Raw genomic sequence first — 57,671 nt, 5'->3', positions numbered from 1 at the left:
ATGCATCGTTGCTCCACTATGTACGGCAATGCCTTTTAAAGTATATTGCTGGGTCGAGACTTGCTTTATATCTTTACGATTTTTGGTTTTGATTTCTATGTTTTTGTCAGGAATAATTCGATCAAATAATTTTTTTACTGCTCCATCATAAGCAAATCTCTTTAAAGAAATAAATAGCGAGCGGGGAAGCGGATCTTCTATAGCTTCGTAACGAATGGAATCCATCTGCACACCTTTGGAATTTTCTACCTGATTATTCCCAACCATAGGAGCAGGCAAAAACATCTTATTGATCAGGCTTTGGATATTGTCAGGCTTTCCGGAGAGAGGAAGCTCAAGCTTTTGCAGTGGCTGCGTGGAAAAAAATTTAACGCTTTTATCTATAAACTCATTATAAGCAAAGGTTAGCAGAGGCTCTATAGGCAAAAAATCAAAAATATCTGTAATAAATTCATTGGTATCTGCCTGATCTCTTCTGACTTTATCAACACTTCCCACTAATTCTGAGCCCTTGATTAGTTTTCTTGTACGTTCATATACGTCAAAAAATTCACTCAGCTCGTCATGTAGAGCCTCTTTTTTTTCTTGGCGAGCTTTGTTAAGAGCTCGGGCTGCTTCTTGCAATTGTTTGCGAGCAGCAAATTGATCGCCTGGCTCCCTCTCCTCTTTTACAAGCTCGCTCTTGAGCGTTTTTTGAAAAGTAGAAGATGAAAATAAAAGATTAAGCGAGGCGTTAGCAAAGCAGGTATTACCAAGATTGCGAAGTCCACACGTGGGTAGTGGAGTCAGAGAGACCTCTTCTTGCGGCAGCTTATTATGGTTTATTTTTTTCTTTTCTAATGATGACAATTTTTTATCATGAATATTATTTTGTGAGCTTTGAGTCTGTTTCTCAGGATTGCGGTCATTGACTGTACGAGCTCCATCAGAACAAGACATGTGAAATAAACTAGTGACCAACAGCAGTTTAAATAAGGATGTCACAAAAACCTCTGGAAACTGGAAATTTAAATAAATTGTATTCTAATAAAACGAGCAAAAAATAAAACCCCCGTTTAAGGGGGTTTATTTAGCTGCTTAATTCAGAAATTATCGCAACCAAAGGCCACGGTGAAAACGACCATAAAATCGTGGGTAATAACCAAAACCACGACCTGGGCATACACCTGGGCAAGCATTTCTTACTGGAGTTGTTACTTCAGTATCAGGCAACATCTCTTGTACATTTTTCACGCTTCCTGTGTAACGTACTTGATTGCAGTTGGTTGGATGATGCACAACTTTAGTGTGATACAAGTGACGGTTAGTCAATTTTTTATTGATTGTATGTATGTGACGTGAAGGTTCCATAATATGCTTTGTTCTGTTGTGATAGATATCACGTACATATTCTCTGTCTTCATCTGAAGTAGTTACTACAGTTGGTTGTCTTTCAACAATAGATGGAACATGCACATATCGAGGTGGCAATTTCACAACAGGAGTAGCATCAGCCATCATAGGAGCTTCGCTGCTGCTCTCATCGGAATTGGATTCATCATTTTTTGACATAACGCCATTTTGGTCCAAACCTGCTTCACTCATTTGCGCCAAGTAATCAGCATCATTGAGGTTTTGTGGTCCACAACCACCCAAAAATCCTAATAATGCAACAGTCATTGCTGCGAAAACACCATTCAAAGCTAATTTCATAATTATTGTACTCCTTAGATTAATCTTATTACCTAGTTATGCACACAAAAAACAAAAAAAATATTTATTTTGCGCACATTGGAATACTTATTTACTTGATTACATTTTCGCACTAAATGATCAAATTTAAGATACAAATAATAAACTTTTTGTTTGAGAATAAAAAAAACCGAAGCAAAAAGCTTCGGGGGTTTTTCCAAATACACTATAAATCTACTGGATACATCCGACGCACCCATACATTCATATTGGAGATAGTTTTAAAATTTTAGACTGTCATAATCTCCGCTTCTTTTTTAGAGCAGAGCTCATCCACTGCAGTGACAGCTGCATCAGTAATATCCTGCACCATCTTAAGTCCACGTTTTTCTTCATCTTCAGTAATGTCGCTTCCCTTGACAGCAGACTTGAGCATATCATTAGCGTCGCGCCGCGCATTACGAATGGCAAGCTTGGCTTCTTCTCCGCGGTTTTTGGCTTGCTTGCAAAATTCTTTACGCCTCTCTTCAGTCAAGGCCGGTACCGGCACACGAACCATATCACCGTCTGTTATCGCTGTAAGCCCCAGGTTTGCCTCAAGAATTGCCTTTTCGATCTGTTTTTGCAGTCCCTTTTCCCATGGCTTAATTGCCAATGAACGCGCATCAGGTGTAGTAATATTAGCTACCTGAGCGATTGGGGTTGGGCTTCCGTAATAGTCAATTTTTACAGAGTCGATCAAGCTTGTGTGCGCGCGCCCTGTACGTATGGAAGCCAACTGTTTCTTGAGAGCTTCAGTAGTTTTTTCTACGTTTTGCTTCATGTCAAGTGTAATATCATCAATCATAAGTTCACCTCTCTTAAGAATTTTTGGCACTCACCAAAGTCCCAATTTTTTCTCCCAGTAAAATCCGCTTTATATTACCGGGCTTAGTCATATTAAACACATAGATGTTCATCTCATTGTCCATACACAAGGAAATGGCTGTGGAGTCCATTACTTTAAGTCCTCGATTAAGTACTTCAATATAGCTCAGCTCATCAAAACGCTTAGCATTTGCATCTTTCGCAGGATCGCGGTCATAAACTCCATCTACTCGTGTCGCTTTGAAAATTGCATCTGCTTGGATTTCTACCGCTCTCAAGCTCGCTGCAGTGTCGGTAGTAAAAAATGGATTGCCTGTACCAGCCGCAAATATTACCACCCGGCCTTTTTCCAAATGTCTCGTAGCACGGCGTTTGATGTAGGGTTCCGCTAACTCTTGCATGGCAATGGCAGACATCACTCTGGTATTAACATCGATGCGTTCCAAAGCATCCTGCAAAGCTAATGCATTTAAAACCGTTGCCAACATCCCCATATAATCAGCCGTTGCTCTATCCATTCCCTGAGTACTTGCAGCAACTCCCCTAAAAATATTGCCCCCGCCAATAACGATAGCTAACTCTACATCGAGCAAAAGCACATCTTTGATCTCTTTGGATAAGGTGGTTATAACCTTGGGATCAATGCCATAGCCCTGGTCACCCTGCAGTGCTTCACCCGAAATTTTTAACAACACTCTATGAAATTTACTTTGTTGCCGAATACCCTTACTCATTTGCTCTACATCCCCTATCGCACCGAATTCCCTGGACTCCATAGGCTTTTAGTAACAAAAGAGCAATCAGGGGCATAAACTCCACCCATTCTCAATATTCTCAAAATTTTTAGACATAATATTGAAGAATAAACGGTTTGCTTTCTTGAATGGTCAGCAACGGGGAAATGTGCACTATGGCTTTAGCATCCCATACCAAACGGGGAAAATTTTATGGACTAAACGTAGCGCAACATCCTGATGTATTTTTGGCATTTACCGTTATTTTAATGGTGGCGCTATTAATCTTACCCATTCCGACTTTTCTTATTGATATCTTTATTTCAGCTAACATCTCTGCTTCTTTAATTATATTACTGCTCTCAATCTACATTCCAAGCTCTCTCAAGCTTTCATCCTTTCCAACCATTCTCCTTATAGCAACTTTGTTTCGGCTCGGTCTCAACGTCGCCACCTCGAGGCTTATTTTGCTTAATGCTGATGCGGGAGAAATGGTGTTTGCATTTGGCAATAGTGTAGTGGGAGGCAATCTCGTTGTTGGCATTGTTATTTTCTTGATTCTTATGCTCATCAACATGCTTGTTGTTGCTAAAGGATCAGAGAGAGTTGCTGAAGTTGCTGCCCGCTTTACGCTTGATGCTATGCCGGGCAAACAGATGAGCATCGATGCTGATCTAAGAGCAGGTATCATCGATATGGACCAAGCTCGTCAAAAACGAGAGGACTTAAGTAGGGAAAGTCAGCTCTTTGGCGCCATGGATGGCGCCATGAAATTTGTTAAAGGCGATGTTATTGCGGGTATCATAATTTTTTGCATCAATATTATCGCTGGCATTATCATAGGAAAACTCGAACACGGTATGGAACTTGATGAAGCTCTCGCCACTTTCGCCATTCTATCGGTTGGTGACGGACTCGTAAGCATAATTCCAAGCCTTCTCATGTCTGTGTGTGCGGGACTCATTGTAACGCGTGTAGATTCCGATACTTCGGGGCACAATTTAGCATCCAATCTTGCCTCCCAATTGTTCAGTCATCCCAAAGCATTTTTATTAGCAGGGATCTTTATCGCTTTTTTAGCATTACTGCCTGGTTTGCCACCAATCCCATTTATTATTTTAGCTTTGCTCGTATTCTCTGTGGCTTATACAACTTACAGACACAACAATACTAAGCAGGATACCTCGGGCAGAAATGCTATTTTTGAAGACGAACAAAATTTTGAAAACTTACCACAACATGAAAAATCGAGTGGTGTCTTACCTATTTGCATAGAAGTTGCCAATAATTTGGTGCCATTGGTTGATGATAAAAGCAATTTTATCAGCGAGCTCATTCCTTTGCTGCGAGAGTCTTTAGAAATAGAACTTGGTATAGATTTTCCCGGCATTAGAGTAAGAGCCTCTACACAACAAGAACTTTTAGCTTCTCACTACACATTACTGCTTAATGAAGTTCCTATCTGCCAAGGAAACGTTCACCCAAACCACTGTCTGGTTTCAGCACTTCCACCTGAACTAAGAGAGCTCAATATCGATAACGTCGAAATAAGCACTAACCCTTGTACAGATGTCGCGGCATCACTAGTACCAATCGACTATAAGGATATGCTTGAAGAAAAAGGATTCATGGTGTGGGATGCGCCCAGCCGTATTTTGCTTCACCTATCTTCTCTACTGCGCAGAAATGCTAAGGACTTTATCACACTCCACGAAGTACAAAACATGCTCGATCGCCTGGAAAATCAGTGCCCAGCCCTGGTAAAAGAAGTGGTACCTAAAGCCATAAGTCTCACTCAACTTACTGACATACTCAAACGCTTGCTGAGCGAAGAAGTTTCCATCAAAGATATTAAAACCATTCTTCAGACTCTTGCTGAATATGGCCCTCAAGAGCAAAATACTGTCTTGCTTACGGAATATGTACGATGTGCATTAGGAAGATACCTGTGCTACCGCTTTGGCCAAGGACTTGACACTCTTTTAGTATTTTTACTCGATCCAGAAATCGAAGATATGATCCGTTCCAATATCGAACAAAACAATCAAAATTCTTTTCTTGCTCTTGACCCTGAAGTAGCACAAGAAATTCTCAATGCTCTGCGTCAAGAGCTCAACAAGCTTCCCCCCCAGGCAAGTCGGCCTGTAATTCTCACCTCACAAGATATTCGCCGTTTCGTAAGAAAATTAATTGAACTTGAGTTTTTTGAGGTTGCCGTTATAAGTTTTCAGGAGCTCAGCCCTGAATTCAAAGTTCAACCTATTGGACGAATTAGTGTGAACAATCAAAGCGATGTGGATGAAGAAGAAATAATTGACGAACCGCTTGAAAGTCCTTTTGTACTTGCTCCTGCAATGCCTTAAGGCATGGGAATTTAATTTCTTCACGCAGGAAAGCTATAAAGAATATTTCGAGATTTTTTTGGTTCAACTCCAAAAGCTGATCGAGGCAGTGAGTTTCAACTACCAACTCTTCTGCTGCACTTATACTTGGTCGTACCCCTACATTTGTTGCACTCAAAAAATCTTGATGGCCATCTTTATTGAACACTCGAGTCATCGAGGCATAAACCCCTCGCTTCAAATAAAAATTTAAAGGCCTAAGATTTGCCGTTGCAAAACCTAGTTGAGCACCCATTTTTTGATCTGCTTGTACTTTGCCAAATAAAGAATAAGAACGTCCCAACATGCAGCGAGCGATATTCAGTTCTCCTGACATTAAATTCTTTCTGATGGCAGAAGAGGAGCACCGTTGTTTTTCTACCATTAGATCAGGTACCACGTGCACATGGATATCCACTTTTTTAGCTAAGCTCACAAGATCACTGATATTCCCCTGAGCTCGAGATCCAAATGAAAAATCCTCTCCTACTACCACGTGATCAACTTTAAGTTGTTTCTTCAAAATTTTTGTGACAAATTCAGCCGGGCTGAGGGATAAAAAATTTCGGTCCAAAATATGTATCACCACCACATCCAAAGCATAATTTCGAAGCTCTTGTATTTTATGGTGCCCACTCATCAAACGAAAAAAATCTTTTTTTGGGCTTAAAAACTGTTGTATGTGAGGCTCAAAACTTAAAACACCTCCTGGATGATGACCTTTTATTTCATTGACTTTGTGAATTAAAGCTTGGTGTCCCAAGTGAACACCATCAAAATTGCCAATGGCAATTGTGCCACCCTTCAAAAAATCACCCAGTTCATTGCATGAATAAAATACTTTCATGGCGTTCACCAAAAAAAACCCACATCACTCAATGGATGTGGGCTCAGCAAAATGAAAACAACGGCCTAGTTAAAGCCTCGTTGTGCCATTCGTTTCTGACGTTTACGCGATCGAGCCTCAGCTGCACGTTTTTTGAGCTTTTCTGAAACTGATTTTTTAACATGGAATTCGCGCTTGCGCACTTCTTTGAGTACACCTGCTTGTTCTACCCGTTTTTTAAAACGCTTAAGAGCTCGCTCAAATGATTCGCCTTCTCTTATAGTAATTCTGGTCACTAACACTCACCTCCCCAACAACCCTAAAAAAATTCTTCACCATGCACCCCCTACCCAAATGATTTGATAGTGTCAATATTCTCACCTGTCATTAAGGGTAATACATGCAACTTACTTCATTAACAGCATTTTTATTATATATATTTATATTACTATCAATAGGCATTTTTTCAACAAGAAAAAACCGCTCAGCAGAGGGCTATATTTTAGGAAACCGCGGGCTTAATTATTGGGTCACCGCTATTTCTGCCAATGCCAGTGATATGAGCGTTTGGCTGTTTATGGGCCTTCCCATGGCTATCTACAAGGAGGGTTTAATTCACATTTGGACTGCTGTAGGTCTCATACTTTTTATGTTTCTTAACTGGCACTTTATTGCTCCCAAATTGAGACGAGCTACAGAGCATTTTGACAGCCTTACTCTCCCAACATTTTTTGACAGGCGCCTTGGCACCAATGCTAAATCACTGAGAATATTGGGCGCCATTTTTTCCATGATTTTTCTCACCCTTTACGTCTCTGCAGGCATTACCGGCATGGGCTATTTATTTGAATCAATCTTTGGACTTAACTATGCTATTGGTTGCACAGCCGCCATCTTTGCCGTTCTAATCTATATCAGCATCGGAGGATTCACCGCCGTTTGCTATACAGATTTTTTTCAAGGCATATTCTTACTTGTTGTCATCATTTCTGTGCCAGTTTTGATTTTATTGAGCGATGGCTCTCAAAGCCCACAAATTATCTTTGGCGCTATCTCAAAAAATTTATGGACCTTTGACACATCAAGTATTCTTACTAGTATCACGCTGGCCTTTGGGTGGGGTGTCGGCTATTTTGGTCAACCTCATATCCTCAATAAATTTATGGCTATTCGCAATCCCGACGAGATTTCTAAGAGTAAGTGGTTGGGCACATTATGGCAAATTTTGGCTTTGGGAGGGGCTGTTTTGGTTGGTATTGCTGCACATCATTTTTTCCAAACACCGCCCAGCAATGCAGAAATAATATTTGTAGATATGGTCAATTCTTTGTTTTCGCCTTTCTTTGCGTCATTTATTTTGTGCGCCATTCTTGCTGCCACACTTTCAACAGTAGACTCACAGATACTGGTAATCGCAAGTGTTGTGGCAGAAGATTTTTATGGAGTGCTCAAAAAGAAAAATGCCAGTGATAAAAAAATTATACTGGCATCTCGCCTTGGAGCTGTCGCTACGTGCCTGATTGCCCTGGGTGTTGCTCTTATGAAAATTTCTTCCATCTATGAGCTGGTTTATTATTGTTGGGTTGGTATGGGCTCGGCCTTCGGCCCATTAGTGATAGCAACTCTTTATTTCAACAAACTCACAAAAAATGCAGCCATTTTTGGAATGCTTTTTGGGGGAGCCGTGGGGCTATGCTGGATATGGCTCGACAGTAGTATTTCAGCTACCATTCCCGGTTTTATTGCTGGAGGGGGAGCCATTTTGCTTGTGTCCCTCTATGAGCACAAAACAGCTAAAGCCCTGTCAAAAAATAAATAACATAACTTGAAAGCGATGCAGTCCAAACATTAACGATTGCATTGCTTTGGACTCGTTGTAGTAGACTTTTGCCTGTATGGACTGCTTCTAGATCATGCTCGAGCTCAGCAGTATACTCGTTCATTCCTGCATAAAATTTATAGTTGATACGTGGAAGATTGGCCGGCAGAAAAACATTTACATCACCTAACTTTCTTCCATTGAGCAAATTTTGGGCAATTTTCTTTTCACTGATTGTGTTGATATTTTTTGATGAAAAATATTCTTGGCATTGCCCTTGGTTATTCATTATATAAATTTTATTTTCTCCATCATGACTCAGATATAAAAAATTTCTTTTTTCAAAAGCTCTGGAGCCTACAGAAAATTTTTCACTCTCTACCTGATAATAATTTTTGATAGCCTCTGCGTCACTAGGATATTCTTTGGCATGAAACACCATCGATAACTTATTTTTATCAGCTCCATAGCCTACCAAATGAGCATGAAATAAATCATGAGGGCTTAAATAAATTTCTGAGTATGCCGAAGAGATAGCCTTAAACAGTGAATAATAAAATTGATTGCAAACATCTTCATTAAACTGCCAAGTTTTTCCAAGCAAGCCATTGCTGCCCCAATTAAGTACCCTGTCTGGCACATTCAATTCTCTAAAATTATTTTGATGAGAAGGAAAACAAAGCTGATTAAACTGTGCAAGCTCAGCAGAGTGTGTTTCAATAGGTTCCATACACCCATCGTTCATCAGTTCATTAACTGGAAAACTCTCTAAAGCTGAAAGTCTCATCGCAAGTAGAGCTACAAAAACAATTGATTTAAATAGGAAGTTCATTATTTATCCAAACGCAATAATTTACACCTATCAATAGTTTTTAGTGGCAGCTTTTGGCTAGGAAACAGTAAAAATAATTTTTAAACAGAGTAGTTTTCATCTCTCCAACCACATGCCGCATATTTTTTAGCTACAAGCAAAGACTACTCACTTAGAACTGCTAAAAATAAAAAGCTGATAAAGGAAATGCCTTGTTGTTGCATTTGATAATTCCATTCTTTTACTGCCTCATTTCTATCATCGGCAAAATAGGCAATAATATTTTTTTGGCCAAGTTTTGTTTGAAAAACTGCGTTAAGCAAAACACTTGCATAAACACCTTTATCACCTGTCCAGTATTCCCCCATGCCATCGTTGGCAAAAATAACTCCGCAATCATGCATGTTCAGTGTGGCTCTTATTTCAGAAGAAAGATTAGCAGGCACGGGATCAAATTCTATATCAAGTGCGTTCAATTGCTCTGTTGTTTCTTGAGTTGTACTGGGATCACGATATGTCAGACCAAATATTTTAACGCCCCGCTTTCTTAGCTCACAAAAAATTTTCTTAATATCTGTCTCAATTAAACTTATAACAATAACGTTTGCTTCCGCATCATATTGAGTTTTAATTTCGGAGTTAATATTAAAAACAATACTGATAAAATCTGGTGAAGTTTTAATTTTTCCTACTCCCAAAAATTCGGCTGTATTGATAAGCGCTTTTTCGGCTGAAAGCATATTCGCATTCGCTAGAAAAAATAAGATAATTACAAAAGTCCGCATATATTAACTCCAAATTATTCTTACCTAATAATCGGGAATTAATTTTTCATTATGATCTTTGCGATAACTCGGCTAGTGAAACTTTTAGCTTATCTGAGTGGGCAACTTTAACTCCTCGATCGAGTGTTTGCCTGCGGCTGCAAGAGCTACTTTAAACTCCAATAAAATTTGTTCAATACAATTTTCTAGGTCGGTTTCTTTCCCCATGGCAGCGTGCAAAAAGGGCTGTGCCATAGCTGCAATATCTGCTCCTAAATAAAGAGCTTTGGCAATATCAAGACCACTTCTGATACCACCTGTTGCGATTAAAGGAATTTGTTTATCCACTGCGCGTACATTACGAATGGAATCTGCTGTTTTTATTCCCCACTCGCCAAAAACTTTACCCAATCGTCGCATCGATTCATCGGAAGCACACAAAGATTCAACCTTCGACCACGAAGTTCCGCCCGCCCCTGCACAATCGATTCCATCTATCCCTGTATTGATCAGAGCCCTTACCGACCTGGAGCTAAGACCAAAACCTACCTCACGTACCAAAACCGGAATCGAGCGCCTTTTGCACTCGATCACCAAAGAAGAGATAGCACGAAGCACACCGCTAAAATTCTTGTCACCTCGTTTCTGACACATTTCCTGAAGTGGGTTGAGATGAATAAATAGTGCATCAGCTTCAATCATATCGACGGCACGCAAGGCATCCTGCAGGTTGAGACCCGACACCAATTGCGCTGCACCTAAGTTCGCAAAAATAAGAGCTGTTTTGGCGTACTGCCTCACCACAAAAGAATTGCGAACTTCCTCATTTTCTAGCGCCAAACGCTGACTTCCTACGCCAAATGCCAGGCCAAAGTGCTCAGCAGCTTGAGCCCATCTTTGATTCAAAAAGGACCCAAGCTCCATTCCCCCAGTCATTGGCGCAATCATCAAGGGAGCTTTTAAATGGTGTCCCAAGAAACTTGTCTCGATATTCACGTCATCAAGATTTATTTCTGCAGCACTTTCGTTTTCTAAATCAATCAGTTCTAGACCAGTTGTCTTTTGATACTGCGACTCATCAAGCATGCAAGCCTGCACATGCTTAAGTTTGATATTTGAACCCATTTTTGCTGATTTCATCGATAATTTCATAGCACTCAAATTAGCTCATACAAGAGCTCTTTGCTAACTTCTAAATTTCATACCAATTCCCGAAATTAACTGGACTTTTCAAAATACTCCCTAAGGTTTTATTCTGTCAGCGATTTTTGTTGGTCTAAGCGTAGCTATAATATTGTCAGCAATGTTTTTAAGCTGAGTGAAGGCATAACTATGGGAACGAATATTGATAACGCCTTTGGGTTTGTATTTTGGTGATTCTCCCAGTTTTTCAGCTATATAGTCGGGGATGACACCAATTTTTTTGCTTATAATTTCAAGACTTTCATGCCCTTTAGCGTGATATTTTGTGCTTATTTTCCACTTTGCTCGCTCACGCTTTTTGGCAGGAATGGTTTTGAGGCGTTCATAGAAAAGCTTTGATTTTCCTTTAGGAATCCGCAGCGTGTAATTCCCAGGAATAACTTCATCTCCTTCGAGGGTATACTTCGTAAGTCCCGGATTATACTCCCTTAAATCATCTTTACTCACTGCCTTGCTTGAAAGAAGAGCTTTTATCGACACAGGTCTTAAGACTTGTACCAATTCATAATTCCACGGTTGCTCCTTGGTGAGATTGGGAAAATATTTTTCGCGATTCTGATAGATATAGAGCGCAGCTTTGAATTCTTGATAATAATTTTTTGATGCATAACCAAATATGGGTGAGTCATGCTGATCGATTATCACATCAATTTTTTTGGTATTGAGGCCTGCCACAGCTCTCAACATGCCAGGATAACCATAGTTGTAGGAAGTTATGGCTAAGGGCCACTCTCCAAGTCCTTCCTTAGCCTTCTTTAAATATTGAGCCGCAGCCATAGTCGCAATCACCGGATCTAGGCGTTCATCGGTAAAACGATTAACATGAATTCCCGAAAGCCGAGCTGTTTCTTTGACAATACCCCATGGGCCTGATGCACCTGCGTGAGAAACCGCATTAATATTCCAAAGCGATTCTACAAACACCAAAGCGACCAGATCAGTCGGAAGCCCCTGGGATTTAAGTAGCGCTTCTACTTCATCGATGTAACGCCCAGACATCTTAAGCCCAAGCTCAAACTGACTTTTTAGGCCATTTTGATTACGCAAGCGAGCAGACAAATCTGCTATATTTTCAAGCTTGTTTTTTTTTATGATAACATCAAGTTTTTTCTGAAGCGGATCCAATGTATTGGAGCGACTTTTGCTTGTCAACATTTCGAGAGCGTCTGCAATTTTTGTATAATGCTTTTTCACATCATCTTTATATTTTGGCGAACTGATCTCCTTGGAAATTTTTGGTAAATCAAGAACATCATAGATAGTGTAGGTCTGAGTATCATAAAAAACTGCCTGGTGACTGTCATAGTGAGCATAGATTTTTATCCAAAAATCTACTCCTACTCTAAGGCTCTCAGGCAAGGCAAACATCTGCGCCGATAGAAAACGACAGAAAAAAAATCCAGATAGTATAATAAAACTTTTTTTCATATAACAAATAATATAAAAATTTTGCTCAGCAAAGCTATTTTTCGCCTTACAGTTTTAAAACAACAAAATTTTCAATCCCTTTAAAAATCGCCTAGAAAACCCACGTGACTTTTTGTACAAAATCCGCTCTGTTGGAGTAGGAAGTATAAGATGTGGTGAAGGCGCTTATAAAGTAAGCTAGGACTCATGACAATAAGAGTGGATCGATTAACATCCATCGATATTCGAGGAACAATAGATGCGGGCTCAAACTTTTGCATATCTGACAATTTTAGTCCTATCATCGATATTTTTTTGCTCCTGTACAAAATCTTGTAGCAACCCAATCGATCACACTGGCTTTATCAATATTGCTGTTTCGTCTCCAATCGAAACATTAGATGCTCGCTATGCGACTTCTGCTAATTCATTGCGCATAAGCGGGCTTGTTTTCGCACCTTTATTAACATTAGGTGATGATCTAAGCCCACAGCCTTTTTTAGCAAAGAGCATTGAAATATTAGATGAAAAAACCTTCAAGATCACTTTACATCCCAATCTTAAATTCCATGATGGTACTCCCATCACCGCTGATGACGTCGTCTATACTTTTGATCAATTAAGCAGCAAAAATGTATCCTCTCCTCACGCACAAAAATTTAACTACTTAAAGGACATACAAAAAATTTCTCCCACCGAAGTAATATTTGAACTTAAAAAAGTATTTGCACCATTTTTAACTGATATCTGTGCCTTGGGTATTGTGTCTAAAAATTCATGTTTAGGCCGCTCTCAAGAATGCCGTCATGAGTACAATGGTTCTGGTCCTTTTAAAGTCAAAGAATGGAACAAAGCCAAAGAAGAAATTATATTTGAGCCTTTTGCTGACTGGTGGGAAGGCGCTCCTAAAAACCCTCTGTTTGTGCGGATAGTGCGTGATGAGAACACGCGCTTGCTTGAGCTCATGGGACAAAAAACCGACTTAGTCCAAGGTGACATTAGCCCACAAAATATTCTTGAACTAAAAAAACAAGCTTATCTCGATGTCGAGCAGATTGCAGGAACTGGCTACTCATATCTCGCAATTAACGTGCGTGGTCCGAAAAAAAACGATAAAGAAAATAGCGAGTCTTACCTGACTCACAAGGCGCTTGCTTCTATAAAAGTTAGGAAAGCCATCGCTCATGCAATCGACTTTGATAAAATTATTGAAAAAATACTCTTAGGCACAGCAAAAAGAGTCAGCGGCCTTATTCCCAACGGACATTGGGCAAAGGATCCAAGTCTTAAAGTTCCAGCCTATGATCCAAAAAAAGCAGAAAAAGAACTTGATGAAGCAGGCTTTCCTCGATTATCCGGCCATCGTCCTCGTTTTCAGCTAACTATTGCCACGACCCCTAATCGTATGCGGCAAGGCATTGCTCAGCTTTACGCTGATTATCTTGGCAAAATTGGTATTGAAGTAAACATTCGAGTAAAAGATTGGGGAGCATTGTATCAAGATATGAAACAAGGAAATTTTGATCTGTTCAGTGCTATTTGGGTACCGGTTACAGAGCCTGATTTATACCACTGGGTGCATCATTCTGAAAATATTCCTGACTTGGACGGAAGTGGAGGAAATCGCCATGGCTATCGCAATCAAAAAGTTGATAAATTAATTGAGCAAGCTCGTTCAATTATTTCCCCGCAAGAAAGAAAAATGCTTTATCACCAGATAGAACAAATTCTTTTAGATGAACTTCCCTACATTCCCCTTTGGAATGAAGACCAAATTGTGATCTACAATAAAATCCGTCTGCATAACTTTAAAGCTCACCCTACTGGATCTTTATTGGGCCTCAGAAAAGCCTATATTGAACCATTAAAAAAGAAGGCTAACAATTGATTAACTGGTTAATATTTATTTCTGCATTACTCATTATTTTCTGGAGCACCAAGGTGTCAGTCACCTCGCTTCGAGGAAAATGCTTATCCTTGATTGCCGTCATGTTTGGTGCAACTATTATTGTTTCGGGCAGTTTAAGACTTGTGCCAGGTGATCCTATCGATCATATCTTGGGAGATCAAGCTCAAGAAGCTTCACGAGAGCTCTTGGCGCGGGATTTGGGTTTAGTCAATGAAAATGGGCAGCCCGTAGGCTTCATCGATCAATACGCAGGCTTTATTAAATCACTCCTACGTAACGATATAAAGAGCTTTATGAGCAGAGATAATGCGTTGGACATTATTTTATCCCGCCTCCCCTACACCATAGCATTAGCTTCATGCTCTATGCTTATTGCCATCATACTTGGCCCTATCCTTGGCGTTTTTGCATCTCTCTTTCGGCATCGTTGGCCTGATCATCTGCTCAGCCTTTTTGCGCTGGCCGGCATCTCCATCCCGAGTTTTTTTTTGGGACCAGTTTTATTGCTCATATTTGCTATCAAGTATGCGGTGTTACCCATAAGCGGGGCCGACGATGGGATTCGCTCTTTGATTTTGCCTTCTATTTCAATGGGCACAGCCCTCGCCGCCATGCTGGCAAGAATTTCACGCGCGAGCATGCTCGAGGTGCTTTCTGAAGATTTTATTAGAACCGCTCAGGCAAAGGGGTTGGCACCAAGTACAGTATTTTTTAAACACGCGTTAAGAAATGCGCTTATTCCTGTCATCACACTCGTTGGCTTACAATTTGGAGCAGTGCTTGCAGGCTCAGTTATCACCGAAAAAATATTTAATTGGCCTGGCATTGGTCTTTTATTGCTGGAATCGATTCAACGCTTAGATATGCCCCTGGTACAAACTTGTGTACTCGTAATAGCTCTCATCTATGCTCTTATCAATATTGCAACAGACATCCTTTATAGTTTTGTTGATCCAAGAATTAGCATTGGAGGATCACGCTAATGCACCGCTTACAAAAAAGAGCGCTCAGACATTTTTTGCTTCTTTGTGGACTCACTTTATTTTTTCTTATGCTGATGATTGCTATTTTTGGTCCTCTCATGCTTGATCCTGATGGTATCAAGCCTAATTTATCATTTCACCTAATGTCCCCTCAGGCAGCAGGTCGTTTGGGATACGGTATTAATGGTATCGATGTTTTAACATGGCTTGTGTATGGTACTCGCATGTCTTTATTGGTCGCACTCTTAGTCACTTCCATATCAATCAGCTTGGGAATTATTTTTGGTGCTATTGCTGGATATTTTGGTGGCAGCATTGATGCTGTGCTTATGCGAATAAGCGATATTATTCTTGCTTTTCCTGGACTTTTACTCGCTCTTTATCTTGCTACTGTGATGCCACCAAGCATTTTTAGTTTGGTATTTGCACTCTCTGCTAGCGGTTGGGTAAGTTACGCTCGACTCGTTCGCGCTCGTGTATACGAGATTAAAGACCGAGAATACGTCATGGCCGCTATAGCACTTGGTGCATCTACGAGGCGCGTCATTGTGCAACACATTTTACCGAACATAATGGGTCCTATCATTGTGCAAGCAAGTTATGGTTTAAGCGCAATTATTTTAGCCGAGGCAGGCCTTACATTTTTAGGTTTGGGTTTGCCCATTGGTACTCCTTCGTGGGGGGCACTTTTGGATCAAGGTGTGGCAAATCTTTTTAGCTCTCCTTACCTGGCAATTTTTCCTGGTATATGCATTGCTTTGAGCGTGCTTGCTTTTAATTTTCTGGGCGATGGACTGAGAGATATTTTGGATCCAAAATCATCGCTTCATTAATGGAGTACTGCCGTGAATTCAATACAAGCAAGTGAGTTATTTATTTGTGGATTTGATGGACAAAGTTTGCCTGGCGATGTTTCTTCACTTTTACAAACTCATACTTTAGGTGGATTAATTTTATTTCGCCGCAACATCGTCGATCTCGAGCAAGTGGTGGATCTCAATGCTCAGATCATCAACAGCAATCTTGACCATCCCCCCCTCATCTGCGTGGATCAAGAAGGTGGCCGAGTAGCACGACTGCGAGGAATATCAACCGACATTCCGCCTTTAAAACAGCTGACTTCTGTTTTATTGAATGATCCGCACTTAAGTTTTCGTCTGGGCGCAATGATGGGTCGAGAACTTGTTGCTATGGGCTTTCATTTAGATTTTGCCCCGGTGTGCGATATTGCACTTGAACAAAAGGATGAAGACATCGTCGGCGATCGATCATTTTCAAGCGATGCCAAAATCGTCGCGACTCTCACCGCTCAAATGATAAAAGGCATGCAGGCTTCAGGGTTAGCTGCCTGCGCTAAGCACTTCCCAGGCCATGGAGCCACCATAAAAGACAGCCACTTTACTCTTCCTTACGTCACAACAAAAATGAATACCCTCCATGAGCGTGAGCTTGTTCCTTTTAAATCAGCGATCAAGGCACAAGTGGCAAGCATCATGACTGCTCATTTGATCCTTCATGAACTTGATCAAAAATTTCCTGCCACCATGAGTGAAGTTGTCATTGATCAACTTTTACGTAAGCAATTGGAATTTAATAATGTGGTTATCTCCGACGATCTCGATATGAAGGCCGTAGCTGATCACTATGAGCTAAGAGAAATTATCGAACAAAGTTTAATGGCATCGGTTGATATGTTTATCATCGGCAATGATTGGGATAAATCACAAGAAGCCATCAGACTGACACAAGAATTAATTGATACCAACCAACATATTTTTAAAAAGGCAGTGCTTGCGCAAGAGCGCATCAAAAAATTAAGAACGCACTATGTTGGTAAAGCCTTAGCACCCAACCAAGAATATGCGCGAAAAATAGTTCGTTGCCCGCCTCATCTTGATTTGATGGAGGCACTGCTATAATTTTTTAAAAACATAAATCAAGAGAAAAAAATGAGCACTATAAACATTCTCGTCTGTGAACCCTTAGGGGAAAAAGGCCTTGATATTCTAAAAAGCCAAACGCATTTTAAAATTGAGACGGCTTTAAATTTAACTAAGGCTCAGCTCATAGAAAAAATTGCTCATTTTGATTGTTTGCTCATCCGCAGTCAAAGCGATGTAGACAAAGATGTGATTCAGGCTGGAAAAAAATTAAAAATGATTGGTCGAGCAGGTGTCGGTATCGACAATGTGGATATTGCCGCAGCAAAAATGCACAACATCGCTGTCATAAATACTCCTACGGGCAATAGTATCTCCACTGCGGAATTTAGTTTTGCACTCATGATTGCTTTATTGAGAAAAATAGTTCCCGCTCACCAGCATGTACTCTCAGATCAATGGCAGCGATCACAATTTAAAGGGACAGAACTTGCGGGCAAAACTTTAGGCATCATAGGTCTTGGAAATGTTGGGCGTCTTTTAGCCATAAGGGCTCAAGCTTTTTCTATGGAGACTCAAGCTTTTGATCCCGTGCTGGATTCTTCGCTATTCGAGCACTATAGGGTAAAAAAATCATCGCTCAAAGAATTGCTTGCAAGCAGCGATATTGTATCCCTCCACTGCGGGCTCAACCAGCACACCAAACACCTAATGAACCAAAAAAATATTTCTCTCATGAAAAAACACGCTGTGCTCATCAATGCAGCTCGGGGAGAACTAGTTGATACACAAGCTTTAATCGCAGCACTCGATAGTGGACACCTCTCAGGAGCAGCCATCGATGTTTATGAAGAGGAGCCCCCTAAAAAAAATGATCCACTGGTTCATCATCCAAAAATCCTCAGCACTCCTCACATTGCAGCATCCACCAATGAAGCTCAAAGCAAAATATCACTCCTGCTTGCCCAACAGGTGATCGCATTTTTTTCTGATGGCCACGATTTAACGAGAGTGGTTTAAAAAATTAGTCTATTTTATACGGATAAAAAACATCATTAAAATAATATCCAAGTCGGTCAAAAATAATATTATAATCATCCATAGCATTATTTACATATGAATAAGCATAGTTTAAAGTGTTTATTTCAATGTTTTCAACAAACATTATCAATCCACCCAATTTTTCATCTAAAATCCTTAATTCTTCATTGCTTATATTGCCACTATTATTCGTGCCATCTAACGCTTTTTTTAATAATTCATATTCTTTATATGCAATATTAATAAATTCTTTATTAATATTTTCAATGCGAGATTTACTATAAAGCACAACACTCAGTTGTCCTAATTTAAAATTTAACTCTGACATATATTGAACAGGATTAATTTTTATTATTTCACCGCTATTAGATAATTCAAATACACCATGTTGATAAGCGGTATTTTCGATATTTTCTTCTTTTTCTGTGTTTTCTTCTTTAACACCAATTTTTATTATTTTTTCATTGTGTGAAAAATTTTCATAGAATGAATTTTTACTTGTTTCTTTTTCTGGCCGTTGAAGAATAGTTATTGATTCAGTTTTTTCAGGTATTTCATTTTTTTTATCCGTATTGTTCTCAATATTTATTGGAATTTCATTAGAGTTATAATTTTGTTGAATTGCTATTTCTTCAACAATAATTGCTTGTTGATTACCAATATTTTTTTTATTTTTATTCCCTCTATTTTTTTTATTATTACCTCTGTTTTTTTTATTATTTCCTTTGTTTTTTTTATTACTAGGTTTTTTTTCTTTTTTTGTGACTACTTTATCTTGATTAATTTTATCTTGATTAATATTTTCAACTTTTGGCGGATTTTTAATATCAGCTATTTTGCTCTTACTATCATTTTTAGTTTTATTCGAACTGGCAAAATTTTTCTTTTTATTTGCATTTTTATTATTTGCATCTGTTTTTTTATTTTTAGTTATTTTTTTAGATATATTTTTCCTATTCACAGATAACTTATCATTATCAAAAGAATTCAATATTTCATCAAATTTTTCATTATACTCTTTTTCTAATTCCAATTTCTTAATAGATTCTTCATGTTTCTTGATTGCTGTATTTTTTTCATAAAATAAAATCAATAAATCAATTACATACTGATTATTATAGCAAATTTCATTAAACCTGTTTCTTTTAATGTTTAGTAAATATGACATATCTATTAAAGTAGGAGTTTTTTTACCATCTAATATTGAAATTTTTTCTTCATTTATAGATGCAAAGAAGTTTTTAGGATCATTCAAAAATACTGCTAAAGTATTTCCATAATCTCTATTATTTTGATCTTTTGTAAAATTTAAACATATGCATGAAGAAATATTTAATCCCTTATTACCTTTTAATCTACTGGCAATAATTTCATTAATAATAACCACCAATAAATCATTGACCATTCCACAGTTTTCCACATTATAAATATAACTCAAAAATTCATCTCCAGTCATATAATCATTTTCAATATTATTTTCATAAACATTATTTTCTACTTTACCCTTTAAAATCATTTCAATTAAACTGATACCTCTTAATTGATTAAACATAATATAATAAAAATAATTTATTTCACCTTTAACAAAACTGTCAAAAATATTTTTTAAACATGCTATGTGGGTAATTTTTTTATATCCTTCAATCCCATATGTTTCAGTGTTAACTTTGTAATTAAAGAAATTATTATAGTATTCTTTTTTATAACGAAAATACTCTTTAACAGATTCATTATTAATATTTTTTACAGAATTACTTAATAAAAAATCATTTTTTTCTTTAAAAATAAAAAAATCAATAAATTCTGTTATGATTTTTTCTTGTTGTTTTTCATCATTAGATTCCAAAAATTTAATTAAAGCAGATTCTTTATGAAAAGGATGATTTTCATATTCTTCTTTTGACAAAGAAAAAGAAATATTTGAAACAAATAAAAACCCTAATAATGCTTTAATTATTTTAATATATTTTTTCACCACAATATCCTATTGTTTTTATATTTGTCGACCTATTATATTTTTTTAAAAAAAAATACAATTACTGAAAATAATTTTAATTTAAATTTCTGGACACGACCACATTTTCGGTAGTGCGGCAAATTGGTTGAATTCTAAAATTGCGATCCCAAATTCATATCTATTTATAAACAAGCCAAGCACAATGTCATGCATGGTTTCAGACTTAGAAAAACAAATAGTTTTGCGCCCCAGTCGCTTTATCCTTGTTCGCAGAGCTAAATGTTTTCGTTCGATCTTTTGGGTGTTTTCTTTCCCAATAGAAAGATGTTTCGATGAGATGTGTCTTTCGTACCCGCCCCAGCCGTCAGTGAAGTAATGTTCGATTCCAAATGGTTTCATGAGTTGTTTTAATTTCAGCAATCCGTCGTCATGATGCCTATCAATTACATAAGCCAAGACTTCACCAGTTTCATGGGAAATGGCATGCCACAGCCATCTTTGATTGCTCTTATTCTGCACAAAACTCCACATTTCGTCCGCTTCTACCTCGTCAACTTTGATGATGTCTACAGAATCAAAAGCCAAGTCATTTCGCAACAAGACAGCCGTGTTAATTTGGGTGAGCGCACAGCCTTTTTTTTAATGTGGACATCACAGTTTTCTGGGAGACACAGAGCACTCGCGATGTATCTCTAATTCCTGCCCCATTCATAGCCATATCAAGGATCTTTTCTCTAATTTCTGCAAGCCATCCCTTATTGTCATAGCGGACAATGAAAGTTTTCCTATCGCATTTATCATTTTGACAGCAGTAGCGTTGCTTGCTGTTAGAGCTCTTGCCAAATTTAACAACGGATTTTGTGTCTTTACTGCTCGGGCATTCCAGTGGCAGGTAAACAGTCATGGCCTTCCTTCAAATCTTATTTAAGAACAAACTCAATTTATTAAAGAAAGGAGAGAAGAAAAATAGTTCAACAAATTTGCCGCACTACCCTCAACTCATTACTGCTTTATTGAAGAAGAGCAAGAAAAAATAAAAAATATTCCCTCCCTCATATCAAAAATAAAATTCTTTATTACAAATAAAATGTTTTAATAGCGAGGGGAAATAATATGGATTTCAATAATTTCTTTAGCAATTCATTACAACAACTTAAGCAAGATGGAGCCTACCGCACTTTTGCCCAACTTGCACGAATGAGAGGACAATTCCCAAGTGCGCATTTACAAGAGCAGCAGCAGTCAAAAAAAATAACTATTTGGTGCAGCAATGATTATTTAGGCATGGGCCAACATCCTGCAGTGCTTCAGGCTATGCATGAGGCTCTTGATGAATTAGGAGCAGGTGCTGGTGGCACAAGAAATATTTCAGGAACAACTCGTGCCCATGTTGAACTTGAACGTGAAATAGCTGAGTTACATCACAAAGAAGCAGCCTTAGTGTTTAGTTCTGGTTATGTGGCTAATCAAGCGACACTGCAAACATTAGGGAGCAAAATTCCCAATGCTCTTATTTTATCTGATGAGCATAACCATGCTTCCATGATTCAAGGAATAAAGCATTCAAGAGCTGCTTATAAAATTTTTCGCCATAACGATGTAGACCATTTAGAAGAGCTTTTAAAAAATGCTGATGCTAAGGCTGCAAAGATAATTGCTTTTGAATCTGTGTACTCAATGAGTGGGAGCATCGCTCCCATTCGCCACATATGTGACCTCGCCAAAAAATATCAGGCACTTACTTATCTTGATGAAGTACACGCTGTTGGAATGTATGGATTTCAAGGTGGCGGCGTCGCTCAGGAAATGGGCATCGCTGAAAAAATTGATGTCATACAAGGGACATTAGGAAAAGCATTTGGCCTTATGGGCGGTTATATCGCTGCTCGCCATGAGCTTATTGATTTTATCCGAAGTTTTGCCAGCGGATTTATTTTTACAACATCATTGCCCCCGTGCATAGCTAAAGGAGCAAGCGCATCAATAAAAATTATCAAAGAAGAGGCTGGAAAATTGCGCGAACAACATCAAGTGCGCGTTCATCATTTTAGAGAGAGCCTTCGCAAACTTGAGGTACCTTTTGTCGATAACCCTAGTCATATTGTGCCTGTAATTGTTGGTGATGCTAAAAAATGTAAAAACATTACCGATCGACTGCTTAAAGAATTCTCCATTTATGTTCAACCAATTAATTACCCTACCGTTAGAAAAGGCACTGAAAGAATGCGCTTTACCCCTACCGCAGTGCACACCCATGGAATGATTGAAGAATGCGCTCAAGCTTTGGCAACTATTTGGCACGAACTTGGATTGCCGCGCGCTAGAAAATCTCAGTTCACTACACCAAATAAAGAGGGTTACTGTTTAGTGAATTAAAATGTTTAAGAAGCTGGAAAAAAAATCAATTTGGCAATTCTGGTTTGTGGGAGATCTTAAACTGTATTATCGTGGCAGTAGTCAGAACCTGTGCTGGCAGAGATGCAAGCCCCTCACTTGTTTCCATCGACTCCCAATCACAGACAGCGGAGCCAGGAATCAATGAACTACATCGCTAATGCAAGATTATGTATCAGACGATTGGAAAAACGGCTTACCTCCTGAGATTTGATTTTTTTTACAGCCTCCTGAAATCCTTGTTAGAACTTTCGGCCTAAGGCATTTTGCACTGACGACTGGGGCGGATATGAGCGCAACATCAATGCAAAACAGCTATCCATGGGCAATGGAGAATACTCAAAGAATAAAAAGAAAGCACCTTAGAAGCTGTAAAAAAGTCTTTTCATCTAAGGAAGGAAAACTTTATTTGGCCAAGCAATATATCATCATGAACGGCGGTAGCAGGTTTTTGAAAGACAAGCCGTTAGACACTTTTAAAGCCTTGGCCCCTGATGAAAAGACTATATTATTTAACTGGTTACTAGAAAAGAAATCCAACATTTTTGCTAGCAATCCGCCAAACCTGTGTCTGGAATAGAAAAGTTATGCAGAACTAAGCAGTCACTTAGATTGACTGCTTTTAGCATTAAGAAAGCCTGTAAACATACAGGCCTTAAATAATATCTAAAAGTAAAGTTTAACGGGCATCATCTGGAATGAAAGCGATGAGTAGTACGAGCTACTCGTGTCTAGAAAGAATACCCAAGTCCCATAGTTACAGGAAGAGTAAAATCAAACATCCCCCAAGGCGGGCCTTCATTAATGTTTTCTTTAGCTTTTCGACTATGCATAGCAATGCCTGATTCAACAAAAATACTGAAGGATGAAATTGCAACTTGGACTCCAGCAAGTACTCCGACGCCAAGACCAAAGGTAGAATAACCTTGCATCCCCCCATAACTCAGCAGGCTCAGAGGAGTTACCAGATATGGTTGAATAATAGGTATAGGAATTATTAATTTAGGGCGCAACCACAAATCAAAATAATGCACCTTAACCAAAGATTTTCCGTTTTCTTTAAAGCCACCGTAACTCTCTGAACTGATCTTGTTCATGAGTAGGTAAGGTATTGGATCAGAAGTTACCCCTTTCGTATAGGTGATCTCCGCACCAACACTAAACATAGAAAACAAATCGAATTCAAGCCCAAGACCACCACCATATTTTTCTAACTTAGCAGTTTTATTCTCATACCAAGCTCCTAGATTACCTACAGCATAGGTTTTGAAAATGGCCTGACTCTCAAGTGAAAAGATAAGGAAGCAAAATAAATAAAGTCTCTTCATATCTTCATCCCAACAATTATCGACAAGAAGTAAAGCTATTTACCGCTATAGCCCAAAAAATAAAAAATTCATTATCATCTTTGCTGACAAAAACTATTAAGGCTAATTTTTTACTCAGACTATCAGCAATGTTTTTTAAACAGATAAAAAATTTTTTGTATTTTATTGCGCATTGAATTATTTGCAGAAAAATTAATATTTTTAACAGTTCCTGTATAAAAACAAGCTATGTTTCAGCTTTATTTTCTCACCACACATCGTTTACATCTGTTAGGACACTACTAAAAACAACCAATACATGCCGTGAAATAAGTCTTCCACTCAATAATACTTAATTCTTCAAGTGGCTTTTCAAGCTGCTCAAAAATTTTGCCATATTTATTCCACTTCTCAAGCATTCTAGTGTATTTTTTTGACAAATTTTTAATGCATTTATATATCAACAATCTATCACTAACGCATAGACATTTATTTTTAACACCATAGTTAACAAACTGTTCTACATTCATAGGAATATTTTCCATTACTGCCCTGCAAAGAGGAGTTTCCCCTTTATTGTTTTTCTCGTACACATGAGCACCGTATTTGATCATATTTTTGACAGCTTTTGTATTTCTACACCGAGCTGCCTGATGAAGTAATGTATTGCCATCATGATATTTTCTATTAATGTCACCTCCGTTATCAATAAATAACTTTACCATTTCGCCACAATCATTAATCACTACGCTAAACAAGGGTGTAGTAGATGTTTTACTTATCACATCAATCAAAGCATTATTCTCAATAAGAATTTTTGCGACCGCGACATGGTTATTCCATACTGCGCATAAAATTGCCGTCATATCGAGCGAATCTTTAGCATTTACTTCTGCACCTTTTTTGAGCAAAAATTTTACAATTGCTCTATGACCTTTTTCTGCTGCGTTCATAAGCGCTGTTTCTCCTGTATCATTTGTTCTATCTACCTCTGCACCTTTGTTAATAAGTAATATTACGATATCTTCATGTCCTTCTTTAGCTGCACAGTGAAGCAAGTACTCGCCACATGAATTTTTTTCATGAACTGCATTAGGATTTTGAGCTAGGCGCTCTTCAATTTCTAATAAATTATTATTGTCTATTACATGATATCGCTTAATAAGATCATGAATCGGGTTCGCCTGACCAAAGCTTGTGAAAGCAAACATAATTGCAAATACATATTTTTTTAGATTCATCGTTAAAACCTCAATATTTTAAAAAGCAAAGCATCTAATTCACCAACGGGGAATTTTTTGAGTTTAAAAAAACCAACCCCTCTAATTTTAGAAAGGATTTTAGAAAACTAAGTTTGGAATTTAATCATCGCTGTATCGCAGCTTAAAATTTTTTTTCGTGAAAACCGAGAGTTCATTGCTTTCAATCAAAGTCAAATTTGACTGTTGTGTGAATGCGCAGAGATTTTTTTGAAGAGCATCGGGAAAGTCGCTCTCATAAATAAGCTCTTGGCAAGCATTATTATTGAGTTCTACAGATTGTACGTGGGCATTATTTTTTACCAGCTCTAATTTATTTTTGCGTACATCAACAGCATAGTGGTGGCCGCCCTGAGCAGCTTCAATGCTAATCAATACTCCTTCTTCAGTGTCATGCTGAGTAATCTGGGTTTTTCGTACAAAGTTATTATCGCCAAACTTATTTTTATGAAGATAAGCTGTGCTCAATCCATCATCTTCCATCAAAGTAAAAGTTGAAGCTAGATCAGAGGGGTATATGCGAACAATAAGCTCATTCCTGACAGTATTATCTCGTCGTTTACCGTAAACATTCATGGTGGCATCATCCACATACATTTTTGGAATAATGGCACCTTTTTTGGCAAATACTGGCAGTGAAAAAATATTTTGGCCTGTGCGCCTATCCTGCTTTGTAAAAACTATTGGTCCAATGCGACCACCACCAAAATAATGTTCATGGCTTTCATAATCAAACCACTCACCGGCTGGAAGCTCGATGATAGAACTATCCTGAGCATAGTCTTCAGCCATCTTTAATAGTAAAAACTCGCCAATCATTTTTTGATTTGCCATACGCCTAAATCGTAAATCATCTTGGTAGTAAAAAAACATAGGAGGATAAATTGGTAAACCGTTGAGATGAGCTTGATGGGCAAGCGAATAGACATAAGGAATTAATTCGTATCTGCGCTGAACATTCCTAAGATTGCTTAATACTTCACCTCGATTGTTCAAAGAATAGCTTTGGTTTTTGCATAATCCATCATCATTAAACCAGTCTTCTCCAAGCGCCCAAGCATGGGTACGCATAGGATTTTCCACTAAAGAAGAATAGGCTGCCCATTTGGTAACAATACTACGATCAAAAGCATCTTGTGGACGATAGCTGCGATCTCCTCTAAAAAAACCACCTGTATCCGAGCTGTAATAATCCATTCCTAGCATGCTCATGTTCATTTGTGTGTTAGCTTGAGCGCGTAGGTTTTCAAAATTACTAAAGGTATCACCTGACCACATACCACCATAGCGATGACTCCCTATAGTACCTGCTCTTGATAGAGTAAAAACTCGAGGAGGAAATTGAAAATCAGTACCACGAAGTTCATTTAAAGCATGCGTCATTTCCATTTGATTGGCCTTAAAGCCTTCAAAAATTCCTTGAGCCCATAAAAGATTGTAGAGGTTGTGGACAAAGGGATGAGTATTTTTTCCATCACTAAATCCTTGATAATACGAGTGTGCGTAATACATTTCAGGCTCTCCTAAATCGAGCCAAAAATTAAAAATTCCTAAACGAGCATTGTGGTGCCGCTTGAGCTGATGCCAATAGCTGCGAGCGTGGGGATGAGTCCAATCGAGCATACCACCGCCTCCCCACCAAACCTGGTGCCCAACCTCCCCGGCCCTGCGAAAATCTGTCGTGAGCCAAGTGCTTATGAAAGGAATACCATGCTGATTTTTATACTGATTTATTCTGGCTAAATATGAATCTTTATAGTTTTCGAATGGAAATTTATTAAAACCTGTTTTTTCTTTTCTTTCATTAGGATTAGACAAGGCAAGAAAATCGTCGCTTACACCATCGACATAAGATTCTTCAATAGGCATCACTACAACCCCATAGGTGTTAAACAGGCGCTGAATATTTTGTTTGGGATTAGGAAAGCTTCCACTGTTGATATCACCATTAATGGGGCTGCCTTCATGAAATTGTAAAGAACCCATATGATGGCTGCTTGGCTCAGAAAAACTTCCACCGAACCATTGTAGATCTAACGCAATACCATCGATCGGAAAATTGTTTTCCCAAAGCCCTTTAAGCTCGTCATCTATTTCCTTCCAATTGTTGTAACCAAATTCTGATGTCCAATATCCGAACACGCTTTTAGGAGGAACAGGGGCATATCCTGTAAGTTCATGAAAAATTTTTTTAAGCTCTACGACGTCACTTCCACCCATGACAATAAATCTGATTTTTTCATCCCACAAATAAGCATGCCATCCGATGGAATCTGAATTTTTTTCTTCGAAGGCTCGATCATAAAAATCCCAACCAATTTTTGTTCGGGTATCGAAGAGGAGCCCAATATTCTCTTTACCCTCTCCAAGCAAATAAAGCATGGGAAACTGAGAAACGCTTGGACCACCCTCATAAAAATTATCACCTAGATTATGGCCAAATCGAAAATTGCCATGCCCTCGTACACTGGCGTCCCAATGCCGATATGTCCAATCGCCATTTGTCTCATCACTGTAGAATAGATTGCCCACTCCATAAGCATTTTTCATGCCTATTTTTTCTATAAACACTGTTTTTACGTCTTCATTAAGTTTTTCAGTGCAAATTTTGCTGGTTTTTTTTTGAAGAACTTTATCAAAAATTGTCACACATCGAAGGTCATCATCAATGAAGACTTTTATTCTATCATTTTCAACATATTTTTCCTCATGATCGTTGCTAACCATGATCTCACATGATTGAGCAGCGATAAGCATTGGGCTCATAAAGATTGGAGAGTCTGCATCAGATCTTTCAAAATTAGGAGAGTCACCGCGCGATTCAAAGGTTTCGAAATGTAACTGCCCATTGCCGATACAAGCAGCTTTCAGCCAACGAGTTCCACCTTGCCAATGAAAGTCGAATATTTTGTTTGTAACTAAAGCAACAGAAGAAAAACTTAGGAAGTAGAGAAAGTAAGAGCTAAATAATATGATCACTGACCAATTCACTTTGAACCAACCTTAAAGAAATTCGCTTCACATGAATGTAGTAAAGAGTAAAATTATTTCCTAACGCGCTTGATTCTTTGGGAGCTCAACGAGCAATTTTATCAGTATAAAAAGTGAAACCGCAGTTTATTAAGATTAACAATGAACAAAACTCTAGCTCGTTTATCCTTGAATACTTTCATAAACTATGAAGGAGGTGTCCCTCGTGCAGGAATTACAAATCAAGAAATGCATTAATAATGAGATGAATACCCAAGCCCAATAGCATCAACTACAAAAACATACGCATCGTTGAGCAAAGGAGCACCTTAAAAATACTGTTGTGTTAAGCCGTAAAATTTTTAATGCTCAAAAGATTAAATATTATGTTTAAAATTTCTATGTTCCACGCAACAAGCTGACAGCTTGAAATTGAGATACGCTCATCTCAATTTCAAGTTGTGTAACAATCAAGTATCTAGGGGTTAAGATTGTTGGTGTATTCAATTGTTGAGTCTGAATTGTCACATGTAATTGATTCACCGGCAACTTGATCTGTGACCGAAGAAATCTCAGAGCTATAGGTACAAGTATCGTTTTTTCTAATTTTTGTTCCTGAAGGGTCGGTAATATCGTCTGGGCAATTGTCTCCACTACACCCAAATACAGCTTGACATTTGCCGCTCATTGATCCCCCATCGAGCCTTCTTGAAACTTCAATTTTGCAACGCCCTTTTCCCTGCCCTAAGCATTTTACTGACTTTGTTTCACCAGGATTAACTTGCTTGTATTGATAGGGTATGGCAAATGTCGAATCTTTACCGTTATAAGACATTAAACAAATATCATTTGCTCCGTCATTGGTGAATGATACTGATATAGTCGTAAACGAATTCAAAGAAAAAAGCATGACTACAAAAAAAAGAGCATTTATCATCTCAACTCCCTAACAATTATATGTGAGAAATTTTTTTAAGTTTAAACTGCAACATGCTGATTTTCAAAATTTAGTGTATTTATTACTGTTTTTATACATTGGAATAGTTGATCGAATATCCATGTTAATAACAAGATAAGGCAGTCTTATTGACAAGAGCACTTAAAAAGCCAATCAAGTTTATCATGAATATTTATCTACAATTTAAATTAGTTATTTACAGCTTTTTGTTTTTTCTATCTTTATCATTGGGAGCGTTAGACCTGTCTTCAATCGCATGTTTTTTTGCTGGTGTTGGTGTTACTACTGCTGGGATTGGTATAAGTGCTGCTTGCGGATGCGGGGTAAATACTTGCACTAATCCTCCTGGTCATGAATCGAGAGGTTATGAGTATTGCTGCGACTCAGTCAATCGAGTAAAAATTTTGCTCAGGGGCAATAGTGAGCTTGTGTCAGCAATCAACCAACAAAACCGCGACTCTATTTTGGAGGAAATAGAATTTGCTGAAGAGTTACCACCTAATTCCGTGACGGACTCCTATTACCTTAAGATGACTACCGATAAAGAGTATCTCACCACGAAAAAAAGTCTTTTTACCAAAGATAGCGTTGAGAGTATCGATCTTATTTATCTAAATAATTTATACGGAGGAAGTTCTTGTTACAAACCATTGAACCTGACAGCATTTTTTGGATACGACGATAACCCTTGGGTAAAAAAATATGTCACCAAAGATCTTGAAAATGTCGTTCGCTGGCTTGCGACTCAGGATCTAGAAAAGGACGAGACTTACATCCGGAAAATCTTATCACTTAAAACTAATAAGATATGCAACAAAGCAAGGGCCTATAATTTTATCGGAAATTCCAATGACCCAGTCATATTACAAATATGGCTTACCGAAAGACTGCTGTGGTCATGCGAATGTCTTAAGGCTGGAAAAATACTCGATATTACTCAACTTCATACATCTGATGATTGATCAGCTTCACTCTCTTTGCTCGTTAAATTAATTGAATAATAAATCAACTATAAAAATCATGTTTAATGTGGACTATTCAAAAAACTTGGGAGGTTATGATGAAATTTATCTTGATTATCTTTATTTTTACTCAGTCCATTTTAGCATTCAACGAACAAAACAAAAATATCTTCAACAGAGTTAATTAAAAACTTGCTAAAGATAAAAATCTAATAAAAAATTCCTTAACGGGAATGAACTTAAAAAAATTTACAAGAAAATTTGTTTAATATTTTGTATTTTTATTCCACGACAGGAGAACAATAATCAACTCCCTATAAAAAGCGATGAAGCACGTGCATTGCTTTTAAAATTGCATCACAAATTTAATTATGTACCCGATTTTATAGATGAGCTTGCAACTGCAGATGAGTTTCTCAACTTTTTATCTAATGAAACTTATTTAAATGCAGATGAAAGTAACAGCCAATCTGAGCTTTCATCCCCTGATGAAATTGACGACACGAAATCGAGCAGAAAACGTAGTCATATACTGCACGATCAAAAAATTTGCCAGCAATTAGATGAATGTCTTTTACTTCTGCGCTCAGCACAGCTTGAAAGAAGTACCGGCGCACAAATTATTGGCAGTTATCATGCATCTCTTCTTGAACTCAGGTGTTCTCAACTTCATCAACACTATAAAAACGCTATATAAATTCCGCTAATATAATGATAATCTCGAGTACATAGAAATGCTCAGGGATAATTACTTACTTATTTTAATGAAGCCAAATTTTATGAAACGACATCCTGAACATATCACCCTGATAATCTATCTCATGATTGTGCGAAAAAATTATAGTTGCTAAATCAATAGCAAAAGTATCAAAGAAACTATGCTCAATAATCTTTTTTTCCACGGGACTCGACTCAATAAAATTATCTTCACCACTGTAGATAGCTACATGACAAGGAATAATGCCGTGTTTACTGACAGTAGAAAATAAAATTAAATCTCCTGGCACTAGATTTTCTTTGTGCGGATCAAATTGCTGAGTTTTATTGTACCAGCACCCGACAGACCTGCCTATTTCATTTGCTCGATCACAATCAGCCACCATGACTGCAGCATAGATTAATCCCGAACAATCAAAGCCACTCCCTTCCAGTGCAGAATTACCACCCCATTGAAAGGGAAGCTCCAACAATTTTCTTGCCTGAGATAGCATTATTCGGCATTTTTCTTTAGCATTTCTTTTTTTTGCATCTTTAACAAAAACAACATCATCACTGCTGATAATAAAATTAGTTCCAACTATTTGAAGATATCCATCGGTATCTTGATAGTTATCTACATGAAAAACCGCCCCCATTGGAATTTGTTGAACTTGATCGCCACCCACACGGTAGATATCGGCGAGCTTCACTGAAACACATGCTCTATCTCGGCCAATTAAATCTTCGTCTATAAAAATAAAATTTGGTTTTTCTTTAACAAATCCAATGAAATTATTTCCTTTGATCCAAAACCCAAAAGCACTGTTCGTTTGGAACTGAAAAGAAAATTCAGAGCCAAAGAGCATTTGACTTATTTGATAGCCTCTATGGTGTGCTTCTGAGTAATAAAGATCTGCAGGCAGTATGCTTGGAGTTTTTTCTGTACACAATAATCTCTCCATAGGTCCGACAAACATTAGTGTTGGCTTGTAATCAAACTCTGCAGCATGAATTACAAGGCTCAATAAAAAGAAACTAAAAGGGTAAAATTTCACTTGCATCTCCTAAAAATTACAAATTTTTCCGAAAGGGTCCGCAGCTGAACATTAAAAATCAGCACCATTTGACCACAACTTCTTTTGGCTAAATAATTGCCAGGAGAAGATGCATAAGCATCCACATTTTTGTATACGTAGTCTCTCCTGCAACCAAAGAATAAATCTTGGGTTACAGCTTAATTGACTGTGGTAGGAAAAGTCCTTTTAAAGTTCATTATAGCCTCTCTATACTCGGCAAGTTTTCCACATTATTAGCATCTATTACTAATTGTTTTCTTTAAATCAAGCCTGAATTACAGCACCGATACCAGTCCCAGAAATTACTTAAGCCTCCTTTAATTTATTCCTTGCTTTCGCTTTGCTGCTGGCATTCAGAAATTGAAGGCTTAAGCTGATTTCTGGAATTTGCTATGAGCAATGGTTAAATTCTTTGTAGAAAAAAGCAAAAGATCATGGAAATTACCGCGGTAACCGGCATCGTCACAATCCATGATCTGGCTATTCTCTTTATAACCAAAACATCAATACCGCCAATGCCTCGAGCAAAACCCACCCCAATAACTGCTCCCACTAACACATGGGTTGTAGACAAAGGAAGACCTAAGATTGTACCTAATAAAATCGTAAGGGCTGCAGAAAATTCTGCTGCAAAACCTCGTGTAGGAGTAATTTCTGTTATATTTTTTCCAACAGTTTGAATGACTTTTCGTCCAAAAATTGCAAGTCCAATGACAATACCTACCCCACCTACCAACAACAGCCACAAAGGCACATGAGTCTCTTTGTTAACACTATTGTCCACTAAAGCTGAAATAACCGCCGATGCTGGACCGATGGCGTTGGCTACATCATTGCTGCCATGAGCAAAAGCCAAAAAGCAAGCTGTAACAAACTGCATTTTGGCAAATATTTTTTCGGTGAGAATTAATAATTCATCACGCCGATTAGAAGAAGGAGATATTTTCTCGATCAGAATATGAAAAATAAACGCGACCAGTAGACCCAATAAAATTGACGCTATTATTCCCCATACTCCCACATAATTATCTAATACCTTTTTGATAAGCTTGGGAGTAAAAGCACTGCTTAAAATAATAACAGCGCTTCCGATCATAAAAGGAACAATTTTTTTCGAGCGCCCAATAGGATCATTGCTATCGATGATAAATCTCAATATAAATCGTAAACATAAAAATGCTATTATTCCCCCCAAAATTGGGGATATCAACCAACTAGAAAAAATGGCTCCAAGTTGAGAAAAATTAATCTCTCCCCATCCTCCGCGCATAATGGCAAAACCCAAAACCGCGCCTACAATACTATGAGTGGTAGATACGGGTAAGCCACGAAAAGTTGCAAACTGCAACCATAGAGAAGTTGCCAATATTGCGCCGGTCATTCCTAACGCAAACCCATAAGGGTCAGCAGCAAAAATTGTGGGACTTACAAAGCCTTGCTTGATGGTGCGACTGACTTCGTCGCCAATAAGCAATGCTCCTAGGAATTCACAGATAGCTGCCAGGACAATCGCCTGTTTGATCGACATTGCTTGGCTACCAACAGAGGTACCCATTGTATTTGCAACATCATTGGCACCGATGTTAAAAGCCAAATAAAATCCCGCAATGACGGCAATGACGACAAGAATCAAAACAGGTTCCACGCGTACTTCCCTGCTAAATTTTTATTCTGAGGTACATATAGTTAGTTTTCCACAATGAGAAAATACACTAAATGATATTATTTTGTTTCTATCATAAGCCGAATATGACTCATCATTCGCTCACAACTATCAGAAAGCTTACCAACACGCTCAATAATTTTTATCCACATTATAAGGGCTGCAGGGCTCAATTCATTTTCCAGCTCAAATAATCGTTTACCCAATTGATCTTGCGCTTTGTCAGCTTCGTGCTCAAGCCTGTCAATATGGCTAATACGATTGAGCACCTCCTCGCCATCAGGGCCAGAGAAACCTGCTTCTAAAAGCCTATCCAGAGAAAAAACAACTTGGGCAGATTCATCGACTACTTCAATGGTTTTATTTAAAAAACTCCCAAAATTTTTCTGCAAAGCATCAGGCATTATCATCCAACGCATGGTTAATAAAACACCCACGTCTTCAGCACTATCAGCAACAGAGTCCATATTAGCGAGCACTTGGAGTAAATCACGCCGTTCGATGGGCATAATTATACTTTTCGCCACTCTCATGCGTAAGTCTTGTTTTATACGATCGCAGTCATGCTCCAGCACACTTATTTCTTTGGCGAGCTGCTTAACTCTATCTTTATTGCCGTCAAATAAAGCCTCAAAAATTTCTTTAACTTTCAAAACGCATAATTGAGTCTTTTCCATATGCTGCTTTAATGAAGCAAAGGGATTTTTACTAATCAGATTCCACAACATAATTTTCCCGCAATAAAGTTCGGCTGTTCACTTACTAGCGATATAAAAAACAAGAAGCAATAGCGCCCATAATTTTGAATGAAGTCATTGTAGACTAATACGCTACCAAAAATGCTGCAGCACTACTAAGACCTATACAGAAAAAACCTATAGAAAATGCCCATTTGTCAAAAGTACTCAACCTTAGAATTTCTAAGCACTTTAAATTTTGCTGTTTACTTATCTCAGCCACTCCAATAATACCATGCACTAATTTCCTTGCCCGATAAAAATTACCTACAACATAATTTTTATTAGCTAAAACTAAAATGCTATCTATTTCATTCAGATTTTTCTTTGAATCTACTTTTGTCATATGTTTTCCTAATCTCCTCGCATTTATGCGTTTTCTCCGAATGCTCTCCGCCACGTTTTATGCTGCAATTCGAACAAAAAAGGCATGGGATCTTGTAAATCAAATACATCGTAACATGTTGTAGTTTTTTGCTTACCCAGCAAATGTTTTATTTTGTCCCATGCTGCAAGATTATGGCTCAGGGCAAAAATATTTTTAACAACATGACCTGCATTAAAAAACTTTGAAGCTGCATCCCCTATAAGCCAACGCATAGCAACATGAGGTCGGGCATTCCTCAGTTGATTGAGATCTAATGTTTCTTGGGCAAGCGCGTAACAAATGAGGGGGATATTAACACCCGCAGAAATTGAAAGCTGCAACGAGCCCCAAAGGCGCCCGATTAAAGAAATCAATCGATAGTTACCACGCTCGTCCTTAATAAATTCAGCCTTAAACGGCCCCTGCCATTGAAGTGCCTCTAATAAATTTTGAGTATGCTTCCTGATCACAATAATGGGATCAATGGTAAGCGCTAAGGTGGCAACTTCATTATAAGGTTCTTGCTCACTTAATCGCTCTTGAAACCCTTCTACAACCACTTTAGCTCTATCACATACACCAAAATAAGATATGGCTCGTTTGGTTCTATAGGCACTCACTAGAGCACCATTTTTAAAAAGTTCAGGATGACGATTAAAAAGAATGCGTAGATGTCGAGCAGATTTCGCGACAAAACGTTTATTTACACGACGTGTTCCGTCTTCTCTTTCGGTCCAAGGGATAATGGGGCGAAATAATTTAGGCCATACCGACCCTTCAAGCAGAGACATGATCATCTCGAGATCGCTATCTCCCGGAATTCTGATGAAAGGCGCACAGGGAACGCCCAATGATTCAGCAAAATTATGAAGCGCTTCATGATCCAAGGATCGAACTACCGAATAATGTGGCGGCAAAATTTTTTGAGCGCTTAATGGCAGAAGATCTCGAAAACGCGAGATAGCCCAAAATGCATCATCGCTACCGACCAAGAAGCATGATGCATATCGAGCTTTCAACTCGTCAGCAATTTGTTGAGTAAAAACCTGCGCACTCACTTTTGGATCATTAGTTAAAAAACTTGACGAAGCGAAACGAGACCACATAGAAAGAGAGGGTTTTTTGTAGGACGACACCGCAACTGGAATACCAGCTCTTCCCAAGGCGCGTACTGCAGACAAACTAGCTCTTGTTTCGCCACAAGTAATTATTATCGTCATAAACCAACTTTTTAAGTCCTACCAAGAGGCTCATTTTTATGAAATCACAAAAAATATCAGACATGTTTTCAAACTACATCTATCATCAAAACGCTCTGCTAAAACCTACTTAGCTCTTCAATCTCTCTCACTATATCAGATACCTGCGGTAAAACTTCCTCCTCAAGATCAGAATTGTATGGCACTGGCGCATCTTTTGCTGCAAGGCGTTTTACCGGGGCATCAAGATCCATAAAACAATTTTCGGCTATATCACTTGCGATTTCTGCACCAAAACCCATAAAACGCATATCTTCGTGCAGCACCAAAATTTTGCCTGTCTTTTTTACCGATTGAAAAATAAGTTCACGATCGTAGGGAACAATCGTACGCAGATCAATAATCTCTACGCTTATCTGGGAGTCTTCTAACTGTTGAGCAGCTTCCAGCGCTCGCTGTACTAAAATGCCATAGGTCACCACCGTAACATCCCTACCAGCCTTCCTGATAACTCCTTTACCAAATGGGATTTTATAACCTTCTTTGATCGGTAAACATGAACGGGCAAAACTTTGCCTATACAATGCTTTATGTTCTAAAAATAAAACTGGATCTTGTCCTGAAAGAGCTGTTTTCAAGAGACCATAAGCATCAATAGCTGTTGATGGAAGCGCTATCTTAATTCCGGGAAAGTGAGCAAAAGTAGCCTCAATATTTTGAGAGTGACACAAACCACCATGAATATAACCGCCAACGGGAACTCGAATAACAACTGGCGCTGAAAATTGATTGTTTGATCGATAGCGAATTGTGGCTAGCTCGTTTCTTATTTGCATCATTGCTGTCCATATATAATCGCCAAACTGAATTTCCGGAACAGGTCGAAAACCTCTCATAGCGAGACCAATAGCCACTCCAACAATACTTGCCTCGGCCAAAGGCGCATTGAAACACCTCTCAGTTCCAAATTGGTCGCTCAATCCTCTCGTGGCAGTAAAAACACCGCCTTTCCCATAAGCAACATCCTGACCGAATACCAATACCTTTTCATCGGTAGCCAATGCTTCTTTCAAAGCTTGGTTAACGGCATCGACGAGAACGACTGGCTCTTTTCCAAGTTTTACATCTGTAACTAAAGGGGGTTCTTTTTGATTTGACCATACATGTGTGATGGCTTCGCTTCGAGCAGGGTTAGGAGTTTTTAATGCTCTATCAGCTGCTTCATCGACATCATTTTTAATTTTACTTTCTCTATGAGCTAAGTTTTTTTCAGTAATAATTTTCTCGCTCAGCAATTTTTTTCTCAACGCCTCGATTGGATCACGTGCTAGATCTTTGGCGAGTTCTGATTTGACACGATATTTTTTCTGATCGTCTGATGAGCTATGAGATAGAAGACGGACAACATCCGCTTCTACCAAAGTGGGCCCTCCCCCCGAACGTGCATGCTCAATAGCAGACTTTAATACTTTAAAACTCGCTTCTACATCACAGCCATCAACTTTTTGGGTTCTCAAACCGAAAAAATTTTTATGATTGTCAGCAATTGCTGCTCCAGGACGTTGTTCTTGAATATTAACACTAATAGCGTAGCGATTATTTTCCACTAAAAATACAATGGGGGCCTTAGCTCGGGCAGCCCAACTCAATGCTTCGTAAAACTCTCCTTGCGAGGTAGTTCCATCTCCTGTTGTACAAACTGTTACCGCCATTTCTTCTTTGGGATTTTTTTCATGGATGCGCATGGCCGCGAAAGCGCACCCCAATGCTTGAAGAAACTGCGTTCCGGTTGACGACGAGCTGGTAGGAATATTCAAGGACTTATTACCGTAGTGCATAGGCATTTGCCTGCCACCGCTGTGTGGATCTCCTTGACGCGCCAAAAATGCGAGAAGAAATTCATAGGGACTTTGTCCTAGAGCCAGACAGAGCGTTTGATCGCGATAGTAGGGAAACAAGAAATCCAGTTTTGGTCTCATTGCCAAACCACAAGCCATCTGAACTGCTTCGTGTCCCATTGCTCCAATATGAAAATAGCTTTTGCCTTGTCGTAGCAAGATAAGCATCTTCTCATCAAGGCTACGAGAACAAAACATTGTCTCGTAAGCCTTTAATAAGACATCGGCTTCTAGACCATGAGCTTTAGTTATACGTTTAGGATTCTTTCTCTTTGAGGCTGTGGTAACCATGGCTGTACTCATGTTTATCTCGTATTGCTAGAATGCAAACCGATACTGCACAAAAAATTCTCATTTTTCAACGCACGAAAAATAACAGCCTTTGCAATGTGCTTGAATTATAACGACCCAAGAAATTAACTGAACCTTTAATTTCTTCTTAGTCCTCGCTATGTTGCGAGCGCTCAAAAATTAAAGCCCCAGCTAATTTCTTGAGTTACTATGAGCTAAAAATTTAGAAAAACAGCGTAATCATCAAAGAGCACAGTAAGGTTGTATAAAAAGGAATTTTTATATAGGGAAAAGCAAAGAAATAATTGAGAGCACTAACAATCATTAAAATAATAGTTGCAGGATACAACACCATCAATACTGGTATTATCATGCGCATAATGCCATCAAAACCTAAGAGTGACATAACGAGAGTAATCCCCATTGTTATACTCAAAGAGCGACCATAGCTAATTTTTTCACGGCATACTTCTTTTTTAATATATTCAGCTGATACCAAGGCAAGAGAAATAGCGGTCGTCAAGCATGCCAAAAACACGATCGAATTGGCTATGAGACCTGCTGTTTTCCCCATGGTGAGAGTTGCTATAACACCTAATAATTTGTCTCCAGCGACCCCAGTTAATGCTCCCCTCAAATTTGCTGCAACAAAACTAAGCCCACAGTACACACTAAATAAGAGCAGACCTCCTACTACGCTTGACTTCACAGCAAGTTTTAATAAAGATTTTTTGTCATTTATTTTTTCACCTAATACATTACGAAATGATGGAATCACGGCGCTTGCAAAAAACAGCGCAGCAAAAACGTCAAAGGTCTTATAACCCTCAAGAAAACCAAAACGCACCATATCCCAAGCGGCTGCTTTATTATCAACTAAGGTTTCTATTTCATCGGCTCTAAGACCATTAAAAATTATTATAGCCAGTGAGATAAGAAGAATCGGGGTTAAAAAATTTCCAATGATACCGACGACATCGTTTTCTTTATAGGAAAAGATAAAAATCAAGAGGCAAGAAACAACAGCAAAGCTTGCTAGGTTTACTGATTCAAAATAAAGCGAAAGCGTTGAGTAGGAAAAGGCAATGCAACGAGGTAATACTCCAAAAGGCCCAATCAAAGCAAGAATAGCAAAAGTAATAAGCTTGCCTGGTATGATACCGATTTTTTGGAAAAATTGTTCTTGCTCTCCATTGTAGAGAAGCATCAAGCATATGCCAAAAAATGGCAACAGAATTGCCGTTGCAAAAAGCCCCAACATAGCCCAGACATTTTGTTCAGCTGCAACCCGCCCAACTCCCACAGGAAAAATTAAATTACCAGAGCCAAAAAACATGGCAAACATAGCCAAACCCGCAGTAAAAAAATTGGCACTAAAAAGTTGCTTGATCTTATCCATATTAACCACCAAAAACAAAAAAACCGGCTTTGGGCCGGCCTTTTTGGGAATTTTAACTTCAACAAGACTATCCCTTTGCCAGCATAGAGTAAGCTGGAAAAATAATACTTAGTGTTTGAACAAGGGATATAATCATGGACCAACGCTAAAATACACAAATGAATACGTCAATACATTCTATTGAAAAGCCATAATCGATACTGACTAGCGATCGCTAAAAGAAATTAAATTAAAATTTCCAAGACGATTTAATTCTTTGGGATCTATAAGCTTGACAACTTTAATTCCCAACGTTTCCGAAAGCGGAAGCAAACCTATAAGCACAGGCAACATTGCATTTAAATTACTTTTGAAGCTTCGAGCATTCAAACTTTTCATAAAGTTGTCCACATCTTCCCACCTTAAACGCTTCTGAGCTTCCCCGGTGGTATCTAAAAGCAACACTTTACTAAAGTCATTGCTTATACCCACAACACTTAAATAGTGTAAAGTAAATTCATTAGGGTTTACTACTTGCATAACAATGAGAGGTCTATTCTTATTAACATTAGCTAAAACTTCATCAATAAAATCTTGTTTGCTTAGGGAGTCTAAAGCAATATGGTGAGCACCTTTAGCACCATGATGTGCTAGATATTCAGGCAAGCTATGAGGCATAGCGCCAACAATAAAATGCTCATTCCCCCTTTTATCTACTTCAGTTTGAAGTTTTAAAGAAGGAATAAGCTTCTCTATCTCTGGTTTAACATCTTTAGCGAATACAGCATGAACGCTTACTGGATACTCTTTTAGAACATTTGGATCAAAACGATTTTTACCCGACGCTACAATAGCATAACCGCAGCTAACATTGCCGCATCCCCATGTGGTTTCTTGCTGAGGGACCTTTCCAATCCAACTTAAAAGGGTTTTATCATCGATGCGTTTTTTAAGCGGTCCCTTAGGCGTTTGACTTTCTTGAGGTTTACTGCTTTTTAGGTTCAAGCCTCGCGATTTATTAATTACTCCATCTACTACTCTATCCGGTAATCCACCTACTACTCCATCCGGACCACATGAATTCAACAAATACAACATAATTAACAATATAACTCTTTTCATTTTTTATTTCCTTATTAATAACAACTACAATAATTTAAGTTATTGAAAAAAATTTCAACCCCATACATAAAAATATAAAATTAACCTCTTAGATAGAAATAATAACTGTAATTTTACTTATTTCACACAATTATCTCTAAATCTCTAGCTGCTTTCTGCAAAGGTGCAAATGCTGCCTCCAACAAACGCGCTTGCTGAAGCTTGTGAATTTTTGGAGATCCTGTTGCAGGAGAAGCACTTTCAGCCCGCCCGACATAGCGAATATCTATGTTAAGCTTAGACATTTGGTCTTTAACGAACAAAAACGCACCACTGTTTCGTGGTTCTTCTTGTAACCAGATTATTTCTCGAGCAGACTTTTCTTCGATAACGCGCATAATCTCTTCGGTTGGGAAAGGATAAAGCTGTTCTAAACGTACTAAGCGCACATTGACAGGTATTTTTTCCAAAGTTTTCTGGTAGCGCACAAGATCCCAATATATTTTACCGCTTACAAAAATCAGACGATCAAGTGTTTTTCGTTTGTCGCTTATGGCATCTGGGATTACAGCTTGAAATGATCCACTACTAAGATCACTTACCAAAGATGCCGCATCCTCAGCACGTAACAAACTCTTATGGCTAAAAATAATCAAAGGCTTCTTTTTTTGCTTAGCCTGTCTTCGCAACAGATGGAAAAGTTGCGCTGGGGTAGAACAGTTGCAAACTCGCATATTACCCTGGGCACAAAGTTGCAAAAATCTTTCAATACGTGCAGAGCTATGCTCTGGCCCCTGACCGTCATAGCCATGAGGCAGCATCATAACCAATCGACTCTTCTGCCCCCATTTTGCTTCACTTGATGAAATAAACTGATCAATTTGTATTTGAGCTCCGTTAAAAAAATCTCCGAACTGAGCTTCCCATACAACCAAAGATGAAGGATGACTTACTGAGTAACCATACTCAAAACCCAAAACTCCCTCTTCACTCAAGGGTGAATCATAAATTCTAAAGCGGCTCGGCTGCCAAATTTCCTCTCCTTCATCTCGAGATTTGCGCAAATGATTGAGAGGAATATACGGCCTCCCATCATTGATATCGTACAAAACAGCATGACGATGGGCAAAGGTTCCTCGCCCACAATCTTGCCCGCTCATACGGACAGGAGTCCCTTCCATAAGCAAGGATCCATAGGCAAGAATTTCTGCTGCACCAAAATCAATCTTGTGCTCACATCCGAATAACATTGATTTACGACGATTCAGCACATGCTCCACCACTCGTGGATGAAGCTCTACCAGCTCTGGATCATAGGTGGTACGTTCGGTAATCTGTTTTAAAATTTCTTCATCGACAGCGGTAGGTAAATCTTGATGAGTGGTTGTGATTACATCAAACTCATCAAGCACATGTTCTTTAGAAAACGAACTTCTTCCTTTTTCTCTTACGGCCAAAAGCGCCATCTCTAATTTTTGATGATAGCTTTCTTCGATAGATTTCACTTCTTGAGCAGTAATATCTTGTCGGCGAATCAAAAAGTCAGCATAAATTTGCGCAACAGAAGGATGATCTTTGATGGCTCTGTACAAAATAGGCTGAGTAAAACTCGGTTCATCTCCCTCGTTATGCCCATGCCTGCGATAGCACACAACATCAACAATCACATCACTTTTAAAACGAGCCCTATACTCAAAGGCTATCCTGATTGCCCTTAGACCTGCCTCTGGGCTATCACCATTGACTCTAAAAACAGGTATGCCAACGGCTCGTCCAATGTCTGAACAATTCTGTGACGTACGAGCTCGCTCGGGTGGTGTTGTGTAACCAATCTGATTATTAATGATGATATGAACAGTTCCACCTGTTCTAAAACCTTGTAGCCCACTAAGTTGCAGCGTTTCATATACAACTCCCTGTCCTGCAAAAGCTGCATCCCCATGGATCAAAATTGGAATTATTTTATCTCGCTCACGATCACCAGCCAAATCTTGTTTCGCTCGTACAATACCTTCGACTATTGGATTTACTGCCTCAAGGTGAGAAGGATTGCATGCAAGTTCGACTCGAAGGGCGCGAGACTCTTCACGATCAGAATTTCTTACCGGACCATGGTAACGATGAATCCCTTTAGCTCCCAAATGATATTTAACATCACCAGTGCCTTGAATAGTTTTTGGATCAATATCATCAAACTCGGCAAAAATTGCCTCATAAGGTTTACCAACAATATTGGTAAGCACGTTGAGTCTACCCCTGTGTGCCATTCCAATAACTGCTTCACTTGCGCCATATGCCGCTGCAGAATCCAGTAGACTTCTCAGCAGAGTTATAACGACTTCTGCGCCTTCAATACTAAAACGTTTATGGCCAACAAAACGCTTATGCAAAAAATGTTCTATTCCTTCAGCTTTTACTAGGTCATGCAAAACGCGTTTTTTTTCTTCGATACTAAACTCTTCGCCCTTTTTCTCTACATTGTGTTGCAGCCAGTTTCTTCGCTCTACGTCATGGATATACATGTATTCAACACCCATACGACGGCAATAAGTCTCACGCAGACGCTGCAATATCTCACGCAATGGAGCAGTTTTTTTATCAAGAAGACCTAAAGTATCAAATGGACGATCGAGATCCCAAATAGTAAGCCCATAACTTTTGAGATCAAGCTCTGGGTGCTCTTGAGGGATCAAGTGCAAAGGATCAACATGAGCGAGCAAAAAACCCAAGCGGCGATAAGCATGAATGAGCTGGCTCACCCGCATAGCTCTCTCGGTTTGTGTAGTGCTCGCGTGTTGACCTAAAATAACTGCTTCATCTTTCCTTAGACGATAGGGTTGATGAGGAATTTTTAGAGAGTGATAAATTTCCTGATAAAGTCCATCTTCTCCTACCAAAAGATCGTGCAAATAGCTCAACAACCTCCCGGACTCAGCTCCTTGAATAATGCGGTGATCATAGGTTGAGCTTATGCTCATAACCTTTCCTATTCCTAAAAGTTGCAGTGTTTCAGGACTTGCAGCCTCATATTCAGCAGGATAACCAATGCTCCCCGTGGCGATAATACACCCTTGTCCTTGCATAAGACGAGGATTGGACAGTACTGTCCCAAGGCCTCCAGGGTTGGTAAGTGTTACGCTCGTGCCCATAAAGTGTTGGGCATCAAGTTTGCCAGTGCGGGCAAGAGCCAAGATCTCATTATATTTCTTAAAAAATGCAGCAAAATCTAAATTTTGAGCCGCCTTGATGTTAGGCACTACAAGCGTTCGTCCCCCATCTCTTCCAGGCAAATCGATGGCAAGCCCAAGATTGATATCTTTTCTGACAACTTTAGCTGGCTGTTTATCCTGTTCACTGTACCCATTATTAAGACTAGGAAATTTCTTGAGCGCTTTTACCAGGGCATATGCGATTATATGAGTATATGAACAGCGTGCTTCAGCTTCATCATTCAAATATTCATTGATGATCAGACGATTCTCTTCGAGAACCTTTACAGGAATGGTGCGAACCGACGTTGCGGTAGGTACCGATAAGCTCTCTTGCATGTTCTGAGCAATTTTTCGAGCAATACCAACCAAAGGGATATTATTTGTTGCATCCGATAACCTTTCTTTTCCTTGCTCGTGGCTTTTTTCGAGAACTTGAGCTGATACGAAAGGCTGTTGCTGCTCTCTTTTCGCTAAAACAGGAGTCCCCTCAAAATAATCTCGCCACTCTTTACCGACACTTAAAGGGTTTTCAATCCATTGAGAGCGCAATATCTCTACATAGCTTTCATTAAGGCCAAAAATATCATCTTTTTTTGTATCAACCACTGCATCAACCTCAATGTTTGAATCCGATCTTGGTATTTGACGACGACAATAAAGTTTTGAAATACCAATAACTCACCTTCAAAATTTTTAAAGCGCCTTAGGCAATAAATTGAAGGCTTTCATTCAATTTGATCCACTAATATTTTCCTCACATCTAAGAGTTAAAAACAATAAAAATAACTTAAAATTTTCACTAAAAAATAAAATTATATTTTTTGCATCACTGAGATCTTACTCAGTGTTCACCACAATCTCACAAACTATATATTTATTCTTACAAACAGATATAAAGGGAGCCCCGCTTAAATTCTAAAAAAATGCACATATATTTTTTATTGCTATTTTACTGCCGAACAAAAATTGTTTTTATCAGACATAAAATATTATCATCATCCTGAAATATATTATTAATGTTGGATACAAGATTGAAAGCGGCAGCATACATATTAACAGTATTTTCTTTATCTTTTATATTCTCATGCGCTGATGTTTTAGAGCCCGAGTACACAAACGAAAAATCTATTGAGCTTTTTCTAGGTGAAGCCTCATTGCGCTCTGCGCCCTACTTAAAAATAAAAAATTCTGCCTTTTCTAGAGAATTTTTGTTTTACGGTTCTTTTATACCCATGCTTAATTCTCCCACTGGTCATTCTTTTAAAGGCCGCATCATCCGCTTTGAGCCGTTTGATGACCGCGTTATCATGCTTGAATCTCCAAAGGGCCATATTATTCCTAACACCATAGACAGCAGCATTCTCTTAGCAGAATTCCCCATAGTTCAGCACGAAAGCGATGGAATCGTAATTGATTTTGCCAAAGGAATGACAAGCGCTTTTACAACAAGAAATGTTCACTCAAAAGAATTGTCAGACAAAAATTCCAAAATCAGCGAACAGTTCCGCGCCATATTCCTTACCCTGAGCTATGTAAAATCCATTAGTGTTGATGAAAATGTACTCACCATCAACCAAATTGCTCAATGGCGCAATGCTAAATCGGAATTGCTCTCTGCTGAATTTAGATATTTTCTGCGCGAATACTCACCTTCTCCTACTTTTAAAAAGAAGGCATTTAGCAAAAATAGATGGGAGCAATACTTTTCCACTCCACCTCAGCTCGTAGGGCCAACCACTCAAACTAGTGCCTTCATTACCAAGTGGCCAACTGAAAGGCCAATTATTTTTCACATAAGCGCCAATACTCCTCCTCAATTCAAAGATGCTATCCGTGATGGTATTTTGTTTTGGAATCATATTTTTGGCCGAGAATATATAATCGTTCGCGATCTGCCCGAAAATATTTCTGCCCCACACCCACATCTAAATATTGTGCAGTGGGTACCGTGGGATAATGAAGCTTCTGCCTACGCAGACATGGTGATAGATCATTTAACCGGTGAAACATTGCAAGCACAAATTTATCTCAGAAGCGGCTGGGTTTTAAAATCAGCTAAAAAACTAAAAACAGAACTAAGCGAACTCCTCTTAGAGAGTTTCACAAAAAATGATGAAGCGGATAGCAAAGATATTCCCATACCAAGCATGTTCGATTACCAAAAATCGCAATCCTATGATTTGAGCAACTTTGAAGCTTTGGTTGAGCTTTCACAAAAAATAAATTCTACCGAAATATCTGATTCCTCTTTGAGCGTATTGACGTCTGATATCATACGAACCGTGATCGCCCATGAAATGGGTCACGTGCTTGGGCTAAGACATAATTTAGCCTCATCACTTATGTCAAATATCAACCTTAATGAACGCAGCGAACTTCTTAAAAACTACTTGAGTCACGCTAACGCCCCCTTAGGTGCGAACAAATATTTGTCCGAAAGCATCATGGATGTTTTTTCTGCAGCTGACGATGCTCTTATGGGATCACAGATCAGAGAATTGAGCAGCACTGATTATGCTCATAGCCCTTTGGCTACTATTTACCGCTATGATCGCGAGGCGATTGATTATGGCTACTCAGATATCCCAATGAAAGGTGATACTCCATTTTGCAGCGACAACGATATTAAACACTATGTTGACTGTCAGCGATGGGACAGCAGTAATACTCCAGTGCTTTTTGCTATCGAACGCCTCAATTCTTTGCCGCTTAAAGTCTCGGTAGTATTGGCTCAGACTTTTATGGCAGCCCTTGATCCTAAGAGAACAGATGGGCCTCTCAGGGCTTCAGATGTACCGCTCTCCTCAGCTGGGGTAGTAAAAAATCTCGCAACATCAATCAAGCAGCTTTTTAGTTGGTTCAACCAAAATGCTCGTTCGATTCAAATAGAATATAAAAATCCTATATATGGCCTTCAAAACAGAGATGACCTTACAAAAATGCGCTTTGACTACATTCGCAAGCAACTTGAAAGTCTCTCTATCGGCAACGAATTATTTGGCCTTATGCCTCCCTTTCGATCTCAAAAGATGAGCGCTAAACAGCTCAGCACAAATTTTATTACCGAGCTTATAAAACTTATCTCACAGGCGCAAAAAGATGATCCAAACTTTTTCATAAAAGAAGAAGAAATAGTCGATGCACAAAATATTGCCACTAAATTTTTCTCTGCGCTCAATAACGAGTTGATTGTTGTATTTGCTACTATACTGTCCCGTATGCAATTTGATGATCCAAAACTTCAACTCCCTATTGAACAGGCTTTAGGTAAAATTGCCCAAGAAATTATATTCAAACTTGATAAAGATTCACCAAATTCTGTATCCCTCCCTCACTTTGCTTATCCATTAGAAGTTCGCGATGCAGCAGCTTATCTGCTCAATCCTGCTATGGGTATTAGCCCTGATTGGTCTTTTGATAATCTGCAGCGTGTTATCCAGGAGCTTGAGTTTCTAATGCGTGAGCATGCATCCACCAAAAACAAAACCACCATTGATTTAAGCGCAAGCACTCGAGAGTTAAGACAGTGGCTCCTAGAACAAAGTCGTATTATCAGCACGTTGAAGCGACTGCAGGGATTTAGCAGAAGATTCCCCCACTCAAAATAAACAAAAAATCATCCAAACCTTGCCAACCGCTATCTTTAGCTCAATCCAAAGCTTGGGACTTATAGCAATCTTTAGAAATTAACTGTCCCCCCTCATGTTTTATGCATAGCAAGCAATGAATCAAGTTTGTTAGCAAAAGCCTGGCGTTCTTTTAATCCCAATGTCTTTGGCCCTCCGAGCATCATTCCGCTATCACGAAGCTCCATCATCAAATCGCGAGTTGCTAAATGATCTTTTATATTTTCTTCAGTATAAAGTTCTCCTCGAGGATTAATCACATAGCCACCTTTAGCGATCACATCATTGGCTAGAGGAATATCAGCACTTATCACAATATCGCCTCGAGACATTTTTTCTACTATGGCTTTATCAGCCATATCAAAACCTTGAGAAACCTGTATCGTACTTACTAAACCGGTCATAGGAATTTTTATTGCTTGGTTTGCCACCACCACTACAGCAGTATTGGTTCTAAAAGATGCTCTGTACACTATTTCCTTGATGACATTGGGACACGCATCAGCGTCTATCCATATTTTCATGTTTTCCTCTCCTTATTATTTTTTGACTATAGAGATTATTTTGCTACAAGGAATTCCCTCAACTTACTCCAATAATTTTTCTATAAAAATCATTAAATACCGCAAAACAACACCCAATTGACAACAAATAAAACCAACATTAAAAACAATGATAATATAAATAATTAAAGGAACTTTTCATGAAAATATTTTTCATATTAATATTTTTTTTAACAATACAAAAAACTGCTATTGGCATGGAAGACTTTGCCAAAAAAACTATCCCTTCTCATACTGTATTGGGTTTTGGTACTCAAAGTATTAACAGCGAAAATAGCTTTCTTGTGAAAGAGGCGCTCGATAATGGTTACCGTCTTTTTGATTGCGCACAAAAGTACGACAATATCGATATTATCGCACCAATTATCGTTGAAAACAACCGCAAAGAAAGCTTTATTATATACAAAATAAGCCCACCAACAACCATTAAAGAATACAGGAACACAATTAACGATATAACAAAAGTTATTAATACACTAAAATATATCGACTGTTTAATGCTTCATTCAACACATGATTTTCACAACAACATCGACAGTGACGTAGCAAAATACATGATTAACAACATTTTAAAATTTATGTCTAATGATGTAGTACACAGCTTTGGTTTAAGTAATATTGGGATGATGTATCAAAAAATAATAACTGATTTTGAGAAGCAGAATCTCAAAGTTTCGCTTATTGAAAATCATTGTAACCACAACACCATATCCTTTGAGCCCACCAAAGGACTACTTAATTTTTGCAAAGAGAACAATATTGCTTTCATTGCTTACGGCACTCTTGGTGGTATTACTTATCAAGGTTACTGTCAGGCTCTTTGTAATGTTTTTAGCCCTGCAATTTGCGTAAATAAAATAACCCATCCAGCAATTATTAAACTTAGCAAAAAGCACCACATAGATCCCATGATGGTTGTTCTTGCTTTTTTGAGTAAAAAATTCGGCATGCATCAAATTCCCACAACAACGAAATCTGAAAGAATTATCAACAATTTCGAATCGTTTAATAAAGCAATGAAAATCCTTATCGATGAAGATTATCATAAAATTAATACAGAACTTGGTCTTATCACCGAGGATATAACAGAAAAAATCCCCCAACTTTTTCTTAAGGGAATTAAATATGCTTCGCGTATGCAACTATATAATCACCTTGTAAACACTAAACATCCCCTTATTAAAACAATTGAAAAAGCTCAATTCATGTATGGGGAAGAGCAATCAGAAATTGATAGGTTCGTAAATAAAATGATGTACATGGCAGAACAAGCACTGCAGTATAATGTTGACGATAGCTTCAAAGCACTATTAGGACGCATCAATAACCTACTCAATACAGATGATGATAATTATCGATCCCTGATAGCGCCACACTTAAAGTCAGTGTTAAACACCGAAGTCAATCAAGCAGGCGGAGCTTTGGTAATGCAATTTATCCAAGACCTTTCCACTATTGAGCTGTTAGAATTTCATAAAAATTTTTTGCTAAAGGAAAATTTCACCATCATCGATGATTCTGAAGCAGAACCAAATTGGCCCGATAGATCTGTTATCATTGCGAGTCAAAAATTGAATAAAATTGTTAGATTCACCATATCTGAAACTACTACCGTGGGTGAACTCACAGAAAAACTTCAATCATATGGATTTAGCGAAGCATTACTAAGCTACGGTGACAGTATAAATCTGTCACTTATGGAAAAAGATAGCGTTATTACAAAACATGAATTTTTTAGTATGTGCAACAATAGCTTTTCAATTGATGAAGACGATGCTTCATTTGAAAATTTTATTGTGCGTTTTTCTCCATTTTCAGACAAAAATAAAAATTTTTATAATATGAGCTCTCAAAATCCTAACTAAAAGCTAAAAACTCTCATGTAGATGATTTAACCCTGCCCCACTCAAAAAAGTGGGGTTATTTTTTTAAATTTAAATTTTAAATTACTTCTAGAATTGTTTATGAACAAACATATTTCTTGAGCTAAAAAACAAAATTACTTTTAGGACGCACCATGAGCAATCTTCAATCATCAAGCTATGATTACATAATTATTGGCTCGGGCTTCGGCGGATCAGTATCAGCCCTTAGACTTGCGCAAAAAGGTTATAAAGTTTTAGTGCTTGAGGCCGGACGGCGATTTTTCGATCAAGATTTTGCTAAGAACAATCGTGATATTAAAAGATGGTTTTTTTGGCCTCGTTTAGGTCTTCATGGCATCATGCGTATGAATCTTTTTAAAGATGCTTTTTTTCTTGGCGGTGCTGGAGTTGGTGGTGGTTCATTGGTCTATGCCAACACGCTTTTAAGACCTCCCGAAAGTTTCTTTAAGGATCCTCAATGGGCTCACTTGGGAGACTGGGGAAAAAAACTTTCTCCTCACTATGATACAGCTGAACGCATGCTTGGTGTGAGCCAACAAAATCATCTAGCCCCAGCTGACAAGGTTTTAAAAACAATCGCTCAAGAAATGGGAAGAGAGCATAGTTTTCATCAAACCAGGGTAGGAGTATTTTTTGGCGAAGCCAATAAAACTGTCGATGATCCCTACTTTAATGGCCTTGGTCCTAAACGCACTGGGTGCACTTTATGCGGCAATTGCATGGTGGGGTGCCGCGTGGGAGCAAAAAATACTTTGGTAAAAAATTATCTCTACTTAGCCGAAAGATTAGGCGTTACTATCATTCCCGAAACATTGGTGGAAAAAATAGCTCATCATCAGGACGGAAGCTATTCCATACATGCTCGCCAGGGTGTTGATTTTTTGCGCTTGGGAGCAAAAAAAATATTTCATGCTCGAGGAATTATTTTGTCTGCCGGCGTGCTCGGCAGCGTGAAACTTTTACTTGAAATGAAGCACAAAGGATATCTGCCCAAACTCAGCTCATTAGTGGGAACTTATGTGCGCACCAATTCCGAAGCCCTCGTTGGAGCACGAGCACAAGGAGCAGAAGATCTATCCAAAGGTCTTGCTATCAGTGCAGGTTTTTACCCAGACGAAAAAACTCACGTTGAAGTTGTGCGTTATGGTGCAAAATCCGACACTATTGGTTTGATTTCAACCCTCCTTGCTGGAGGTGAATCCATGTCGATGCGCTGGGCAAATTACTGTGCACAAATTTTTTTGCATCCACTCAACTTTTTAAAAAATTGGCGTTTAAAAAATTGGGCCAAAGAAAGCATTATCTTGCTGGTAATGCAAACGCTGGATAACCATCTGCGTTTAAGCTACGAGCGTCGATGGTATTGGCCATTTAGAAAAACTATGACGACATCTCTCAATCGAGGACAAAAAGTTCCCGCCTATCTTCCAATAGCGCACAGCATCGCTCAAAAAATGGCCAAACACTTCAAAGGTTTTGCTCTAGGATCAACTCCTGAAATATTGCTCAACAAAGCGACTACCGCGCATATTTTGGGCGGTGCTGTCATGGGGAGCGACGTATCAAACGGCGTAATCGATCAGCATAATCAAGTATTTGGCTATAAAAACATGTATGTTATCGACGGATCAATGATCCCTGCAAACTTAGGAGTAAATCCAAGTCTTACCATTACAGCCATGGCAGAATATGCCATGAGCCATATTCCTGATAAATCACAGGCTTAAAAAATATTATGGTTTCTAAGAAACTATAATAATCTCTAAACTCGGCGAAATAGACCACGATAAATTGGCATTCCTTGCTCTAAACATTTTTTTTCACGGTGGGTTTGTGCTTTGGTGCTCTGAATAATTTTTTCTTCAGCCAATTTTTCATCTAGGGTAAAAGCCCCGTGCTGATTGATGAGCTCGCAATAAAAATCAAAAAGTTCTTTAACATCAGTCTGTAATAAAATGCTGCCATCTTCTTTTACTCGCTCATGCAAGGCCGTCAAAAAAATTTCATTGAGCACCAAACGTTTTTTGTGACGCGCCTTCCACCACGGATCGGGAAAATTAACAAAAACCTGATTGATTGATAAAGGCTTAAATAACAGCGGAACTACCAACCACGCGTTACCATGAAATGCTGCTGCGTTCTTGATATTTTCGCGGACAATACGTCTTTGCGCTTGATTAATAAATTCGTACTTCCATTCAACACCCACCATATTTCGATCAGGGTAATTGATAACCCTATCAAAAAAGAAATGAGGCCGCCCGCAGCCAATTTCAAGATCAACGGGCTGCTGATTGGCAAAATAGCGCTGCCAATCGATATTGAAGGGATACATTGTAGGAAGACTTTTAAGGTTGAAAGTTTTAACAGTTGTCATATAGCTACTACTCTAAATTTTATTACTGAGATACCATTTTTACTTGTGTACTTTATTTAAGGTAAGCCATGAAAGTTTTCGGCATAAGCGATCTACATCTCTCATTCTCAAGCGACAAGCCTATGGATATTTTTGGCGATCATTGGCGCAATCATGCCGATCGCATGGCCGATGAGTGGGACCGCCTGATTCAAGACGATGATGTCGTTCTGTGCCCTGGCGACTTATCCTGGGCCATGAAATTAAGCGAGGCCCAGGCTGACCTAGACTGGATTGCAGCACGCCCTGGTCTAAAAATTTTAGTCAAAGGAAACCATGACTTATGGTGGAGCGCCATTGGGAAAGTACGCTCGGCTCTTCATCCTTCATGTGTGGCTCTGCAAAATGATGCCTATGATATTGGCCCCTTTGTTATAGCAGGATCGCGCTGCTGGACTGCGCCTGGCTCCTTTGACTACACCGAGCATGATGAAAAAATTTATTTACGAGAATATGAGCGCCTTAAGATGAGTCTTGATCGTGCCGTAGCACTGGCGCCTGATAAGCCCATCCTGGCCGCAATCCATTATCCCCCCTTCACCGTCCGCAAAGAAAACACCAAATTTGCCGACCTTCTTGAAAAATATCCCGTAAAAATATGTGTTTATGGCCATTTGCATGGCGAAAAATCTTTCCGCTATGCCTTTGAAGGTGAAAGAAATGGCATCAATTATATGCTGCTTTCATGTGATTATTTAAACTTTAAGCCACGCCCAGTTTGGCCATTGATCAACGCCGATGAAATAAAGGCCTGCTAAGATGAAAAGCAAAAAAATATGGAAGCTGCGCCAATTAAATTCGCAAATAGAACAAACATTTATATCTGAACTTGGGCTCTCTCATGTACTGTCAGAAATTTTGGCACGCCGGCCTCTCCATTCTTTGGAAGAGCTCAAAGATTTTTTACAACCTAGCCTAAAAAATCTCAAAGAGCCCTATCAATTTGTTGATATGGAAAAAGCTGCAGGCCGTATTGTAAAAGCCATCACCACGGGTGAACACATTGGACTTTTTGGTGATTACGATGTTGACGGCGTGTGTTCGACCGCACTTTTAAGCCAGTTTTTAGACATGTGTGGTGCACAATTTTCTAGCACCCTACCCAACCGAATGAACGAGGGCTATGGCTTGAGTGTTGCTGGTGTCGACAGACTCCATCAGCAAGGTGCTCAACTGATCATCACCGCTGATTGCGGTATCACCGCTCATGCTCAGATTGATTATGCTCGTTCGTTGGGAATAGAAGTTATTGTTGTGGATCATCACGAGGTGGGTGATTCATTGCCCAACGCTTATGCCGTGGTGAATCCCAAACGCCAAGACTGTGAGTCTGATGCCTCTTACTTGTGCGCTGCGGGTGTTTGTTTTTTTTTAGTGCTTGCCATCAGAAGAATTCTTAGAGAGCAAAATTTCTTTAGCATGGAAGCTCAGCCTGATGTCAAAAAACTTTTAGATCTTGTAGCATTGGCGACTGTCTCTGACGTCGTACCGTTGATAAAAGATAATCGTATTTTGATTAAAGCCGGCTTGGCAATACTCAAAAAGGGTCAGCGAATTGGTCTTAATGCTCTACTTGAAGCATCAAAAATTAATAGACAAAAAATATCTTCCACCAATTTGGGGTTTCATTTGGGTCCGCGCATCAACGCTGCAGGCAGACTAGAAGATGCAACGCAAGCATTATTTTTACTTAATCAAAAAGATTCACAAAAAGCGCTCACCACTGCTTACGAGCTGGATGTGATCAATCAAGAAAGAAAAGAAATTGAACGAGCTACAGTTGAAGAAGCGATTGCCATTGTTGAGTCCTGGCCAGATTATCAACAACTACCAGCCTTAGTGCTTCATCAAGAACATTGGCATCCTGGTGTAGTGGGAATTGTTGCCAGCCGTGTTGCTGAATATTTTCACCGCCCAAGCATAATCATCGGCGAAAAAGGCAAAGGATCAGGCAGAAGTATTCCTGGTATTGATCTTCATGACATGGTTCTTAAATCTTCACAGAGCTTGAGTGGTTTTGGCGGCCATGCTCACGCCATAGGTCTAACGCTTGGAACACAAGGAGCCGAGCAATTTCGCAAAGATCTTCTGCGCACTTTTTCAAAATCCGTCGATCAAGAAATTTTTATTAAAAAAATAAGTTACGATGCCGAACTGGATCTATCTCAAATCAGTTTAGCTTTGGTTGATGAGCTTTCATTGCTTGAACCGTGTGGTGCAAAAAATCCTCATCCTGTCATTCGCATTAATGGCTGTTTCATGCGCAACCTCAGACGCTTAAATGGCGGTCACCTTAAAGGCGAAATAGAAAACAGCAAAGGACGTGCCTCTTTTATCGCGTTTCGCACTGATATTAGCGATGAGCTTGTATCGACACCGCTGGATATCTTGGCTGTCATTGAAAAAAACGAATGGCTGGGAAATGTTTCAGCTCAACTACGCCTGCTCGATTACAAAAGAAGTGAAGGCATGATTTCTAGTTCTCCCTACACATAGTTCTGTCTGAAGTGAGCAATCAAGTACCATTGTAACTTGGTTGATATTCAAGTTTGCAAAGAGAATATCTGGAGCAAAGGAGAACTTATTATGACTAACAATCTGCTATTAACAATCTTTTTTCTGAGTGTCTCGGCATTTTCTTCAGATTTTGATCCCAATCAATATTGTTGTTCACGAGAAGACTGGGACGCTCAAGACACAAAAGTGCAAGAGCTTTCATTTCATTCTCAGAAATTTCTAAGCTTATTATTGGTCATGCCCTAACAGGCGCAAAGCATTGCCTCGAAAATTGTCCTCGCATCATATTAGCCCTGGTTCTCGATTCATGAATAGATTCAATGAAATAATTGACGCGGCCAACAATTACATCGCTGACAATCATTAATACATTCTGTTTCCCTTTTGATTTCGTTGGTTACACAAAAATAATCTGGACTTAACTAAGCTCAATAGAGGTCCGTCACATTAATCTCATAAACCGGGGCATTAGGTATTTTTGTAGCGAGACTCCCCTTGAGTGACCTCAAAGTATCGATATTCTCCTTCAACAGCTTCACAAAAGAAGAAAATTTTTCTTTATCATCTTCTTTTGGATTATTGACAAGCCTATCGACAAGCATATTTGCTATGGCCCACCATAACTTATTCATCATTTGCAATTGAGGCCACTCTTTTAAAAGCTCTTCAGCATTTTTCTTTATGTTTTCTAGTAGATTAATCTGAGCTTCATATTCCAAGGACTGCAAAGCAAGTGCTGGTCTCAAAATTTTGTCATCAAGCATATGAAAATAGCGTTCCATTTCTGCTGAACCAGTTCCAATAGTTTTGAAAATATCAACGCTCGCTAAGAAGAAAAGTCTATTTATACGCTTTTCAAATTTGCCGTTATTCCAAGGCCTTGGACTTTCACTAAAAAGAATTTCTAGAATGTCTTCTAATAAACCTTCTATTGATTCAGATTTAAAAATAAAAGAACGCTTAGCATCAGGTGATAACATGGCATATTCTTTTATCCATTTATCATAATGCTTAACCGTATCTTGTAATTGAGTATCTCTTCTATGGGGAATACTTACGTCAATCAATTCTCCGCCAAATATCTTTTCCTCGGAATCTCCATTTTTTTTGCGCACCATTTGAAACTGCACCTTTTCTCTTAACAAGTAAAATTTTGCAAGCTTAGTTTCGTCACCTGGCCTTGAAAATTCCAAAGATAAGTTGGTGCTATTTGCAAGCCAATGAGGCTTTTCCCCCACTAAAAGAGAAACTACTTTATCGGTGGGTCTTGGCACATGCACTTGTTGAGAATCAAAGGCTCCTATGTATGGGCAAAAGCTTTTTGGGTCGGCTTGTGCATCCAGAAGTTGCAGCTGAAGAAATTTAGAGCGATACCACTTTTCTTTACTTGGATCTTGCAAGATCTTAAGATCATTTAAAGTTTTCATATAATCTGCAAGTACCGATGAAGCTGATGAATTATCAAACTGAAGGAAGTCAAAATATTTTTTTGGCGCCGCATTAAATTGGTCGCGGATAGTATTAAGCGATCTCGAAACTATATCTACTATATCTTCACTAACAACGTCAAAATCAAGCTTTGCGATATTCGGATCAATAAGCACACTAAAATCAGCATCAGAGCGTTTAAAATAATCACCAAATTTTGCTTCCAAGATCGCCCGTGAAGAAGGAGGAACTCTATTTAGAATTTCTGCATTGGCGAGCATCTTTAAAACATTTCCACCTTTGAAAATAAAAAATATCTCGTGTTCGCTCAAGCCATGTTTTTTTCTGTAGGCATCTAATTCCTTATTGATTGTAGTATAGGTAGCCTCAAGGAAGTTATACAGACTTTCTGGCGTACGGAAAAATTCCTTGACCACTATGTCTGTGAGCACCTCTTTAACATCTCGGTTTTCATCAACAAATTCTTCTTTCTGAGTTTCAAATACACTCACTGATGATTGCTGAGGTCTAAGGCAATCGACTTTGCCAGTTCTACTTGACACTATTTTTTTGGCTCTTGGAGCAGCAGTCAGGGATGGCATGCTCAAGTAAGCTGGTTCAGCAAACGATATAAGCGCAGTAATTAGCATGCCAAAAAACATCAATAAAAAAGCTTTATTAATCATTTTATTACCAAAAATAAATTCAAATCTTCTCTATCTAATATTTAATGAAACTTAAAACAACAATATTTTTTACTCAAAAAATAATTGGCTCTTGTTCTGCTGACCACACAGGATATTTTTTCATGATGATTTCAAACAAAGGATGGCACAAAAAGCAATCAAGCCATGTACTGAGCTTTTCAAATCCAAGCTGCAAAAAATATTCTTTGTCAACCATGACCGCCTGACGAATAAAAGGAAACAAAGCGATATCTGCTCTGCTCATTTTTTGACCGATAAGAAAATTATTTTTCTGAAGCATTTCTTCTAAGTTAGAAAAATATTGGCAAAGATTTTTCTTGGTTTCCTCAAAATCAACATCAGGATAAAGATCTTTGTATTTGTAGCGATGCAGAATTTTTACAAAAAATAAATCGTTGTCTTGAATAATTTCTTCGATTTGTTTTTCATCGTGACCTGAAAGTTGATTGATCTTTTGTGGGTCATTTTGTTTTAGAGCCCAGTCAATGATTTCTAAACTTTCATCAAACACTGTTTTATCTGACAAAACTAAAACTGGAACCGTTGCCTTGGAAGATGCTGCTATTAAATCTTTTGCTTTATTTTTAAGATCTATTTCTCGTATGTAGCAAGAAATCCCTGCATATTTCAAAGCAAAACGAGCCCTCATAGCATAGGGACAGCGGCGAAAAGAATAGAGAATATTTTTTTTACACATATTAAAGCCAAAGTTTTTGATTTTTTTTGATCAAAAACTTTATGTGCCAATTATTAAAGGCCCCTGCTAGCGGGGCCCCATTTTTTTATACTTACCACATCACGCTG

General features: G+C 38.6%; 46 protein-coding genes and 1 pseudogene (2 of these 47 running past the window's edge). 17 read left to right on the top strand and 30 right to left on the bottom strand.

Going from position 1 to position 57,671, the window contains the following annotated elements; translation table 11 throughout:
- The 4 genes from H6731_10390 to H6731_10375 all read right to left on the bottom strand — a co-directional run.
- Positions 1–984 carry the 5' portion of a ubiquitin carboxyl-terminal hydrolase gene (locus H6731_10390; GenBank protein USN50654.1) on the bottom strand. 150 nt of this gene lie to the left of the window's left edge, so only the first 984 of its 1,134 coding nucleotides appear in the window; the start codon lies at positions 982–984; the stop codon falls past the left edge of the window.
- Positions 985–1,089: 105 nt separating this feature from the next.
- Entirely contained in the window at positions 1,090–1,692 is a 603-nt protein-coding gene (locus H6731_10385; GenBank protein ID USN50653.1) for a hypothetical protein, read from the bottom strand.
- A gap of 268 nt (positions 1,693–1,960) precedes the next feature.
- On the bottom strand, positions 1,961–2,518 hold the full coding sequence (gene frr, locus H6731_10380) for a ribosome recycling factor (GenBank protein ID USN50652.1): 558 nt from the start codon (positions 2,516–2,518) through the stop codon (positions 1,961–1,963).
- 13 nt (positions 2,519–2,531) lie between these two features.
- Positions 2,532–3,272: a UMP kinase gene (locus H6731_10375; GenBank protein USN50651.1), complete on the bottom strand. Its 741-nt coding sequence runs from the start codon at positions 3,270–3,272 to the stop codon at positions 2,532–2,534.
- 176 nt (positions 3,273–3,448) lie between these two features.
- Between H6731_10375 and sctV the strand changes: the two genes are divergently transcribed.
- Complete coding sequence (sctV, locus tag H6731_10370; GenBank protein USN50650.1) at positions 3,449–5,635, top strand: type III secretion system export apparatus subunit SctV; 2,187 nt, start codon at positions 3,449–3,451, stop codon at positions 5,633–5,635.
- Here sctV and H6731_10365 read toward each other — a convergent pair.
- Both H6731_10365 and H6731_10360 read right to left on the bottom strand, forming a co-directional pair.
- Positions 5,544–6,500 (bottom strand): bifunctional riboflavin kinase/FAD synthetase, encoded by a 957-nt coding sequence (locus tag H6731_10365; protein USN50649.1) that lies wholly within the window; start codon positions 6,498–6,500, stop codon positions 5,544–5,546. The two genes, sctV and H6731_10365, sit on opposite strands and share 92 nt — an antisense overlap.
- Before the next feature lie 65 nt (positions 6,501–6,565).
- Positions 6,566–6,775, bottom strand: coding sequence for a 30S ribosomal protein S21 (locus tag H6731_10360; protein ID USN50648.1), 210 nt, complete (start codon positions 6,773–6,775; stop codon positions 6,566–6,568).
- Between the two features lie 104 nt (positions 6,776–6,879).
- Here H6731_10360 and H6731_10355 point away from each other — a divergent pair, with 104 nt between their 5' ends.
- Positions 6,880–8,298 carry a sodium/proline symporter gene (locus H6731_10355; GenBank protein ID USN50647.1) on the top strand — a complete coding sequence of 473 codons (1,419 nt, stop codon included), beginning with the start codon at positions 6,880–6,882 and terminating at the stop codon, positions 8,296–8,298.
- On the opposite strand, the gene H6731_10350 is transcribed toward H6731_10355, so the two are convergent.
- From H6731_10350 to H6731_10335, 4 genes are all read right to left on the bottom strand, one after another.
- Complete coding sequence (locus H6731_10350) at positions 8,273–9,130, bottom strand: hypothetical protein (GenBank protein ID USN50646.1); 858 nt, start codon at positions 9,128–9,130, stop codon at positions 8,273–8,275. The two genes, H6731_10355 and H6731_10350, sit on opposite strands and share 26 nt — an antisense overlap.
- A gap of 143 nt (positions 9,131–9,273) precedes the next feature.
- Positions 9,274–9,894, bottom strand: coding sequence for a DUF2608 domain-containing protein (locus tag H6731_10345; GenBank protein ID USN50645.1), 621 nt, complete (start codon positions 9,892–9,894; stop codon positions 9,274–9,276).
- A gap of 84 nt (positions 9,895–9,978) precedes the next feature.
- Positions 9,979–11,013 (bottom strand): type 2 isopentenyl-diphosphate Delta-isomerase, encoded by a 1,035-nt coding sequence (locus tag H6731_10340; protein USN50644.1) that lies wholly within the window; start codon positions 11,011–11,013, stop codon positions 9,979–9,981.
- Between the two features lie 102 nt (positions 11,014–11,115).
- The gene (locus H6731_10335; GenBank protein USN50643.1) at positions 11,116–12,435 is read right to left on the bottom strand and encodes a lytic transglycosylase domain-containing protein; all 1,320 of its coding nucleotides are present in this window, start codon (positions 12,433–12,435) and stop codon (positions 11,116–11,118) included.
- A gap of 307 nt (positions 12,436–12,742) precedes the next feature.
- On the opposite strand from H6731_10335, the gene H6731_10330 reads away from it, so the two are divergent.
- The 5 genes from H6731_10330 to H6731_10310 are packed head-to-tail and all read left to right on the top strand — an operon-like array spanning position 12,743 to position 18,275.
- Positions 12,743–14,371 (top strand): ABC transporter substrate-binding protein, encoded by a 1,629-nt coding sequence (locus H6731_10330; protein USN50642.1) that lies wholly within the window; start codon positions 12,743–12,745, stop codon positions 14,369–14,371.
- A 53-nt stretch (positions 14,372–14,424) separates the two neighbouring features.
- Positions 14,425–15,375: an ABC transporter permease gene (locus tag H6731_10325; protein USN50641.1), complete on the top strand. Its 951-nt coding sequence runs from the start codon at positions 14,425–14,427 to the stop codon at positions 15,373–15,375.
- Positions 15,375–16,208: an ABC transporter permease gene (locus H6731_10320; protein ID USN50640.1), complete on the top strand. Its 834-nt coding sequence runs from the start codon at positions 15,375–15,377 to the stop codon at positions 16,206–16,208. Before H6731_10325 ends, H6731_10320 begins: the two co-directional genes overlap by 1 nt.
- A gap of 12 nt (positions 16,209–16,220) precedes the next feature.
- On the top strand, positions 16,221–17,294 hold the full coding sequence (nagZ, locus tag H6731_10315; GenBank protein USN50639.1) for a beta-N-acetylhexosaminidase: 1,074 nt from the start codon (positions 16,221–16,223) through the stop codon (positions 17,292–17,294).
- A 30-nt stretch (positions 17,295–17,324) separates the two neighbouring features.
- Positions 17,325–18,275 carry a hydroxyacid dehydrogenase gene (locus tag H6731_10310; protein USN50638.1) on the top strand — a complete coding sequence of 317 codons (951 nt, stop codon included), beginning with the start codon at positions 17,325–17,327 and terminating at the stop codon, positions 18,273–18,275.
- A 4-nt stretch (positions 18,276–18,279) separates the two neighbouring features.
- Here the strand turns inward: H6731_10310 and H6731_10305 are convergent, their stop codons facing one another.
- Positions 18,280–20,271 carry a hypothetical protein gene (locus H6731_10305; GenBank protein ID USN50637.1) on the bottom strand — a complete coding sequence of 664 codons (1,992 nt, stop codon included), beginning with the start codon at positions 20,269–20,271 and terminating at the stop codon, positions 18,280–18,282.
- Positions 20,272–20,352: 81 nt separating this feature from the next.
- Positions 20,353–21,157 (bottom strand): annotated as a pseudogene (locus H6731_10300) (IS1 family transposase).
- Between the two features lie 209 nt (positions 21,158–21,366).
- Here H6731_10300 and hemA point away from each other — a divergent pair.
- A complete protein-coding gene (hemA, locus tag H6731_10295) occupies positions 21,367–22,629 on the top strand; it encodes a 5-aminolevulinate synthase (GenBank protein ID USN50636.1) in 1,263 nt (420 codons plus the stop codon).
- 307 nt (positions 22,630–22,936) lie between these two features.
- The gene (locus H6731_10290) at positions 22,937–23,227 is read left to right on the top strand and encodes a hypothetical protein (protein ID USN50635.1); all 291 of its coding nucleotides are present in this window, start codon (positions 22,937–22,939) and stop codon (positions 23,225–23,227) included.
- Positions 23,228–23,378: 151 nt separating this feature from the next.
- On the opposite strand, the gene H6731_10285 is transcribed toward H6731_10290, so the two are convergent.
- From H6731_10285 to H6731_10270, 4 genes are all read right to left on the bottom strand, one after another.
- A complete protein-coding gene (locus H6731_10285; protein ID USN50634.1) occupies positions 23,379–23,975 on the bottom strand; it encodes a hypothetical protein in 597 nt (198 codons plus the stop codon).
- Positions 23,976–24,256: 281 nt separating this feature from the next.
- The gene (locus tag H6731_10280) at positions 24,257–25,195 is read right to left on the bottom strand and encodes an ankyrin repeat domain-containing protein (protein USN50633.1); all 939 of its coding nucleotides are present in this window, start codon (positions 25,193–25,195) and stop codon (positions 24,257–24,259) included.
- Positions 25,196–25,315: 120 nt separating this feature from the next.
- A complete protein-coding gene (locus tag H6731_10275; protein USN50632.1) occupies positions 25,316–28,192 on the bottom strand; it encodes a DUF5110 domain-containing protein in 2,877 nt (958 codons plus the stop codon).
- A gap of 469 nt (positions 28,193–28,661) precedes the next feature.
- Positions 28,662–29,120, bottom strand: coding sequence for a hypothetical protein (locus H6731_10270; protein USN50631.1), 459 nt, complete (start codon positions 29,118–29,120; stop codon positions 28,662–28,664).
- A gap of 185 nt (positions 29,121–29,305) precedes the next feature.
- On the opposite strand from H6731_10270, the gene H6731_10265 reads away from it, so the two are divergent.
- Positions 29,306–30,103 carry a hypothetical protein gene (locus tag H6731_10265; protein USN50630.1) on the top strand — a complete coding sequence of 266 codons (798 nt, stop codon included), beginning with the start codon at positions 29,306–29,308 and terminating at the stop codon, positions 30,101–30,103.
- Positions 30,104–30,443: 340 nt separating this feature from the next.
- Positions 30,444–30,800, top strand: coding sequence for a hypothetical protein (locus tag H6731_10260; protein ID USN50629.1), 357 nt, complete (start codon positions 30,444–30,446; stop codon positions 30,798–30,800).
- Positions 30,801–30,864: 64 nt separating this feature from the next.
- Here the strand turns inward: H6731_10260 and H6731_10255 are convergent, their stop codons facing one another.
- From H6731_10255 to H6731_10215, 9 genes are all read right to left on the bottom strand, one after another.
- The gene (locus H6731_10255) at positions 30,865–31,857 is read right to left on the bottom strand and encodes a C40 family peptidase (protein ID USN50628.1); all 993 of its coding nucleotides are present in this window, start codon (positions 31,855–31,857) and stop codon (positions 30,865–30,867) included.
- A 424-nt stretch (positions 31,858–32,281) separates the two neighbouring features.
- Positions 32,282–33,523: an inorganic phosphate transporter gene (locus H6731_10250; GenBank protein ID USN50627.1), complete on the bottom strand. Its 1,242-nt coding sequence runs from the start codon at positions 33,521–33,523 to the stop codon at positions 32,282–32,284.
- A 77-nt stretch (positions 33,524–33,600) separates the two neighbouring features.
- Positions 33,601–34,269 carry a TIGR00153 family protein gene (locus tag H6731_10245; protein USN50626.1) on the bottom strand — a complete coding sequence of 223 codons (669 nt, stop codon included), beginning with the start codon at positions 34,267–34,269 and terminating at the stop codon, positions 33,601–33,603.
- Between the two features lie 94 nt (positions 34,270–34,363).
- Positions 34,364–34,624, bottom strand: a complete 261-nt coding sequence (locus tag H6731_10240; GenBank protein USN50625.1) for a hypothetical protein — start codon at positions 34,622–34,624, stop codon at positions 34,364–34,366.
- 23 nt (positions 34,625–34,647) lie between these two features.
- The gene (locus tag H6731_10235; protein USN50624.1) at positions 34,648–35,865 is read right to left on the bottom strand and encodes a hypothetical protein; all 1,218 of its coding nucleotides are present in this window, start codon (positions 35,863–35,865) and stop codon (positions 34,648–34,650) included.
- A 98-nt stretch (positions 35,866–35,963) separates the two neighbouring features.
- Positions 35,964–38,045, bottom strand: coding sequence for a dehydrogenase E1 component subunit alpha/beta (locus H6731_10230; GenBank protein ID USN50623.1), 2,082 nt, complete (start codon positions 38,043–38,045; stop codon positions 35,964–35,966).
- Between the two features lie 211 nt (positions 38,046–38,256).
- Entirely contained in the window at positions 38,257–39,432 is a 1,176-nt protein-coding gene (locus tag H6731_10225) for a branched-chain amino acid transport system II carrier protein (protein ID USN50622.1), read from the bottom strand.
- A gap of 204 nt (positions 39,433–39,636) precedes the next feature.
- Positions 39,637–40,533 (bottom strand): hypothetical protein, encoded by an 897-nt coding sequence (locus H6731_10220; GenBank protein ID USN50621.1) that lies wholly within the window; start codon positions 40,531–40,533, stop codon positions 39,637–39,639.
- Between the two features lie 122 nt (positions 40,534–40,655).
- On the bottom strand, positions 40,656–44,306 hold the full coding sequence (locus H6731_10215; GenBank protein ID USN51981.1) for a multifunctional oxoglutarate decarboxylase/oxoglutarate dehydrogenase thiamine pyrophosphate-binding subunit/dihydrolipoyllysine-residue succinyltransferase subunit: 3,651 nt from the start codon (positions 44,304–44,306) through the stop codon (positions 40,656–40,658).
- Between the two features lie 449 nt (positions 44,307–44,755).
- Between H6731_10215 and H6731_10210 the strand changes: the two genes are divergently transcribed.
- Positions 44,756–47,332 (top strand): zinc-dependent metalloprotease, encoded by a 2,577-nt coding sequence (locus H6731_10210; GenBank protein ID USN50620.1) that lies wholly within the window; start codon positions 44,756–44,758, stop codon positions 47,330–47,332.
- A gap of 92 nt (positions 47,333–47,424) precedes the next feature.
- On the opposite strand, the gene H6731_10205 is transcribed toward H6731_10210, so the two are convergent.
- Positions 47,425–47,874, bottom strand: coding sequence for a YaiI/YqxD family protein (locus tag H6731_10205; protein ID USN50619.1), 450 nt, complete (start codon positions 47,872–47,874; stop codon positions 47,425–47,427).
- Between the two features lie 179 nt (positions 47,875–48,053).
- On the opposite strand from H6731_10205, the gene H6731_10200 reads away from it, so the two are divergent.
- Both H6731_10200 and H6731_10195 read left to right on the top strand, forming a co-directional pair.
- Entirely contained in the window at positions 48,054–49,778 is a 1,725-nt protein-coding gene (locus H6731_10200) for an aldo/keto reductase (GenBank protein ID USN50618.1), read from the top strand.
- A 152-nt stretch (positions 49,779–49,930) separates the two neighbouring features.
- Positions 49,931–51,526: a GMC family oxidoreductase gene (locus H6731_10195; GenBank protein USN50617.1), complete on the top strand. Its 1,596-nt coding sequence runs from the start codon at positions 49,931–49,933 to the stop codon at positions 51,524–51,526.
- A gap of 35 nt (positions 51,527–51,561) precedes the next feature.
- Here the strand turns inward: H6731_10195 and trmB are convergent, their stop codons facing one another.
- Positions 51,562–52,176: a tRNA (guanosine(46)-N7)-methyltransferase TrmB gene (trmB, locus tag H6731_10190; protein ID USN50616.1), complete on the bottom strand. Its 615-nt coding sequence runs from the start codon at positions 52,174–52,176 to the stop codon at positions 51,562–51,564.
- 68 nt (positions 52,177–52,244) lie between these two features.
- Here trmB and H6731_10185 point away from each other — a divergent pair, with 68 nt between their 5' ends.
- From H6731_10185 to H6731_10175, 3 genes are all read left to right on the top strand, one after another.
- On the top strand, positions 52,245–52,973 hold the full coding sequence (locus H6731_10185; protein USN50615.1) for a metallophosphoesterase: 729 nt from the start codon (positions 52,245–52,247) through the stop codon (positions 52,971–52,973).
- A gap of 1 nt (position 52,974) precedes the next feature.
- Positions 52,975–54,711, top strand: a complete 1,737-nt coding sequence (gene recJ, locus H6731_10180) for a single-stranded-DNA-specific exonuclease RecJ (GenBank protein ID USN50614.1) — start codon at positions 52,975–52,977, stop codon at positions 54,709–54,711.
- A gap of 90 nt (positions 54,712–54,801) precedes the next feature.
- The gene (locus tag H6731_10175) at positions 54,802–54,978 is read left to right on the top strand and encodes a hypothetical protein (GenBank protein USN50613.1); all 177 of its coding nucleotides are present in this window, start codon (positions 54,802–54,804) and stop codon (positions 54,976–54,978) included.
- Between the two features lie 182 nt (positions 54,979–55,160).
- Here H6731_10175 and H6731_10170 read toward each other — a convergent pair whose 3' ends face one another.
- The 3 genes from H6731_10170 to H6731_10160 all read right to left on the bottom strand — a co-directional run.
- Positions 55,161–56,846 carry a hypothetical protein gene (locus H6731_10170; GenBank protein USN50612.1) on the bottom strand — a complete coding sequence of 562 codons (1,686 nt, stop codon included), beginning with the start codon at positions 56,844–56,846 and terminating at the stop codon, positions 55,161–55,163.
- Between the two features lie 73 nt (positions 56,847–56,919).
- Positions 56,920–57,564 carry a glutathione S-transferase N-terminal domain-containing protein gene (locus H6731_10165; GenBank protein ID USN50611.1) on the bottom strand — a complete coding sequence of 215 codons (645 nt, stop codon included), beginning with the start codon at positions 57,562–57,564 and terminating at the stop codon, positions 56,920–56,922.
- A gap of 91 nt (positions 57,565–57,655) precedes the next feature.
- Positions 57,656–57,671, bottom strand: the 3' end of a protein-coding gene (locus tag H6731_10160) for a pentapeptide repeat-containing protein (GenBank protein USN50610.1). The gene runs 1,298 nt beyond the window's last position; only the last 16 of its 1,314 coding nucleotides appear in the window; its start codon lies off the right edge, out of view; it ends in the stop codon at positions 57,656–57,658.

This window comes from Myxococcales bacterium (assembly GCA_023898405.1).
Taxonomy (GTDB): Bacteria; Myxococcota; UBA727; order UBA727; family JABDBI01.
The sequence above is the reverse complement of the archived record's forward strand: the minus strand, read 5'-3'. Positions and strand labels throughout refer to the sequence as shown.

Coding starts and splice junctions, on each gene's coding strand:
- H6731_10185 (USN50615.1), top strand. CDS start 52,245: ATGAAAGTTTTCGGCATAAGCGATCTACATCTCTCATTCTCAAGCGAC.
- hemA (USN50636.1), top strand. CDS start 21,367: ATGGATTTCAATAATTTCTTTAGCAATTCATTACAACAACTTAAGCAA.
- H6731_10350 (USN50646.1), bottom strand. CDS start 9,130: ATGAACTTCCTATTTAAATCAATTGTTTTTGTAGCTCTACTTGCGATG.
- H6731_10220 (USN50621.1), bottom strand. CDS start 40,533: ATGAAAAGAGTTATATTGTTAATTATGTTGTATTTGTTGAATTCATGT.
- H6731_10205 (USN50619.1), bottom strand. CDS start 47,874: ATGAAAATATGGATAGACGCTGATGCGTGTCCCAATGTCATCAAGGAA.
- H6731_10170 (USN50612.1), bottom strand. CDS start 56,846: ATGATTAATAAAGCTTTTTTATTGATGTTTTTTGGCATGCTAATTACT.
- H6731_10225 (USN50622.1), bottom strand. CDS start 39,432: ATGGATAAGATCAAGCAACTTTTTAGTGCCAATTTTTTTACTGCGGGT.
- recJ (USN50614.1), top strand. CDS start 52,975: ATGAAAAGCAAAAAAATATGGAAGCTGCGCCAATTAAATTCGCAAATA.
- H6731_10310 (USN50638.1), top strand. CDS start 17,325: ATGAGCACTATAAACATTCTCGTCTGTGAACCCTTAGGGGAAAAAGGC.
- H6731_10330 (USN50642.1), top strand. CDS start 12,743: ATGCGGGCTCAAACTTTTGCATATCTGACAATTTTAGTCCTATCATCG.
- H6731_10385 (USN50653.1), bottom strand. CDS start 1,692: ATGAAATTAGCTTTGAATGGTGTTTTCGCAGCAATGACTGTTGCATTA.
- H6731_10240 (USN50625.1), bottom strand. CDS start 34,624: ATGACAAAAGTAGATTCAAAGAAAAATCTGAATGAAATAGATAGCATT.
- H6731_10165 (USN50611.1), bottom strand. CDS start 57,564: ATGTGTAAAAAAAATATTCTCTATTCTTTTCGCCGCTGTCCCTATGCT.
- sctV (USN50650.1), top strand. CDS start 3,449: ATGGCTTTAGCATCCCATACCAAACGGGGAAAATTTTATGGACTAAAC.
- H6731_10280 (USN50633.1), bottom strand. CDS start 25,195: ATGAATCTAAAAAAATATGTATTTGCAATTATGTTTGCTTTCACAAGC.
- H6731_10340 (USN50644.1), bottom strand. CDS start 11,013: ATGAAATCAGCAAAAATGGGTTCAAATATCAAACTTAAGCATGTGCAG.
- H6731_10230 (USN50623.1), bottom strand. CDS start 38,045: ATGAGTACAGCCATGGTTACCACAGCCTCAAAGAGAAAGAATCCTAAA.
- H6731_10200 (USN50618.1), top strand. CDS start 48,054: ATGAAAATATTTTTCATATTAATATTTTTTTTAACAATACAAAAAACT.
- H6731_10285 (USN50634.1), bottom strand. CDS start 23,975: ATGAAGAGACTTTATTTATTTTGCTTCCTTATCTTTTCACTTGAGAGT.
- H6731_10195 (USN50617.1), top strand. CDS start 49,931: ATGAGCAATCTTCAATCATCAAGCTATGATTACATAATTATTGGCTCG.
- H6731_10320 (USN50640.1), top strand. CDS start 15,375: ATGCACCGCTTACAAAAAAGAGCGCTCAGACATTTTTTGCTTCTTTGT.
- H6731_10235 (USN50624.1), bottom strand. CDS start 35,865: ATGACGATAATAATTACTTGTGGCGAAACAAGAGCTAGTTTGTCTGCA.
- H6731_10365 (USN50649.1), bottom strand. CDS start 6,500: ATGAAAGTATTTTATTCATGCAATGAACTGGGTGATTTTTTGAAGGGT.
- H6731_10375 (USN50651.1), bottom strand. CDS start 3,272: ATGAGTAAGGGTATTCGGCAACAAAGTAAATTTCATAGAGTGTTGTTA.
- H6731_10290 (USN50635.1), top strand. CDS start 22,937: ATGAGCGCAACATCAATGCAAAACAGCTATCCATGGGCAATGGAGAAT.
- H6731_10265 (USN50630.1), top strand. CDS start 29,306: ATGAATATTTATCTACAATTTAAATTAGTTATTTACAGCTTTTTGTTT.
- frr (USN50652.1), bottom strand. CDS start 2,518: ATGATTGATGATATTACACTTGACATGAAGCAAAACGTAGAAAAAACT.
- H6731_10270 (USN50631.1), bottom strand. CDS start 29,120: ATGATAAATGCTCTTTTTTTTGTAGTCATGCTTTTTTCTTTGAATTCG.
- H6731_10245 (USN50626.1), bottom strand. CDS start 34,269: ATGTTGTGGAATCTGATTAGTAAAAATCCCTTTGCTTCATTAAAGCAG.
- H6731_10175 (USN50613.1), top strand. CDS start 54,802: ATGACTAACAATCTGCTATTAACAATCTTTTTTCTGAGTGTCTCGGCA.
- H6731_10345 (USN50645.1), bottom strand. CDS start 9,894: ATGCGGACTTTTGTAATTATCTTATTTTTTCTAGCGAATGCGAATATG.
- trmB (USN50616.1), bottom strand. CDS start 52,176: ATGACAACTGTTAAAACTTTCAACCTTAAAAGTCTTCCTACAATGTAT.
- H6731_10355 (USN50647.1), top strand. CDS start 6,880: ATGCAACTTACTTCATTAACAGCATTTTTATTATATATATTTATATTA.